The 57,671-nt window shown below is 55.5% G+C and carries 46 protein-coding genes (1 of these 46 running past the window's edge); 35 read left to right on the top strand and 11 right to left on the bottom strand.

Annotated features, from left to right (window positions below):
* The first annotated feature begins 37 nt into the window (after positions 1-37).
* The 23 genes from ACXI0A_RS11380 (at position 38) to ACXI0A_RS11270 (ending at position 29,474) form a co-directional block, all read left to right on the top strand.
* Positions 38-2,308, top strand: a complete 2,271-nt coding sequence (locus ACXI0A_RS11380; protein ID WP_479485255.1) for a type VI secretion system Vgr family protein — start codon at positions 38-40, stop codon at positions 2,306-2,308.
* 47 nt (positions 2,309-2,355) lie between these two features.
* A complete protein-coding gene (locus ACXI0A_RS11375; RefSeq protein WP_476148794.1) occupies positions 2,356-4,650 on the top strand; it encodes a pentapeptide repeat-containing protein in 2,295 nt (764 codons plus the stop codon).
* Positions 4,651-4,652: 2 nt separating this feature from the next.
* Positions 4,653-5,738: a pentapeptide repeat-containing protein gene (locus ACXI0A_RS11370; RefSeq protein ID WP_476148795.1), complete on the top strand. Its 1,086-nt coding sequence runs from the start codon at positions 4,653-4,655 to the stop codon at positions 5,736-5,738.
* Positions 5,725-6,333: a DUF3540 domain-containing protein gene (locus tag ACXI0A_RS11365; protein ID WP_476148796.1), complete on the top strand. Its 609-nt coding sequence runs from the start codon at positions 5,725-5,727 to the stop codon at positions 6,331-6,333. The genes ACXI0A_RS11370 and ACXI0A_RS11365 overlap by 14 nt, the downstream gene beginning before the upstream one ends.
* Before the next feature lie 11 nt (positions 6,334-6,344).
* Positions 6,345-6,725: a PAAR-like domain-containing protein gene (locus tag ACXI0A_RS11360; RefSeq protein WP_476148797.1), complete on the top strand. Its 381-nt coding sequence runs from the start codon at positions 6,345-6,347 to the stop codon at positions 6,723-6,725.
* Between the two features lie 61 nt (positions 6,726-6,786).
* Complete coding sequence (locus tag ACXI0A_RS11355) at positions 6,787-7,290, top strand: SH3 domain-containing protein (protein WP_476148798.1); 504 nt, start codon at positions 6,787-6,789, stop codon at positions 7,288-7,290.
* A complete protein-coding gene (gene tssJ, locus ACXI0A_RS11350) occupies positions 7,290-7,781 on the top strand; it encodes a type VI secretion system lipoprotein TssJ (protein WP_476148800.1) in 492 nt (163 codons plus the stop codon). Before ACXI0A_RS11355 ends, tssJ begins: the two co-directional genes overlap by 1 nt.
* A 19-nt stretch (positions 7,782-7,800) precedes the next feature.
* Entirely contained in the window at positions 7,801-9,144 is a 1,344-nt protein-coding gene (tssK, locus tag ACXI0A_RS11345) for a type VI secretion system baseplate subunit TssK (protein WP_476148802.1), read from the top strand.
* A 21-nt stretch (positions 9,145-9,165) separates the two neighbouring features.
* Positions 9,166-10,389, top strand: a complete 1,224-nt coding sequence (locus ACXI0A_RS11340; protein WP_476151066.1) for a DotU family type VI secretion system protein — start codon at positions 9,166-9,168, stop codon at positions 10,387-10,389.
* A gap of 11 nt (positions 10,390-10,400) precedes the next feature.
* Positions 10,401-13,988 (top strand): type VI secretion system membrane subunit TssM, encoded by a 3,588-nt coding sequence (gene tssM / locus ACXI0A_RS11335; protein ID WP_476148804.1) that lies wholly within the window; start codon positions 10,401-10,403, stop codon positions 13,986-13,988.
* Complete coding sequence (gene tagF / locus ACXI0A_RS11330; protein ID WP_476148805.1) at positions 13,985-14,668, top strand: type VI secretion system-associated protein TagF; 684 nt, start codon at positions 13,985-13,987, stop codon at positions 14,666-14,668. The genes tssM and tagF overlap by 4 nt, the downstream gene beginning before the upstream one ends.
* A 10-nt stretch (positions 14,669-14,678) precedes the next feature.
* Positions 14,679-15,695 (top strand): type VI secretion system protein TssA, encoded by a 1,017-nt coding sequence (gene tssA, locus ACXI0A_RS11325; RefSeq protein WP_476148807.1) that lies wholly within the window; start codon positions 14,679-14,681, stop codon positions 15,693-15,695.
* Between the two features lie 25 nt (positions 15,696-15,720).
* Entirely contained in the window at positions 15,721-16,293 is a 573-nt protein-coding gene (gene tssB / locus ACXI0A_RS11320) for a type VI secretion system contractile sheath small subunit (RefSeq protein ID WP_476148809.1), read from the top strand.
* Positions 16,286-17,785: a type VI secretion system contractile sheath large subunit gene (tssC, locus tag ACXI0A_RS11315; protein ID WP_476148812.1), complete on the top strand. Its 1,500-nt coding sequence runs from the start codon at positions 16,286-16,288 to the stop codon at positions 17,783-17,785. The genes tssB and tssC overlap by 8 nt, the downstream gene beginning before the upstream one ends.
* Positions 17,786-17,848: 63 nt before the next feature.
* The gene (locus tag ACXI0A_RS11310) at positions 17,849-18,331 is read left to right on the top strand and encodes an Hcp family type VI secretion system effector (RefSeq protein WP_100700099.1); all 483 of its coding nucleotides are present in this window, start codon (positions 17,849-17,851) and stop codon (positions 18,329-18,331) included.
* Between the two features lie 69 nt (positions 18,332-18,400).
* The gene (gene tagH, locus ACXI0A_RS11305) at positions 18,401-20,098 is read left to right on the top strand and encodes a type VI secretion system-associated FHA domain protein TagH (RefSeq protein WP_476148814.1); all 1,698 of its coding nucleotides are present in this window, start codon (positions 18,401-18,403) and stop codon (positions 20,096-20,098) included.
* Positions 20,098-20,874: a protein phosphatase 2C domain-containing protein gene (locus tag ACXI0A_RS11300; protein ID WP_476151068.1), complete on the top strand. Its 777-nt coding sequence runs from the start codon at positions 20,098-20,100 to the stop codon at positions 20,872-20,874. The genes tagH and ACXI0A_RS11300 overlap by 1 nt, the downstream gene beginning before the upstream one ends.
* A 10-nt stretch (positions 20,875-20,884) precedes the next feature.
* Entirely contained in the window at positions 20,885-21,769 is an 885-nt protein-coding gene (locus tag ACXI0A_RS11295) for a hypothetical protein (RefSeq protein WP_476148816.1), read from the top strand.
* A gap of 90 nt (positions 21,770-21,859) precedes the next feature.
* Positions 21,860-22,411, top strand: a complete 552-nt coding sequence (tssE, locus tag ACXI0A_RS11290; RefSeq protein ID WP_476148818.1) for a type VI secretion system baseplate subunit TssE — start codon at positions 21,860-21,862, stop codon at positions 22,409-22,411.
* The gene (gene tssF, locus ACXI0A_RS11285) at positions 22,408-24,279 is read left to right on the top strand and encodes a type VI secretion system baseplate subunit TssF (protein ID WP_476148819.1); all 1,872 of its coding nucleotides are present in this window, start codon (positions 22,408-22,410) and stop codon (positions 24,277-24,279) included. Before tssE ends, tssF begins: the two co-directional genes overlap by 4 nt.
* Positions 24,276-25,319 (top strand): type VI secretion system baseplate subunit TssG, encoded by a 1,044-nt coding sequence (gene tssG, locus ACXI0A_RS11280; RefSeq protein ID WP_476148821.1) that lies wholly within the window; start codon positions 24,276-24,278, stop codon positions 25,317-25,319. Before tssF ends, tssG begins: the two co-directional genes overlap by 4 nt.
* A 104-nt stretch (positions 25,320-25,423) precedes the next feature.
* Positions 25,424-28,048: a type VI secretion system ATPase TssH gene (gene tssH, locus ACXI0A_RS11275; RefSeq protein ID WP_476148822.1), complete on the top strand. Its 2,625-nt coding sequence runs from the start codon at positions 25,424-25,426 to the stop codon at positions 28,046-28,048.
* Positions 28,041-29,474: a protein kinase domain-containing protein gene (locus ACXI0A_RS11270; RefSeq protein WP_476148823.1), complete on the top strand. Its 1,434-nt coding sequence runs from the start codon at positions 28,041-28,043 to the stop codon at positions 29,472-29,474. Before tssH ends, ACXI0A_RS11270 begins: the two co-directional genes overlap by 8 nt.
* Position 29,475: 1 nt before the next feature.
* On the opposite strand, the gene ACXI0A_RS11265 is transcribed toward ACXI0A_RS11270, so the two are convergent.
* The 4 genes from ACXI0A_RS11265 to ACXI0A_RS11250 form a co-directional block, all read right to left on the bottom strand.
* Positions 29,476-29,874 carry a hypothetical protein gene (locus ACXI0A_RS11265; RefSeq protein ID WP_476148824.1) on the bottom strand — a complete coding sequence of 133 codons (399 nt, stop codon included), beginning with the start codon at positions 29,872-29,874 and terminating at the stop codon, positions 29,476-29,478.
* On the bottom strand, positions 29,871-30,674 hold the full coding sequence (locus ACXI0A_RS11260; RefSeq protein ID WP_476148826.1) for a glycoside hydrolase family protein: 804 nt from the start codon (positions 30,672-30,674) through the stop codon (positions 29,871-29,873). Before ACXI0A_RS11260 ends, ACXI0A_RS11265 begins: the two co-directional genes overlap by 4 nt.
* Positions 30,675-30,986: 312 nt before the next feature.
* On the bottom strand, positions 30,987-32,144 hold the full coding sequence (locus ACXI0A_RS11255) for a YncE family protein (protein WP_476148829.1): 1,158 nt from the start codon (positions 32,142-32,144) through the stop codon (positions 30,987-30,989).
* A 26-nt stretch (positions 32,145-32,170) separates the two neighbouring features.
* Positions 32,171-34,171: a TonB-dependent receptor domain-containing protein gene (locus tag ACXI0A_RS11250; protein WP_476151069.1), complete on the bottom strand. Its 2,001-nt coding sequence runs from the start codon at positions 34,169-34,171 to the stop codon at positions 32,171-32,173.
* Positions 34,172-34,639: 468 nt separating this feature from the next.
* On the opposite strand from ACXI0A_RS11250, the gene ACXI0A_RS11245 reads away from it, so the two are divergent.
* On the top strand, positions 34,640-35,155 hold the full coding sequence (locus ACXI0A_RS11245; RefSeq protein ID WP_476148831.1) for a DUF6622 family protein: 516 nt from the start codon (positions 34,640-34,642) through the stop codon (positions 35,153-35,155).
* Between the two features lie 47 nt (positions 35,156-35,202).
* On the opposite strand, the gene ACXI0A_RS11240 is transcribed toward ACXI0A_RS11245, so the two are convergent.
* On the bottom strand, positions 35,203-35,844 hold the full coding sequence (locus ACXI0A_RS11240; protein WP_476148833.1) for a glutamate racemase: 642 nt from the start codon (positions 35,842-35,844) through the stop codon (positions 35,203-35,205).
* A gap of 138 nt (positions 35,845-35,982) precedes the next feature.
* Between ACXI0A_RS11240 and ACXI0A_RS11235 the strand changes: the two genes are divergently transcribed.
* The 3 genes from ACXI0A_RS11235 to ACXI0A_RS11225 all read left to right on the top strand — a co-directional run bounded on the left by ACXI0A_RS11235 (position 35,983) and on the right by ACXI0A_RS11225 (position 38,716).
* Positions 35,983-36,603: a LysE family translocator gene (locus ACXI0A_RS11235; RefSeq protein ID WP_320442519.1), complete on the top strand. Its 621-nt coding sequence runs from the start codon at positions 35,983-35,985 to the stop codon at positions 36,601-36,603.
* Entirely contained in the window at positions 36,600-37,154 is a 555-nt protein-coding gene (locus ACXI0A_RS11230; protein ID WP_476148835.1) for a P-loop NTPase family protein, read from the top strand. Before ACXI0A_RS11235 ends, ACXI0A_RS11230 begins: the two co-directional genes overlap by 4 nt.
* Before the next feature lie 95 nt (positions 37,155-37,249).
* Positions 37,250-38,716, top strand: coding sequence for a catalase (locus ACXI0A_RS11225; protein WP_224928485.1), 1,467 nt, complete (start codon positions 37,250-37,252; stop codon positions 38,714-38,716).
* A 51-nt stretch (positions 38,717-38,767) separates the two neighbouring features.
* Here ACXI0A_RS11225 and ACXI0A_RS11220 read toward each other — a convergent pair whose 3' ends face one another.
* Complete coding sequence (locus tag ACXI0A_RS11220; RefSeq protein WP_224928488.1) at positions 38,768-41,128, bottom strand: membrane-bound PQQ-dependent dehydrogenase, glucose/quinate/shikimate family; 2,361 nt, start codon at positions 41,126-41,128, stop codon at positions 38,768-38,770.
* A gap of 368 nt (positions 41,129-41,496) precedes the next feature.
* Here ACXI0A_RS11220 and ACXI0A_RS11215 point away from each other — a divergent pair, with 368 nt between their 5' ends.
* A complete protein-coding gene (locus tag ACXI0A_RS11215) occupies positions 41,497-42,426 on the top strand; it encodes an aliphatic sulfonate ABC transporter substrate-binding protein (RefSeq protein WP_476148837.1) in 930 nt (309 codons plus the stop codon).
* Positions 42,423-43,742: an NtaA/DmoA family FMN-dependent monooxygenase gene (locus ACXI0A_RS11210; protein WP_476148839.1), complete on the top strand. Its 1,320-nt coding sequence runs from the start codon at positions 42,423-42,425 to the stop codon at positions 43,740-43,742. The genes ACXI0A_RS11215 and ACXI0A_RS11210 overlap by 4 nt, the downstream gene beginning before the upstream one ends.
* Positions 43,743-43,805: 63 nt before the next feature.
* On the opposite strand, the gene ACXI0A_RS11205 is transcribed toward ACXI0A_RS11210, so the two are convergent.
* Positions 43,806-45,098 (bottom strand): Fic family protein, encoded by a 1,293-nt coding sequence (locus ACXI0A_RS11205; protein WP_476148841.1) that lies wholly within the window; start codon positions 45,096-45,098, stop codon positions 43,806-43,808.
* Between the two features lie 370 nt (positions 45,099-45,468).
* Here ACXI0A_RS11205 and ACXI0A_RS11200 point away from each other — a divergent pair, with 370 nt between their 5' ends.
* The 3 genes from ACXI0A_RS11200 to ACXI0A_RS11190 all read left to right on the top strand — a co-directional run bounded on the left by ACXI0A_RS11200 (position 45,469) and on the right by ACXI0A_RS11190 (position 49,347).
* A complete protein-coding gene (locus ACXI0A_RS11200; RefSeq protein WP_476148842.1) occupies positions 45,469-46,608 on the top strand; it encodes a metallo-dependent hydrolase in 1,140 nt (379 codons plus the stop codon).
* Between the two features lie 10 nt (positions 46,609-46,618).
* Positions 46,619-47,854, top strand: a complete 1,236-nt coding sequence (locus ACXI0A_RS11195; protein ID WP_476148844.1) for an MFS transporter — start codon at positions 46,619-46,621, stop codon at positions 47,852-47,854.
* Between the two features lie 173 nt (positions 47,855-48,027).
* Entirely contained in the window at positions 48,028-49,347 is a 1,320-nt protein-coding gene (locus ACXI0A_RS11190) for an MFS transporter (RefSeq protein WP_224928500.1), read from the top strand.
* 3 nt (positions 49,348-49,350) lie between these two features.
* Here ACXI0A_RS11190 and ACXI0A_RS11185 read toward each other — a convergent pair whose 3' ends face one another.
* Positions 49,351-49,983, bottom strand: coding sequence for a DapH/DapD/GlmU-related protein (locus tag ACXI0A_RS11185; protein ID WP_224928503.1), 633 nt, complete (start codon positions 49,981-49,983; stop codon positions 49,351-49,353).
* A gap of 131 nt (positions 49,984-50,114) precedes the next feature.
* On the opposite strand from ACXI0A_RS11185, the gene ACXI0A_RS11180 reads away from it, so the two are divergent.
* Positions 50,115-51,017: a ParB/Srx family N-terminal domain-containing protein gene (locus ACXI0A_RS11180; protein WP_224928505.1), complete on the top strand. Its 903-nt coding sequence runs from the start codon at positions 50,115-50,117 to the stop codon at positions 51,015-51,017.
* Positions 51,018-51,079: 62 nt separating this feature from the next.
* Here ACXI0A_RS11180 and ACXI0A_RS11175 read toward each other — a convergent pair whose 3' ends face one another.
* Complete coding sequence (locus ACXI0A_RS11175; RefSeq protein ID WP_476148846.1) at positions 51,080-52,174, bottom strand: oxidoreductase; 1,095 nt, start codon at positions 52,172-52,174, stop codon at positions 51,080-51,082.
* 105 nt (positions 52,175-52,279) lie between these two features.
* Between ACXI0A_RS11175 and ACXI0A_RS11170 the strand changes: the two genes are divergently transcribed.
* Both ACXI0A_RS11170 and ACXI0A_RS11165 read left to right on the top strand, forming a co-directional pair.
* Complete coding sequence (locus tag ACXI0A_RS11170) at positions 52,280-53,188, top strand: LysR family transcriptional regulator (protein WP_224928512.1); 909 nt, start codon at positions 52,280-52,282, stop codon at positions 53,186-53,188.
* A 43-nt stretch (positions 53,189-53,231) separates the two neighbouring features.
* Positions 53,232-53,777 (top strand): ADP-ribose pyrophosphatase, encoded by a 546-nt coding sequence (locus ACXI0A_RS11165; protein WP_476148848.1) that lies wholly within the window; start codon positions 53,232-53,234, stop codon positions 53,775-53,777.
* Positions 53,778-54,002: 225 nt separating this feature from the next.
* Here ACXI0A_RS11165 and ACXI0A_RS11160 read toward each other — a convergent pair whose 3' ends face one another.
* Both ACXI0A_RS11160 and ACXI0A_RS11155 read right to left on the bottom strand, forming a co-directional pair.
* The gene (locus tag ACXI0A_RS11160) at positions 54,003-56,396 is read right to left on the bottom strand and encodes a TIM-barrel domain-containing protein (protein ID WP_476148850.1); all 2,394 of its coding nucleotides are present in this window, start codon (positions 56,394-56,396) and stop codon (positions 54,003-54,005) included.
* A gap of 15 nt (positions 56,397-56,411) precedes the next feature.
* On the bottom strand, positions 56,412-57,671 hold the 3' portion of the coding sequence (locus ACXI0A_RS11155; protein WP_224928521.1) for an MFS transporter. 42 nt of this gene lie beyond the right edge of the window; 1,260 of the gene's 1,302 nt are visible here — the last part of the coding sequence; the start codon falls outside the window, past its right edge — the gene reads right to left on this strand; it ends in the stop codon at positions 56,412-56,414.

The following is a 57,671-nucleotide window of genomic DNA, read 5'->3' as shown; positions in this document are numbered from 1 at the left end:
TGCGGTAGCCATGCCGAAATAAAAACAAAGGGTGATTATGGATCGTGTCGTCGTTGCGCATTCCCCACTGGGTGAATCACTGGTATTTAAAAGCATGACAGGCCATGAAGCACTGTCTTGCCTGTATCAATATGACATTGAATTTCTTAGCAAAGATAACAGCATTGCTTTACCTGATTTGTTGGGTAAACCGTTAACGCTGGAGCTGAATCCGCGCCCTGGCGTCACACGTTATCTGAGCGGAATTATTACGCGCATGGCATTTGTTGGTCACGAAAAGCATCGGGAAGAATATTATACTTATCGTGCGGAGGTCAGACCTGAATTATGGTATCTGACGCAAAATCGCGGTTTCCGTATTTGGCAAAAAAAATCAGTTAAGCAGATCATCGAAACGGTCTTGAATGACTCTGGTATTACTTTTGAAAATAAACTCACCGGTAGCTATCGCGAATGGGAATTCTGCGTGCAGTATCAGGAGAGCACCTTCGATTTCATTCAACGACTGATGGAACATGAAGGGATCTATTTTTATTTCGAACATACCATGGATAAACAGACGCTGATTCTGGCTGACGATCCCTCTGTCCATAAGCCCTTTTCCGGCTATGACTGCATTGAGTATCATCAGGCGGCAGCAGGCGGATATGTGAATGATGAAAGCATCAATATCTGGCAAACCAGCGCCGGCATTTCACCCAGCCTTTATCAACACGATGATTACAATTATCTGGAAAGTAATGCTGATCTTTCCGCAAATGGCCAGATCGGTCAGTCGCACGCGCAAAAAACCGCAACCCAGCGCGAATGGCCGGGGCAATATCCGCAGCAAGGTGACGGGCAAAATTACGTCACGGTACGTCAGCAGGAGTTTGCGGCACGTCAGCTGGAGTCCGATGGCGTGGGTGATGCCTTTGGACTGGCGCCTGGATATACCTTTGCACTGACCAAAGCCCCGCGAGCCAGCGACGAAGGCCAATCTTTTCTGATTACCGCCGTGGATTACCAACTGGTGGAGAACAGCTACGCCAGTAACGACGAAGACTTCACGCGCCACTGCTTTACCTTTCGCGTGGTGCCCGCCACGGTTAACTGGCGCCCGGCCCGTAACACACGCTGGCCGCGCACCAGCGGCCCGCAAACGGCCGTGGTGGTCAACGCCCCCGATGCCAGCAAAGGCGACAACAGTACGGTGGCTACCGACGAATATGGTCGCGTGCGGGTGAAATTTCTGTGGTTTAAACCTGACAACGAACAGGATCTCTACTCCTGCTGGTTGCGTGTCGCCAGCGGCTGGGCGGGTAGCCAACAGGGCCATTACCAAATTCCGCGAGTCGGCGAAGAAGTGGTGGTGGATTTTATTAATGGCGACCCGCATATGCCGGTGATCACTGGCCGCGTGTTTAATAATCTGCAAACTCTTCCGGTCGGCGAAAGTCTGTTAACCATTGGCAGTGAAGGCGATATCGCTGATAGCGACACCATTACCGCCGAAGCCGCCTCATCCTGGTCCTGGTCGAAAAGCGGTGTCTGGACGCGCTCAGTGGGTAACAGCGATGCCAGCAACGGCAACTTTATCTCGTTCGAAGATTTATCGGGCGAAGAGTCACTGGATATTCACGCGCAAAAAGATCTCAACCTCTCGGCAAACAATGCCATCAAGATTTATGCCGCCAAAGAGGGAGACGGCGCGCTGAAAATTTGGGCACCTGGCAAAGTCACCATCCACAGCAATGACACGGTCTCCACCAGCGCACCCACCACCTATCACACCTCGCGCGGCAGTTACTACACCGTCACCGGCGCGAATTTCACCACCACCGGCATCGGCCTGACCATCAACGGCGTCAATGGCACGGTGAACGCCGTCAGCAACGTCGCTGCCAGCACCAGCGATTTCGCTGTGAAAGGGGTGAGCATGGATTACACCTACCTGAAGCGCAGTAAGACCCAGGTTGAATACAAAGCTGATTTGCAGCGTTTCGAGCAGGTTCCATTTTACACCCTGCGCACCAACATGATGTCGATCATGAGCGGCGCGGTCAGTGAAGGACTCGGGAATACCCTGAAAGAGAAAATCCAAAAACTCACTGATGAACGCGATGCACGCAAGACCATCAAGCAGGAAGCCGACGATAAGAAGAAAACCGATTGGGAAAAACAGCGCGAAGAGAAGGTGACGCAGAAAAATAACCCACAGACGCGTGAGCAAGCCGAGCGGGACAACAACAACAACAACAACAACAACAATAACAACGCTGATAACGACAGCGACTCTGACAGCGAATACTTCGATGCTGAAGGTTGAAGCGATGGCTGCTGACCGCGCGAGCTCACTGACAGGGAAGTTGAACGATGAACCTCATTAAACCTAACCACCTGAGCCTATTGTCACGCCCCTATCGCTGGCAGCAACAGGATTACCTCGGCGTTGCGGCGATTGCCCTGCTGGACATGTCAGCCACCCCGGCCTTACGTGATGAGCAAACTCTCTGGCAGCGTGTTGGAGAAGTGCTGCAATCGCCCGACGGCGTGTTGGATATGTCCATCCCCAAGGCCTGTGCTGAATTTATGGTCAGTGGTTTTGCCCACGCCGTACCGGAGCAAACGCAGGTTGATGTGCTGATTCAGATCGACCAACTGCGCAAGCAGCAACGCGTTGCGAACGGCGAATCGGTGCAAATGCATGCCATCTCCATGGACCATCCGATGCGTCAGGCGCTAATGGGGCAGGATTTCGATGACCGCTGGCTGCAACATGATTACCCAGGTTTCCCACGCGATACCGACTGGCGCGTGTTTAATCAAGCCGCCGCCGATCAGTGGTGGTCAGAGCAGGAGGCGTTGCCACGAGGTGCCACCTGGCGCATCGAAAATATGCATCCGCAGCAGCCGATCATGCAGGGCCAATTGCCCCTATGGCAGGCGCAGGCATTTATCACGCGCCAGCGGCAGGATGAAATCCTGTTTGAAGCCCTGACAATGCGCGCAACCACCCTGCACTTTTTGCCGCACTGTAACGAACTGATACTGATCTGGCACGGCTGCTGCGCCATCAATCACGATGATGCCTTTGACGTGCAATCGCTGATGGTTGCACTGGAACGTGAAGACGCGCCGCGCGGTGTTGAGCACTATCGCCATATCCACCAGCAGCGTAGCAACGATCCTGATGCAGCATTGCACGCACTGCGTGAAAGCGACTTGATTGATGCAGAGATTCTCACCCACGTGGCCTCCACCGCGCTGAACCGTGATCCCGGCCCGTTGGTGCAAAACCTGATGCGTTATGAACAACAGCAACGCCAGCAGTTCAATCAACCGGTGCCGGAAAGCAGCCTGCATAAATTCGCCATAGAAGACGATTTGGCCAGTCAGTTTACGCGGCAGGAAGCAGAAGGTGAGCAGCAGTATCAGCAGATGATGACGCGCTATGAGCAGGAATCACAACGCAGTCACGCGGCATCATTACCATTGCCCGATGGCGCAAGCCAGTATCGCCAGCAGCGCGATGAACTGCATGCCAATCGTCAGCTGCTCGGTCCGCAAGACAGCGACATTGCGCGTAGCGAACAGGCGTTACTCGACAGCTATCGCCTCACCGCGCAGCAGCAGCCCTCTGCACCGCGCCTCAGTCTTGCTGCCTCAGAGGCCCAGCGTCAGCAGCTTATTGCCTGCATGCGCGGCGACAAAGACGCGCGCGGTTGGGATTTGACCGGAGCCGATCTTTCCAGTCTCGATCTGCGCGGTATCGATCTGGAAAACGCGCTGCTGGAGAACACCGATTTCAGCCACTGCCAGTTGGACGGTGCCGATCTGCGCGGTGCAGTGCTGGTGCGCGCTGAGTTCCATCACACGAGCCTGACGCACTGTCTCTTAGACGGGGCCAATCTGGCGCAGGCGCAATGCTGGCACAGTGACTTCAGTGACAGCAGCCTGCACGAAGTCGAGTTGGAAGCGTGTCAACTCGAACACTGCCGCTTTGAGCGTGCGCTGCTGCGTCAGCTGTTTATCCAACAAGCGACGATAGCCCACTGCAACCTGCAACATGCCCTGCTCGATCGCTGCGACCTGATGAACTTGTCGCTGGAAGCACTGGATTTCGGCCACGCGCATTTTCTCCAGAGCAACCTGATTCAGTGCAGGTTAAACACAGTGCGCTTTAATCACGTCAACGCGCAAGGCCTCTCGCTGGTGACCTGTACCTCATCCGATCTCTGCTTTGACGATGCCCAGCTGAAACAGTGCATGTTTACCGCGCAGAGTCAGTTACCTCAGGCGCATTTCCGCCGCGCCACACTGACCGAATGTAACTTGCGCGACATCGATTTGCAGGCGGCCAATTTCGATCAGGCCACACTGCACAACAGCGACCTCAGCGGCGCCAATTGTCGCGGTGCCAGCCTGCAGTTGATGCGCACTCATCATAGCCGTTTCGTGCGCACCGATTTCCGCGCCGCGCGGTTAACAGGCAGCCTGCTGCTCGGTGCCGATTTGCAGAAAAGCCAGCTCGCAGGCTGCGATTTCAGTGACTGCAATCTGTTCCGCGCGGATTTGTCGCAGACCCTTACCGATTCTCACACCCATTTCGGGGATGCGTTGACCGACGGCATGAAAACGCTGCCGCGTCGCCGCGAACATCAGGTATAGACATGACGCCAAATCAAATTCAGCACGCCATTAAGCAAGGCAACATCATTCATGCTATTGCTCCCCCAGAGCGTAACTTCGCCGGCATGGACCTTTCCGGTGGGAGTTTTATCGCGGTAGACCTGACTGGAGCCGATTTTCGCGGCTGCAATTTACATGAAACGCAATTCAGCGAATGCCAGCTGACCGCAGCGCAGTTTGATCAGGCGCAGCTTCGCGAGACGCTGTTTAGCCAATGCCAGATGGTCGCCACCCAGTTCAGCGGCTGCACGCTAACCGATTGTCTGTTCAATCAGTGTCAGTTGATGGAAAGCGACTTCAGCGAAAGCATCCACATCAACAGCCAGTTCAATAAAGGCGACCTCAGTGACAGCAGTTTCCTGCTGGCGTCGCTGTTTCAGAGCGGTTTTATCGAACTTTCGGCGTACCAGATGCTGCTGCGTCATGCCAGCCTTGAACAATGTACGCTGATGAGCCTCGACCTGCGGCGCAGCGATCTGCACAGCAGCCGCTTTGCGCTCTGTACTTTCTATCAGTGCGATATGCGCGGCGGCGACTACCGCCAGCAGCATTTCGCCCGTAGCCAGTTCACTGCCAGCAAATTGGATGAAGCCAGTTTTCAGGGCGCTGAACTGATGCAGTGCAATTTTAGCCAGGTATCGCTGCGTGCGGCGGATCTGCGCGAGGTGCAGGCCACGCAGGCGCTGTTTACCGGCAGCGTGATGTGCGAAGCACGCTGTCACCAGGGCAACTTCAATCAGGCCATTTTTATGCAGGCCCAGTTGGAGGATGCCGATTTCAGCCACTGCCAGCTCCAGCGCGTGGTGCTGCAGCAGGCGCATGCCGCACGGACCAACTTCCAGCACAGCCAGTTGCACTACGCCGACTTCTCTTACGCCACGCTGGATCACGCCGATCTGCGTGACGCGCACTTTGCCCATACCCGCTTGCATCGTGCCAGCCAGCAGCAGAGCCGCTTCTCCAGTCGTGAGGGCATCATTGAACAGGATGAAGCGCTGTTTGCTGCTGAAAACTGGCAGCCACACACGCGGTTAACACCCCACGAGGATCGCCATGAATCACGCTGAAAAAACCGTTGCCATGCCGCTGGAGCTGCCGTTACAGGCTGAAGGGCGAGTGCTGAGCATCGACGCAACCGGAGCCGTTCAGGTGCTGATCGACGGCCGCCTTTGGCACGGCCAGCGCGCCGCCAGTTGCCTGCTGACTCCGCAGGTGGATGACCGCGTGCTGCTGTACCGCGCCGGTGAGCAGCTGTGGCTACTGGCGGTATTGGTGCGCGCCCAACCGCAGCAAGCTGCCGAGCTGCACTGCGAAGGCGACTTAACGCTTAGCACCAGCCAGAAACTCACGCTGCGCAGCCCACAGTTTGAGTTGGCCGCGCAACACGGCGACTGCCAGATCGACGAACTCAACTATCGCGGCGAAAAAGTCGCGCTGTGGGTCTCGCTGAGTCGTTTGTTTGGGCAACGCTGCGAAAGCGTCTGGGACAGTCTGAGCCAGATCAGCCATCACCTGCTGCGCCGCACCACCCACACCGAGCAAGTGCGGGCGGGCCAGTTGGATATCAAAACCAGTCAACTCACCCGCCTGCGCGCGCCGACCACGTTGATCAGCAGCGAAGCGCTGACGCGTGTCGACGGCAAACAGATTCACATGGGTTAAGAGGGAACAGCATGTTTGCAAATTGTCAGTGTGGTGGCACCGATCAGGCGATTGCCGATGTGTGCAAAACCCCGGCCCCGGTCACCTTCGTCAATCTGGCTCTCGGTAACACCGCGGTGCCGACGGCCAGTACGGTGCTGTTCACCGGTATGCCTGCGCACAACCTCTCCACCATCACGCCGATCACCCAGGGTGATGAAGCGGGCTTACTGGGTGGCGTGATTTCAGAAACCTTCATGGGTTTATCGCGCCATCTCACTGGGTGTAACTCATTGCTCATCAACGGTATGCCCGCCACGCGGATGGGCAGCGTGACGCAGCAAAACGTCGCCAACGCGCCCGGTGTACGCATAACGCCAAGCCAGACCACGGTGGCCTTGCTGGCGACATAAGCACTACCACTGCGTACCCATTTTGATGACTCATGTTTTTTTACACAGGACGTTGATAAAAATGACAAAACAGCACAGCAGACTCCCCCTTCTCGCCACCCTTTTCGCCACGGCGCTGCTTGCCGGCTGCAAGGCTCCGCCTCCCATCGTCACGGCGGATACCCTTGAAACCAGCACCGTCAACCAGGTGGCGCTGGTGCACATGCACATCATCCAGGCTCCTCAACAGTTCACGCCGGTCAACGCCGCTTATCGCACCCTCTATCCGGCGTCTTTGATGAACCGGCCCGACTTCAGTGGATTACGTATGGAGACGCTGGATGCCGGTGCCACGCTGCAAGTGCTGGGCGAGGTGGAGAACAGCTGGCTGGCAGTATCGACGCAAGATAACGGGCAACTCAGCGGCTATATCCCTTACCGCGCTGCCGTCACGGCAGATCGCTACAGTGCCACGGTGAAAGCGCAGGCAGCGCGTCCACGTCGTGCTCAGCAGCAATGTATTGGCGTGGGCTCGGGTGACCAGGCGTGTCGTAAAGGCAGCTCATCGACCTGGATCATTCAGTAATGAAGGCGCGTATCGCGGTGCTGTGTGGGCTGTTGCTGTTACTCAGCGGCTGTATGTCTTCGTCACGTCAGGTGCCGGCCAACTGGCAACTGACGCTGAACGCTGCGCCAAACGCCAACAACGGCGCGCCGTTAAAGGTGCGGGTGTTTGTGCTGCGTTCTGATGCCAACTTCCAGTCGGCTGATTTTTACTCACTGCAAAACAACGCATCAACGGTGCTGGGCGCGGATCTGCTGGATACCCAGCAGCGTTTTCTGACCTCGCAGCAACCCCAGCAAACTCTGAGCGGCAGTCCGTCACTGGAGGCGCGCTATCTGGGGGTGATCGCCGAATACGCCAGTCTGAACGGCAAAGCCTGGCGCGTGGTAGTCCCGCTGCCCGCCCCCACCGACACCAATTTCTACAAGTTCTGGCAATTCTCGCCCGATGCACTGCACGGACAGGTGAACGCCACCGCAGCCGGTCTGCATCTTACGGCTCAAGACGATTAAACGGACTGAGGAAGACGCTATGCACACCGCAGACAAGGTGATTTGGAGTGAAGGGATGTTTTTACGTCCTCACCATTTTCAACAGTCGGAACGCTGGCTGGAAGCATACAGCCGCAGCTGGGGCAAACTGCAGTGTCCGTGGCACTGGGGCTTTATGACGCTGAGTATCGATCAGGCTCTGTTGCGTCAGGGCAAACTAGCGATTGCTGAAGCCAGCGGACTGTTGCCCGACGGCACGCCCTTTGTGATTAACGGCGCGGAGAATGGCCCAGCACCGCTGGCCTTGAGCGACGTGCAGGAGCCTATCGACGTCGTGCTTGCCTTGCCGGAACAGCGTCAGGGCCAGACCGAAGTCATCTTCAGCGATGCCAGCGATTCACTGGCGCGTTATCTCAGCCAGGATCGTGAAGTTGACGATCTTAATGCCTCCTCGGTGGGCCGCGCGCCGATGCAATTTGGTCGCCTGCGTCTGTGCCTGATGCCCGCCGCTGACCTTAACGCCGAATGGACCGCCGTCGGCGTGGCGCGCGTGAAGAGCAGCGGCAGCGATCGCGCCCTGACGCTCGACAGTGATTACATTCCCCCGCTGCTCAACGGTCATGTTTCTCCGGCCATCAGCGCCTTTCTCAACGATATGCAGGGCCTGCTGCAGCAGCGCAGCGAGCAGATGGGCGAACGTTTGCAGCAAGCGGGACGCGGCGGCAATACCGAGATGATCGATTTCATGTTGCTGACGCTGATCAACCGCTACATCGGTCAGGTGGCTCACAGCCGCCGCCTGCCACAGCTGCATCCTGAACGCCTGTTCAGCGAGTGGCTGCAGTTTGCCACTGAATTATCCAGCTGGTCTCCGTCGCGTCGGCCCGGTGAGCAGCTGCCGGTATATGACCACGATAATCTCTATCTCAGCTTTAGCCGCCTGATGATTCAACTGCGACAGAGCCTGTCACTGGTGATGGAAGAAAATGCGCTGCAGCTGACGTTAACCGAACGCTCACACGGCCTGTACGTCGCGACAGTGTCCGATGTCAGTTTGATTCGCGATTACGGCTTTGTGCTGGCAGTGCGCGCCGATCTGCCGGGTGAAATGCTGATCACCCACTTCCCGGCGCAGATGAAAATTGCCCCGGTGACGCGCATTCGTGACCTGGTGCAATTGCAGTTGCCCGGTATTGCTTTACGCGTCATGCCCGCCGCACCGCGACAGATTCCCTGGCACTCCGGCTACGTCTACTTCGAGCTCGAGCGCAGCGGTGATTTGTGGCAGCAGATGGCGAAAGCCGAAGCTTTTGCGTTGCACCTCGCGGGGGAATTCCCGGGACTCGACCTGCAACTTTGGGCGCTGCGCCATGCGCGCAATTAAGCACGGAGAAAAGCGATCATGATGCAGCCGCAGTCACTCAATGGCGAACTGGAAGCCGCCTCAGCGCATGAGAATCCGCTGGTGGCGATTGCCAATCCGTTGATCAATTCCATCGCGCAACTGCGCCATTCGGTAACCCATGACAATCCAGCGGGCCTGCGTCAGCAGCTGATCGACCTGGTGCGCCGCTTTGAAGTGGTGTGCCAGCAGGCGCAACTGCCGTATGAAACCATCGTCGGCGCTCGCTATTGCCTGTGCACTTCGCTGGATGAAGCGGCAGCACTCACGCCGTGGGGCAGTCGCGATGTCTGGCCGCGCAGCGGATTACTGGTCACCTTCCACAATGAAACCTGGGGGGGCGAGAAGTTTTTCCAACTGCTGGCGCGCCTGTCGCAGCATCCGCAACAAAACATCCTGTTGCTGGAGCTGATGAACGCCTGCCTGCTGCTCGGTTTCGAAGGCCGTTATCGCATTATGGAGAACGGCCGCACGCAGCTGGAAACCCTGAAACTGCGACTGCTGCAGCTGATTCGCTCCGTGCGCGGTCCTTATCCGCCGCCGCTGTCACCGCAGCCGCTGGATGAGCCGGTGCAACAAAAGCTGTGGAAGCCGCTGATCCCGTTGTGGAGTTTTGCCGCCCTGCTGGCGCTGCTCGGCTGTGCGGTGTACATCGCGCTGAACTGGCGCCTCAACCACTTCACCGCGCCAGTGCTCTCTGCCATTTACCAAACCGATCTGCCGAAAGTGGATATCGCCCGTCCGGCGGCGCCGGCGGCACCGACGCTGGACCTGCGCCACTTCCTCGCGCCCGAAATCGCTGAAGGACTGGTCACGGTACGTGATGAAGCCACCCGCAGCGTGGTGCTGTTGCGCGGTGACGGGGTGTTTGATTCCGCGGCCACCACCATTCGCGAGCGTTATCGCCCGGTGATCCGTCGTATTGCCCAGGCCATGGACAACGTCAACGGCCAGATTCGCGTCAGCGGTTACACCGACAACGTGCCGATTCGCAGTGCGCGCTTTAACTCCAACTACGCGTTGTCACTGGCGCGAGCCCAGTCGGTACAGGAGATGCTGGCGCAGGATCTGCAGCAGCCGCAACGCATCATCGTGGAAGGACGTGGCGAGAGTAACCCGCTGGCACCCAACGATTCCGCAGCCAATCGCGCACGTAATCGCCGCGTCGAAATCACCCTGCTGGTTGCGCCTAAACAGACAGAAACCGAACTCAACAGCGTGCATTAAAAGGAATGGCCATGATTCGCACTGTGTTTTCCATTGCCACCAGCCGCCTGATGTGGAGTGGCCTCGGCATTACCGCACTCTGCTTACTGATTTGGACCGTCGGCCCGCTGGTGGCGATTGGTGACTATCGTCCGCTGGAATCGGCGCTGTATCGTTATATCGCCATCGCCGTGCTGTACACGCTGTGGATCAGCTACCGCGTGGTGCCGCGCCTGTGGCGTCGCTGGCAAAACCGTCGTCTGGTACAAAAAATCGCGCCGGTTGAAAGTGCACCCGCCGATGAAATGTCAGCAGAGCATCCACTGGCAGAACGATTCAGTGAGGCCACACAGTTGCTGCGCCAGGCACGTTTCAATCGCCCGGAAAGCCGTCGCTGGCCACGCTGGATGCAAAAGCTCAATCGACAATATCTGTATCAATTGCCCTGGTACATGCTGATTGGCGCGCCGGGAGCAGGGAAAACCACCGCGCTGGTCAACTCGGGCCTGCACTTCCCGCTGGCGGCGCAGTTTGGCAAAACCGCACTGCGCGGCGTCGGCGGCACGCGGCACTGCGACTGGTGGTTTACCGACGAAGCGATCCTGCTGGATACCGCCGGGCGTTACACCACTCAGGAAAGCGACCGTCAGCAGGATGCCTCAGAGTGGCGCAGTTTTATCGGATTGCTGAAGAAATACCGCCCACGCCAGCCGGTAAACGGCGCCATCATCACCATCAGCGTCGGCGATTTGTTGAGTGAGTCCGAGGATGTTCGCCATCAACAGGCCAGCGCCCTGCGCAAACGCCTGCTGGAACTGCGCGATCAGCTGGCGATCCCCTTCCCGGTTTATGTGCTGGTGACCAAAACCGACTTGCTGAAAGGCTTTACCGCCAGCTTCGGTGCCATGAGCAAAGCACAGCGCGACCAAATCTGGGGCTTTACCTGGCCCTGGAGCGAAGATCAGCTGGACTTAGGATCGGCATTCGAACCGCAGTTTGACCGCTTACATCAGCGCCTTGATGCCGGTCTCGCCGACCTGATGATCAATGAACATAACAGCCTGAAGCGCGCCGAAATGTATCTTTTCCCCCAGGAGTTTCTGGCGCTGAAACCCCTGCTGAAACACTACCTGGATGTGGTATTTGCCACCTCGGGTTATGACGCCAAACTGATCCCTCGCGGCGTCTATTTCACCAGCGGCACTCAGGAGGGCCTGCCCTTCGACCGTGTTATGGGCCAGATGAGCCGGGCGCTGCGCTTACCGGCGCTGCGCGCCCCTGATGCTGAGCCCCCTCAGCCGGGCCACGGTCAGAGTTTCTTCCTGCATCAAATGCTGACCGAAGTGGTGTTCAAAGAGGCCGGGCTGGCAGGCATTAATCGCTGGTGGGCGATGCGTAATCGCCTGGTGCATTTGGTCACCTACGGCGTACTGGCGGCGCTGCTGTTGCTGGCGCTGATTGTCTGGTTTACCAGCTATCACCGCAACAAAGGGTATCTCGCCGAAGTGCAAACGCGAGTGCCGGATATTGAGAAACAAAGCAAAGCGCTATCGCCTCTCAATGGTGAAAACCTCTTCTCACAGCTGCCGTTCCTGAATAACCTGGCGGGTCTGCCCACCAGCGATAAGATCAGCGACTTGCAACAGCCGCCTCTCAGCTGGCGCGCCGGTTTATATCGCGGCGAAGAAGTCTCGACTGCCTCGGATTCACTCTATCAACGTGCGCTGGAACAGATGCTGTTGCCGGTTATTGCCCGCAACATCACCGACTGGCTGCGCAATGATAACGGCAGCGACGTGGATTACAGCTATGAGGCGCTGAAAGCTTATCAAATGCTTTATTTGCCGCAGCACTATGACGGCAAATTCCTGCACGCCTGGGTGATGCTCAACGTGCAACGCACGCAGGGCGCCAATGCCCCGCAGGCACAGTTAAAGGCGCTGGATTATCACCTTGGTCAGCTGCTTGATGACAAGATCAACGCCTCTCCGTTTGAGCGCGATGAGCCACTGGTGGTGCGTCAGATCGAAATGATCAGCCGCTCACCGCTGTCAACACGCGTCTACGGTCGTCTCAAGCGCCTGCTGATGCCGCGCATCACGCCGGGCGTCAGCGTGGTCAATCTCAGTGGCGCGCAAACCGAACTGGTGTTCAGCCGTAAAAGCGGTAAGCCGTTGACCGAAGCCATTCCTGGCTTCTTCACCCCCGCCGGATATTGGGGGCCGTTTAACAGCAATATTAAAAACGTGGCGGCCAGTTTGTTGCAGGAAGATCGTTGGGTGCTAACCCGCCGCGAAAGCGCCGACGAGCAGAACACACTGGAAGAGACGGTGCGCCGTCTGTACCTCGACGATTATATGCGTCAGTGGGATGCGCTGCTGCAGGACATTCAGCTTCAGCCGATCAATAGCCTCGACGCCCGCATCAACATGGCGCGCTTGCTGTCCGGACGCACCTCACCACTGCGCCAGCTGATCATTAATCTCAGCCGCAATCTGACGCTGACACCACCCGAGGATGAGAAAGCCAAACAGGATCAGCCGTCACTGCTGGAACGCAGCACCCATTACGTCAATAACAACGCCACCGCCACCTTGCAGGCCCTGTTCCGTGCACGTAAGGCGGCACAGAGTGGCAACATTGAAGCACCCGAGCAGCGGGTGATGGCGCACTTCGCCAGCATCATTGAGCAAGCACAGGTCAGCGATCCTAAACAGAGCAGCATCCCATTTGATGCACAGCTGAAAGACATCGACGATCTCTACAACTATCTCACCGCCGTGCATGACGCCAGCAACAGCGGCATGTCACCGCCGGACAGCAGCATTATCTCCCGTATGCAGGCCGATGCCGGTCGTCAACCCGAACCGTTCCGTACCCTGTTGCTGGAGTTAGCCGTCGGCGCCAGCAGCGATACGCAAAAACGCGATATGAGCAATATGCAAAAGCGTGTCGGGGTGGAAGTGGGCAGCTTTTGCCGCAGTGCGATTGCCGGGCGCTATCCCTTCAACCGCACCTCGGGCACCGATGTGACACCTGACGATCTGGCGCGCATGTTCGCGCCAGGCACCGGGCTGATGGACAATTTCTTCCGCGACAATCTCGCCAGCAAAGTGGATACCACCCACAGCAACTGGCGCTATGCCCCCGGTGTCGATGGAAAAACCTTGCCTGGCGGCACCAGCCTGCTGCGCCCATTCCAGCAGGCGCAGGCGATTCGCGAAGCGCTATTTGCCAACGGTTCAACCACGCCAACCTATCGCCTGACCATTACGCCTGTTGGTATGGATAACAGCATTCTGAACCTGACGCTGGATGTAGACGGTCAGATCCTGCGCTACAGCCACGGCCCGCAGACACCACAGGTGGTGAGCTGGCCGGGCAGCGGCAATACCCAGCAGGTGCGCATGCAGATTGGCCTGACCGATGGCACCACCAATACGCTCAACACCAGCGGTCCGTGGGCGCTGAATCGCCTGTTCGATAAAGCCAGCCTGAGCCCTGCCAGTGGCCAGAGCCAACGTGCCACCTTCTCGCTCGGCGGCCATCAGGTGGTATTGGCTTACACGCCAAACAGCGTGCGCAATCCGCTGCAACTGCCGGGGTTTAGCTGCCCATGACTACACCGTTAAACAGAACTTCACCTTTGGGCTGGTACGGCAAACTACCGGGTAGCGGTGACTTTATGCGTCGTCGCCTGCCCGCGCGGCTGGTGGATAACTGGGCGCAGTGGTTTCAAAGCAGCCTGCCGCGTTTAGCACAACAGCCCGCCAGCGGTCGTGCGCCGGTGTGGAATTTCATCATTCCCGCGACCCTCGGCGTGCCGATGATTCAGATGGGTTGTCTGCTGCCGACGCGCGATCGGGTGGGTCGCCAATATCCATTGTGCGCGATGCAGTTATTTGCACCGGCTGACTGGCACGCCATGCAGTTACACACCGCCGGTGACTGGTATCACCAGTTAGGTAAAACCCTGACGCTGGCGGTGCAAAACCGCTACAGCGGCGACCAATTTGATCGCGCACTCAACGCGTTACCGGCGCAGCTGGCACGACCGCCACAGTCAGATGTGTTTGATGTGATCGGTTATCAGGATACCCCCTGCAACCTCAACTGGCCGCAGGTGGTGCACTACTTTGACCCCGCGCAATACAGCAGTTTCTGGTGGAGTAACCAGAGTGACGGCAGCGCCTTTTACAGCCATTCGCACAGCGGCAACTTCACCACCCAGTTGTTTTTGCGGTTGTTCAATCCACCCCATGCCAGCCGCGGCGAACCGCCGTTGTTCGGTCAGTCTTAACGGTGAATAGATGAATATCGATGCCCTTCTTACGCCGCTGCGTGATGATGCGCCCTGCGGTGATGACCTCGAATACGATGCCGCGTTTATGGCACTGGAGCAGGCGCGCAGTGGCAAAACGGAACAGCAGTTTGGCAACACCATCATTCCGGCCGAGCCACCCGACTGGCAATTGGTGGCACAGCAGGCCGAACATCTTTTGATCCGCACGCGGGATATTCGCTTGCTGCTCATCCTTTCTGAAGCCCGGACGCACACTCAGGGTTTACCAGGCTGCGCGGCTGGTATCACGTTGCTCAGTGAATCCATCGCGCGCTACTGGCCAACGCTACATCCGGCGCTGGAGTTTGACGGCGAGCCGGATCTGCTGATGCGCGTCAGCGCACTGGCGGCGCTCGGTTCGCAATCGGGCCTATGCCGGGCCATGCGCAACAGTTGGTTGCTGAAAAGCGCCACCGGTGAAATTACCCTGCGGGATGCCATCGCCCTGCTCGACGGCAGCAAAAGTGAAGTAGCAGAGTTCCCCGGCGGGATCGCGCGTTTACGTGAAGCACTGCAGCACCCTGACTTCGCCAACGCGGAGGCCATCCGCACGCTGGCACAGCAATTCACTCAGCTGCGACAGTCGCTGGAACAGCATCTGGATGCGGCGGATCGGCCGGATCTCGCAACCACAGAAAAAGCGCTATCGCTGCTGCTGCCGTTACTGCCGGTACAGGCGGCTCCGCCGGTTGAGGCAGAACCTGTAGCCGAAGAAGCAGCATCAGAGCCCTTGCAGCCTGCGGCTACTGGAAGCCCTGCACCGCTCAGCTGGCAGCAGGTTCCGATCCAGTCTCGCGCTGATGCCGAGTTGATGCTGGAAAAAATCCGCCTCTACTTTCAGCAACACGAACCGAGCCATCCGGCACCCATCATGCTCGAACGCGTACAGCGTCTGATTCAACTCGATTTCCTCGACATTATTCGTGACCTGGCGCCAGACGCCGTCACCCAACTGCAGGGCCTGTTTGGCCGTGCGGGCGAATAAACGCCTGATCTCAGGCACATAACTCATGGAGAACACTATGGCTAACTTCCCCACCATTAAACGCGCCCGCAGTGGACAGAAGTTCATCTCGCGCAACCGTGCGCCACGCGTGCAGATCGAGTATGACGTGGAGATTTACGGCTCAGAACGCAAGGTGCAGCTGCCTTTCGTGATGGGTGTGATGGCCGATCTGGTGGGGCAACCCACGGAAGATCAGCCGGAGATCGCTGAGCGTAAGTTCCTCGAAGTGGATATCGATAACTTCGATGAGCGCATGAAAGCGCTGAAGCCGCATCTGGCCTATCACGTGGACAACACCCTGACCGGTGAAGGCAAGGTCGGCGTCGATCTCACCTTTAACAGCATGGAAGATTTTCTGCCGGATGCGATTGTGCGCCGTGTGGATCCGCTTAATGAGCTGTTGGAAGCCCGGACGCAACTCTCCAACCTGCTCTCCTACATGGATGGCAAAAACGGTGCAGAAGCGCTGATTGCCGAAGTGCTGAAAAACCCGACCTTACTGAAAACGCTGGCAGCAGCCCCTAAACCGGCGACCGCCTCGAACGATGAAAGCGAAACGGAGAAACACGATGAGTAATGCTGCATCTCAAACTGCACGCCTGCAGACGGAAACCGTTACGCAGAGCGACTTCAGCGCGCTGCTGAACAAAGAGTTTCGCCCGAACAACGATCAGGCGCGTGACGCCATTTCACAGGCGGTACAAACCCTCGCCGCGCAGGCGCTGGAAAACACCCTGCCGGTGTCTGACGATGCCTACCGCACCATTCAGGCGCTGATCGCTGAAATTGACGCCAGGCTATCGCAGCAGGTCAACGCCATCATGCATCACGAGAGTTTTCAGCAGCTCGAAGGCGCCTGGCGCGGCCTGCATTATCTGGTGAACAACACCGAAACCGACGAGATGCTGAAAATCCGCGTAATGAACATCAGCAAAAAAGAGCTGAGCCGCACGCTGAAACGTTACAAAGGCGTGGGCTGGGATCAGAGCCCACTGTTCAAGAAAATCTACGAAGAAGAGTATGGCCAGTTTGGCGGCGAACCTTACGGCTGCCTGGTCGGAGATTACTACTTTGACCACAGCCCGCCAGATGTCGAGCTGCTGGGCGAACTGGCGAAAATCGGTGCCGCCGCGCACTGTCCGGTGATCACCGGTGCGGCCCCCAGTGCGCTGCAGATGGAGTCCTGGCAGGAACTGGCTAACCCACGCGATCTCACCAAGATCTTCTCCAACACCGAATACGCCGCATGGCGCACGCTGCGTGAGAGTGAAGACACCCGCTATCTCGGTCTGGTGATGCCGCGCTTCCTCGCACGTTTACCTTACGGTGTCCGCACTAACCCGGTCGATAGCTTCGATTTCACCGAAGATACCGAAGGTGCCACCCATAAGAACTACACCTGGGCCAACGCCGCTTACGCCATGGCCGCCAACATCAACCGCTCATTCAAACAGTTTGGCTGGAGCACCTCGATTCGCGGCGTGGAGTCCGGCGGTTCGGTGGAGAATCTGCCGTGCCACGTATTCCCGACCGATGACGGCGGTGTGGACATGAAATGCCCAACCGAAATCGCCATCAGCGATCGTCGTGAAGCCGAACTGGCGAAAAACGGCTTTATCCCGCTGGTACACCGGAAAAACTCTGACTTTGCTGCCTTCATCGGCGCGCAGTCACTGCAAAAGCCAGAGGATTATTACGATGCCGATGCCGCCGCCAACGCCCAACTCGCGGCGCGCCTGCCATACCTGTTCGCCTGCTGCCGTTTCGCGCACTACCTGAAGTGCATCGTGCGCGACAAGATCGGCTCCTTCCAGGAGCGCGCCGATATGGAGCGCTGGCTTAACTCATGGATCATCCGCTACGTCGATGGGGATCCGGTCAACTCCACCCAGGAAACCAAAGCCCGCAAGCCACTGGCCGATGCGCGCGTCACCGTTGAGGAACAAGAAGACAATCCGGGCTACTACGCCGCGAAATTCTTCCTGCGTCCGCACTACCAGCTTGAAGGCCTGACGGTTTCTCTGCGTCTGGTATCGAAACTCCCTTCGCTGAAACAGCAGCAAGGATAAAACCCTCTGGGCGCACATTTTCGCCCATTTTTTGCTTGTTCATTACTAAGGAGTGTTATCAGCATGACCATCGCAATGTATCTGAAGCCGGAAGGCGTGGAAGGCGAATCTAAAGACTCAGCACACACCGGCTGGATCGATATTCTTTCTTTCAACTGGGGGGCGAATCAGCCGAATAACATGAGCGTGGGCGGCGGCGGCGGTGCAGGTAAAGTCAATTATCAGGACCTGCACGTGCATGCTCGTATCGACAAAGCGACACCAACGCTGATGTTGTACTGCTCCAACGGTAAGCATATCCCTACCCTTGAGTTCCACGTGACCAAAGCCGGTGGCTCACAGATTATTTACAACAAAATCAACCTGACAGAAGTGCTGGTGACCAGCGTGCAGTTCACCGGTTCACGTGATGATGACACCGTAGGAATCGAGTATTCGTTCCAGGCGGCGCAGGTCGAAGATATTTACACCCAGCAGTCGGAAGACGGTGCTGCGGGTGCAGATACCACCTTCGGCTGGAATATCAAAACCAACACCGCGTCTTAATCGATTCCGATCGGTTTGTTGGGGCGTCCTTCGGGGCGCCCTCGCATGCACTTTTTGCAGGTAATGCCTATGCGATTCACCCTTGTTGAGAGTAAAAACGGCGTACAGCCTCCGCTGACCAGCGTTGATTTCTACCCGCCAGGCGGCACCATTGGCCGCAGTGAAGACAACAACTTTATCCTGCCCGACGACAGTCGTACCATTTCGCGGCTGCAACTGCTGGTACATACCTCTGCCGAAGGCGAATGCCGCATCACTAATCGCGGTAACGTGATCAACGTGGATTTCAACGGCATTCCGCTGGAGCACGGTCGCCAGGTGGAATTACAGAGCGGCGATCTGCTCGGCATCGGCGATTACACGCTGGAAGTGAGTGAGATTGATGGGCAAATGCCGGCACCTCGCGTCTCAATGCCGTCCTCTGCACAGGCGAAAGCGGTTCCGCGCAGCGCTGATGTGAACGTGCCTGGTGAGATTTGGGACAGTTTGTCGCGGGATTTTGCCGCGCCCAAAGTGGCTCCTGCCGCGCCCGATGCGCAGCATCCTCTTACCCAACCCGCCGCGAAAGCGCTCAATCCGATTGATCCGTTGAGCCAGGAATCACAGCACACGGATCTGACAGAGCTTGGCGTACGCGAAAGCGATCCGGCACGCCTGTTTACCGACAACGACCTGTTCCAACAGCCCACTATTTTGCAGGATGCCACGCCCACGACGCTGCGCGATCAGCCGCGAATGGCGCACCCGCAACCGCAAACCGAACTCGACCCTCTGGCGCTGTTTGGCAGCAGCGGCAGCACGCAGCCTGATGACAGCGATCCCTTTGGTCTGATGAACGGCCAGGCGCAGCCTTTAACGCCGCCTGACCTGTTTCAGCCGGAAGCCGCGCCTGCGTTCGCTGCGCAGCACACGCCACCACCCGCTGCGGTGCAGACTCCAGCACCAGTCACTTCTGCATTAGCACCATCATCGCCAACTGCAACACCAGCAACACCATTGCCATTGTCAGAAATACCGCTATCTGAACCCGCACCGATCCCGACACCGCGTGTTCAGCAAGGGCAACCCGAGCACTCCAATGCCCGTCGAGCCAGTGGCCGCATGGGCATCGATCCGGTGAGTTACAAAACCGCCGCCCAGCGACGTGCAGCGAATACGCCAGGCGTGGAGTCAGAACTTTTGCAGGCGTTTCTTGAGGGAGCCGATCTCGCCGACCTGGATAGCCAGCCGCATCTCGACAAAGAGCAGATGCATCTGCTGGGCCAGCTGCTGAGTCTGTTTTCGCAAGGCACCGTCGCGCTGTTGTCCTCACGCACCATGCTGAAACGTGGCGTGAATGCCGAAATGACCATGATCCTCGAACAGGCAAATAACCCGTTCAAGCTGCTGCCCTCCGGCAAAAGCGTGCTGGTGCAGATGTTTAGCAGTCAAATGCCAGGTTTTATGGAGCCGGAAAAAGCCGTGCGCGATGCGCTGGTCGACTTACAGGCGCATCAGCTCGGCATGATTGCCGGTATCCGGGCCATCATTACCGCCATGCTGCAATCCTTTAACCCCGATAACTTGCAGCAGGAAGAGAGTGGCCGCCATCTGTTTTCCGCCTCACGTAAGGCCGCGCGCTGGGATGCGTTCGTGAAACGTTATCAAACCATCGCCAGTGAAATTGACGACGATTTCCACACCTTGTTTGGCGAAGCCTTCCTGCACGCCTACGACGTCGAAGTGAACCATTACAAAGACCTGCAAACGCAAAAAACGGATCAATGATGAATATAACGTTCGCGTCCATCAGCCATCAGGGCAAACGCAGCACCAATCAGGATCGACTGGCGAATGCGCTGGGCGCCCGCGCCGCCTGCTTCGTGATGTGCGACGGCATTGCGGGCGAGAACGGCGGCGACACCGCTGCACGTCTGGCATGCGACACCATCATCACCCAGTTTGACGGCGACAATCATCTGGATGCACAGCGCATTCGCGGTTATATCGCCTCCGCCAATCAGGCGATCAAACAGCAGCAGCACAATCACGACGCCCTGAAAAACATGGGCACCACGCTGGTGAGTTTGTTTATCGACCGTGATTACCAACTCGCTTATTGGGCGCATGCCGGAGACAGCCGCCTGTACCACTTTCGGCGCGGCTACCTGCTGGAAATGACGCGCGATCATAGTCTGGCGCAGCGCATGCAGGACGCGGGTTATCCCAGCGAGGCGATCAACCAAAATCTGCTCTATTTCGCGCTGGGCATGAAAGAGGAGCGTGAAGCCAGCTACAGCGATGTGCTGGCGCTGGAAGATGGCGATGTCTTTTTGCTGTGTACCGATGGCTTCTGGCACGAGATGGACGTCAGTGACCTGGAGCAAACCTTGCGCATGGTGAGCCATCCGCAAGAGTGGCTGGCGCTGTTGCAGCGAATGAAGCCCGAGGACAACGGTGACAACTTTAGCGCCATGGCGGTGTGGATGGGCGATCCGCAAGAGTCCACACTGCTGAGTTCGCTGGGCGATGCGCAGCGTATTTTGTTATCGCAGCGTGATTAAGGAGGCCGCCGTGAAAACTGCTTCTGCAATGCTGTTGTCGCTGCTGCTGTTACCGGTGGTGAGCGAAGCCAAAAGCGTGCGCATCGTCTGGTCACCCACACTGCGTCTTAGTGCCTGGCTGGATAACGTGGTGGATGGGCGCGTCAAAAGCTGGTGTGACGATAGCGTGGCGCTGCACTTCGAACCGCAGGGCGAGCTAAAACCGGACGCACTGGAAACCTTCGTGCCGCAGGTTGGCAAGCTGCTACAACGCCAGTGTCACGGCCTCGACACGCTGCACTGGACGCTGATCGACAGCAGCGGCAAAGCAGTGCGTGAAGGTGATGTGACGGCGAAAGAGAACTGGCGCGTCCCGCCAAAACCGAAAGTCGTGGTCGCGCAAGCGGATACCACACCGTGGCAGCGTTTCCGCATCAATGATAACTGCCAATTGCGCACCTATTGGCCCAGCAACGGCGACGCCCGTTTTACCATCGGTGCGCAACCTCAGTGTGACAAAGAGGGTTGGATCAGTGGCGCCGGTACGTTGCATCAGGGTGATGCCAGCACCGCACTTTGGTTCCTGCAGGGTTATCCGCTGATCGACCTGCCCGCCGGTGCCCGCAACGCGCAGGTGGTGGCGGCTAACAATCAGCGTTTGATTCTCGCCAGCGGCGTGGACGCGCAGAGTTGGTTATTACTGCCATGGGATGCCGAACATCTGGCCTGGCGTTTTCACGGTGATGTGCTGGTGAAAGCCAGCGAAACGCAAACCCGTGATGACAACCTTAATGCCCAGTTAATGGCTGATGCGTTGCATCGCTGGCAGATTGACGCCAGCGCCAGCCAACTCAACTGGCACCGCGTCGATGCGCTCAATCTGCAACAGCGCGATCCCACGCAACCCGCCAGCTGAACCACGCCAGACTGCGTGATCACCTGTCGCTTAACTGACAAGCACTTGATGGTGCGCCATTGATTCGCATCGAAATATTGAGGAGCCTGAATGAAACCCCATCCCGACAGTTTCAATGGCTGGCAGGCGCGGAAACAGCAGCGCGTCACCGCTCAGGATGAGATGCGGCCCAGCCTGCTTGATCGTCTCACCGACGATCATCCTGAACAGCAGAGCATCGAGCTGGGACGCCAGTCAGTCAGCCATCAAACCCTGCGCACTCAGGTTCTGCGCGATTTGCAGTGGCTGTTTAACTGCATCAACAACGAAAGTCAGCACGATCTTCAGCCGTGGCCGGAAGCGCGTATGTCAGTGATCAACTTCGGGCTGACGCCGCTCGCCGGCAAACGCATGTCAGAGATTGAGTGGGATGACGTGCGCACGGCGCTGCGACGCGCAATGTTGCAGTTTGAACCGCGCATCATCCCGCATGACCTGCAAATCCGCTGCTTAACCGACGTCAACGCGCTCAACAACCACAACACCCTTTCCATCGAAATCAGCGGCAATTTGTGGTGCATTCCCTGGCCGCTGGCGTTTGTGTTTCGTACTGAACTCGATCTGGAACACAGCCGTTTTGACCTGAAGGACGCGGACGCATGAATCCTCAACTGCTCGACTACTACAATCGCGAACTTAACTACCTGCGTGAGATGGGTGCTGAGTTCGCTGACCGTTATCCCAAAGTGGCCGGACGATTGGGCATGCAAGGTATTGAGGTCTCGGATCCTTACATTGAACGTCTGATGGAAGGATTTGCCTTTCTCACCTCGCGCGTGCAGCTCAAAATGGACGCTGAGTTTCCGCGCTTCACCGAACAGTTGCTGGAGATGATCTACCCCAACTATCTGGCGCCAACGCCCTCCATGGCGATTGTCGAGTTTCAACCAGACCACATGAAAGGCAAGATCAGCAGCGGCTTCTCCATACCGCGCGGCTCGCTGATTGAAAATCAAGCGATGAAAAGTAAGGGCGTCAGCTGCAAATACCGCACCGCTCATGATGTGACGCTGCTGCCACTGCAACTGCGCGAAGTCTCGCTTGGCGGCATCCCGGCTAACCTGCCCGTTTCTGCTGCCCAGCTCTCTCAGCGCGGTGCAGTGCGCGCGCTGCGTATCCGGTTGCAAACCACCGGCAACATTCCGCTGCATCAGCTGGAGATGGAAGATGTGCGTTTTCATCTGAGCGGTGCCGATCTGCCCGCCAGTGAGCTGATGGAACTGCTGATGGCGCACTGCGTCGGCGTGCTGTATCGCAGCCTGGACAATGCGCAGCACCTATTACTGGAAGCTGATGCCCTGCAGCAGCAGGGATTCGCCGCCGAAGAAGCCCTGTTACCCGATGATCAACGTAATTTCACCGGATATCGTTTATTGCAAGAGTATTTCGCTTTTCCGGCACGTTTCCTGTTTTTCCGCACCGGTGGATTGCAACCGCTGGTGAAACAGTTGCGTGGCGCCACTGAAATGGAAATTGTGTTGCTGCTGGATAAGGCTGACGACGATCTTGAAAGCCTGGTAGATGTCTCGCATCTGGCACTGCATTGCACACCGGCTATTAACCTCTTTCCCCGCATAGCCGAGCGCATTCAGCTGACCGAAGGACGCAACGATTATCACCTGGTAGTGGATAATACCAACCCGCTCGATTACGAGGTATTTAGCGTGAGCCGCCTATACGGCAGCGGCCAGGCGTTGCATCAAGAGCAGGTATTTCGTCCGTTCTGGCACAGCTTCGGCAGCGATCATGGCAACTACGGTGCCTATTTTTCGCAACGCCGTGAGCAGCGTACGCTGTCCGACCAGGCAAAAATTTACGGCACGCGCACCGGTTACAGCGGTTCTGAGCTGTTTGTCACCCTGGTGGATGAGCATCAGTCCCCCTGGTCAGACGCAGTGCAATACGTAATGGCCGACGTGTTATGTACCAACCGCGACTTACCGCTGCTGCTCAAACAGCAAGGCATGGATCAATTTACCCTACCCACTTCTGCGCCCGTGCTGGGCATTCATTTGCGCAAAGGGCCAAGTGCGCCCCGGCCAGCACTCGCTGCGGGCGCAACGGCCTGGCGGCTGATCAGCCAACTGCAGCTCAATTACCTGAGTTTGATGGAAAGCGAAGGCGATCAGGGTGCGGCTTCATTGCGTCAATTGTTGTCGCTGTATGCCGATACCGCGGAAGCGGCAACAGCTCGTCAGATTGAAGGCGTGCGGCACTGCGAACTGCGTCCGGTGTTTCGTCGCGTGCCCGAGCCGGGACCGATTGTGTTTGCGCGGGGCATCGCCATCACCCTGACAATAGACGAACAAGCTTTTGGCGGTGCCAGCCCATGGATGCTGGGCAGCGTGCTCGCCACCCTGTTCAGCCGTATGGTGGCTATCAACACCTTTACTGAACTGACGCTGAACAGTAGCCAACGTGGTGAAGTAGGCTACTGGCCGCCGCAAATGGGCAAGAGGTCGTTGTTGTGACCACGCTGCACAACGGCTGGCGCATTGCCTGTCGCCTGCCGGATGATTTCTGGGCAAAACGCTGTGCTGCGCCCTTCCAGCACGATCTTTTTCAGCTGTTGCGCCGCCTTGATGCGCAGGCCGGTCACGCCTGGTCACTCGGACGTGCGCCCCTGCCGCGTGATGAGCCTTTGCGATTAGGACAGTCCCCGTCGCTGGCTTTCGCACCCGCCACCCTGGCGGGGATTCGCCAGCACAACAGCGATGAGTTGCATGACGTGGATATCTGGAGTTTTGGCCTGTTTGGCCCCAACGGCCCGCTGCCGCTGCACCTGACCGAATACGCACACGAGCGCGTCACGCATTTCGGCGACCACAGCATGGTGGACTTCTGCAATCTGTTTCACCATCGGCTGATTTTGCTGTTTTACCGTGCGTGGGCAGATGCCCAGCCGGCGATCGCTCTCGATCGCCCTGACCATCATCAGTTCAATCATTATCTGTCATGCCTGACTGGCGTCGGCCAACCGGCACTGCAACAGCAGCGCGGCAGCCTGAATGAGCACGCCCGATATGCACTCGCCGGACATTTCACCCGGCAAACGCATGATAGTGAAGGCCTGACGCGCAGCCTGAGCTGGTACTTTCAGGTACCCGTCGCCATCCAAAACAACATTCCGCAGTGGATGCAGATCGGCGAGCGTGAACAGGCCCAACTGCGTGCCGGGAAGCATGCGCCGCGCCTCGGGGAAACCGCCTTTCTCGGCGGAGCTGTGCGCGATATTCAGCACAAGTTTCGCCTGAGATTTGGCCCGCTGCGCATGAAGGATTATCAGCTGTTACTCCCGCGTGCGCCTCATGCACAGCAGGTGGTGGATTGGGTGCGCCACTATCTCGGCATTGAATATAACTGGGAGGTACAACTGGAACTGCATCAGGAGGATGTTGCGGGCGTGGCGCTCGGGGGCGAGCAACCTCTCGGCTATACCACCTGGCTCGGCGAGCAGCCGCTGAAACGCCACCGTGATGATTTGATTTACCAACCCGATGCCCGGCACTGAACTCCGAAGCGTTTGATTGCCCCCCATCAACTATTTTTGCCAAAACCGTTAGGGTCGCTGTTTACGGCGACGTGGGAAAAATTTCGCGTACATAAGGGAACACCATGTCAGATATTCGTCGCAACGTTCTGTTTAGCAAATTGAATCGCACCCTGTTTACGTCACTGGAAAGTGCCACCGCGTTTTGCAAATTGCGCGGGAACCCGTATGTCGAACTGGTGCATTGGCTGCATCAACTCTGGCAACAACCCAATAGCGATTTACAGCAGATTGCCCGACGCTTTGAACTGGATGATGCGCAGCTCAGCAGTGATTTAGTCAGCGCGCTGGATCGCCTGCCGCGCGGAGCCAGTGCCGTGGCCGATCTCGCGGAACATATCGATAACGCCGTGGAACGTGCCTGGATTTACTGCTCACTGAGCGTGGGAGAGACCCAGATTCGCGGCGGGCATCTGCTGCTCGCCCTGCTGAAAACCGTGGCATTACGCCACGTCGTGATAGCGATCTCCGGCGAATTTGGCCGCATCAGCGCCGATCGTTTGCTGGAATCGTTTAGCGACTATGTTCAGTCCAGTGATGAACAGCAACAGACCATAAGTGACAACGTCACCCAAAGTTCATCCCTTAACACCGGCGGCGAGAATGTGATAGTGAAATATGGCCGCGACCTGACCGCAGAAGCACGCGCCGGTAACATCGACCCGGTGGTTGGCCGCGATGAAGAGATTCGTCAGATGATCGATATTCTGTTGCGCCGTCGCCAGAACAATCCGCTGCTTACCGGTGAAGCCGGTGTGGGGAAAACCGCGCTGGCTGAAGGTCTGGCGCAGTGTATCGCCCGCGGCGATGTGCCACCGCCGCTACAGCAGGTGCAACTGTGGTTGCTCGATATCGGCCTGCTGCAAGCGGGTGCTTCCGTGAAAGGTGAATTTGAAGCTCGCCTGCAGGCGGTGATCAATCAGGTGCAGTCCAGCCCGCAGCCAATTGTGTTGTTTATCGATGAAATTCATACGCTGGTCGGTGCGGGCGGTCAGCAAGGCACGGGGGATGCCGCCAACTTACTAAAACCGGCGTTAGCGCGCGGACAACTGCGCACCGTGGGTGCCACCACCTGGGCGGAATACAAAAAATACATCGAGAAAGATCCGGCACTGACCCGACGCTTCCAGCCGGTACAGGTGGCAGAGCCGGATGAGCAAACCGCCATTTTGATGTTGCGCCACCTCGCCCAGCCGCTGTCACAGCATCATCAGGTGCTGTTAATGGATGAAGCATTGCAAAGCGCGGTACGCCTGTCACAGCGTTATATTCCTGCCCGCCAGTTACCTGACAAAGCCATTGCTTTACTGGATACGGCCTGCGCCCGCGTGGCGGTGAGTCTGCACCATCAACCACCAGAGTTGGCTTTTTGTCGTCAGCAGCTGGCGGCGCTGCAGCTGGAAATCGAGATTGCCGAACGTGAAGCCCGCCTCGGCTTCGACTCCGCCCCTGCTCGTATCGCCAGGGCGCAACAGCAGCAAGTGATATTGCAAGACGAAGAGCAGCAGTTGGATTTGCGCTGGCAGCAGGCACTGACTCTGACCCAGCAGCTGGGTGCGCTGCGTGCTGAACTGCTGGTCGATCAGGATGCCGAACGCAGCGCGCGTTATCAGGCGGTGCAGCAACAGCTGGACGATCTGCAAGGCGATACGCCACTGACCTTCCCGGCCGTCGATAGCAGCGTGGTAGCCAGCGTGGTCGCCGACTGGACCGGCATTCCGCTAGGCCGCATGCTGCAAAGTGAACGCGATGCGGTGCTCAATCTTGCCGATACGCTGGCACAGCGGGTGATTGGCCAGCAATCGGCGCTCAATGCCATCGCACAGCGCATCCAGACATCGCGCGCCGGACTCGACGATCCCGGCAAACCGATTGGCGTATTTATGCTGTGTGGCCCGTCGGGCACCGGCAAAACAGAGACGGCACTGGCGCTAGCCGAGACCTTGTACGGCGGCGAACAGAATCTGATCACCATCAACATGAGTGAATTCCAGGAAGCGCACAGCGTTTCTACGCTCAAAGGTGCACCGCCGGGCTATGTCGGTTATGGCGAAGGCGGCGTGCTGACCGAAGCGGTACGTCGTCGCCCCTACAGCGTGGTGTTGCTGGATGAGATCGAAAAAGCGCATCCTGACGTGCACGAAATCTTCTTCCAGGTATTTGATAAAGGCTGGATGGAAGATGGCGAAGGTCGACGCATCGATTTCCGCAACACGGTGATTATTTTGACCTCGAATATCGGCAGTGATGAGCTGGCGCATGCCTGTACTCAGGCTGAGGTGCAGCCGGACACCGAAACCCTGAACAACCTGCTGCGCGCGCCACTGCGTGAGGTGTTCCCCGCCGCACTGCTGGGCCGTCTGGCGGTGATTCCATACGTGCCGCTCAGCGATGCCATGCTGATCCGCATTATCGATCTGCGGCTGGCAAAAATTCAGCAGCGCTTACTCGATCGCCACGCCATCACCGCCGAGTTTGCCCCGGCCGTGGCACAGCAAATTATGCAGCGTTGCACCGAAGGCGAATCCGGTGGGCGCATGGTGGACGCGGTGTTATCGCAGACATTGTTGCCACAAATCAGCTGTCAGTTGCTGAGTGAAGCTGCCGCAACGACGCCGCGTTTGCTGCGGGTGGATTATCAACAGGCGGCGTTCCAGCTGGAATTCAGTGTGGAGGCAGAACATGAGTGAAGCCAGCAACAAAACCGCATCTCAGGCGCTGCCGGTCGGCTATCGCTTTAACGAGTATGAAATCCAACAGGTGATTGGTGAAGGTGGCTTCGGCATTGTCTATCGCGCCTGGGACAGCGAGTTGGATCGCACCGTGGCCATCAAGGAGTTTATGCCCGCCTCGATTGCGCTGCGCGATGAGAATCATCACCTGCTGTTGCGCAGCGAGCGCTTTATGCGCCTGTATCAAGCGGGTTTAAACAGCTTTATGCAGGAAGCCAAAACCCTCGGGCGCTTTAACCACCCGCATCTGTTGCACGTGCTGCGCTTCTGGCAAGCCAATGATACCGCCTATATGGTGACGCAGTTCTATCAGGGCGAAACGTTGAAGAGTCGCTACCTACGCGATTTTACCCCCTGCAGCGAAGCGGCGATGCGCGACATGCTGCCACCGCTGCTGAGCGCGTTGAAAACCCTGCACGACCATGATTATCTGCATCGCGACATCGCCCCGGACAATATTCTGCTGCAACAGGATGGTGCACCGGTGCTGCTGGATTTCGGTTCAGCCTGCAAAACCATCGGACATCTAACCGATAAAACCGAAATCATGCTGAAGCCAGGTTATGCGCCGATTGAACAGTACAGCGAAGGTCGTGATGGCGATCAGGGCCCGTGGACTGATATCTATGCGCTGGGCGCGGTGTTGCATACGCTGATTTGCGGCGAGGCACCGCCGGTGAGCGTGGTGCGTTCGCTGAGTGATAGCTACCAGCCGCTGGCAGAACGGGAACTGAGCGGTTACTCCCGCGGCTTGCTGCGCACCATCGACCAGATGCTGGCCTGTGAACCCGAACAGCGCCCACAATCGATTGTCGCCCTGCGCGATCTGTTGGTGGAAAACGACCGTGAGGTGCAATGTGATGCGCCAGAACCAGAACTCACTCCCGCACGTGAAGAAACCTTGTTGCCTGCAGTGGTGGTGCCGGAGGTCGCGCAGTCCGAACCGGCCGTCGCGCCGCCACGCAAACGGCGTCCGCTGTGGATTGGCGGCGGGATAGCCGCGGCGGGATTAGTGACCCTGCTCGCTGTGCACGGGTTTAATCGCCATAGCCCTCAACCCGTTGCGGTCGCCCCAACAAAACCGCCGGTAGCGGTGGCTGAGCATAAAGTGACGCCGCCACCTAAAATCACTGTGGCGCCCGCCCCTGTTACGCCCGCGCAGATTTATTTGCGCGCAGCGGATGCTACCCAACTCACTCAGGTTGAAATCAACGGCAAACCGCAAAGCACAGAAGATCAGGATGGCATGAAAAGGTTGAGTTTAGTTCCGGGAGACTATCAGTTGCAGGTCACGCTTAAGCAAGGGGGCAACTGGCAGCATTCGCTACATATTGATGAGGGGAGCGGCACCTGGCTGGTAAATGTGCCGACTCCCGCAGGCTGATTTATTCGACCACGTTGCCATTTTCGCTAAACAGCACCTTGTCGCCCTGCGCCTGGTGCTGTGAAACCTGCAGCGTCCAGACATGGTTGTCGTCGTTACCCGCACCTGCTGCAGGTGACAGCACATAGCTGTAATCGCCGTTGCGGAAGATATAGCCGCGGAAATCATGTGATGGGCCGATGTTCAGCGTCGAACCCTTAATCGTCAGTTTGTGATGGTTCTTTTTATTGATGGAGTGATAGATGATGCCATCGCACTCCACATCGCCCTCAACGCATTTGCTGGTATCCAAAAACACCTGGTAGCTTTTGCTGTCGAAAAACGGCTTTTTGGCAGATGGCGTCTGTGCCATCGCGTGGAGTGAAAAACAGACCAGTGATAAGGCAAGTAGCTTTTTCATAATTTGATATAAATTCCTTTGTGATATACGTTCAATTCACTTTTCCTGCGATTCACCAATCCCTTCATACGCACGCCACGCGAATAAACAAACTGCATCCACGCGCGATCCAAATCCTCTGGCGATTCGCCATTAATCACTTTTAACGCCGTCGAGTAATATAATCCTTTATGGTTCAGGTTATCACGCGTACCAATATTAAACGCCAGCATCACTAAGGCATCAAATTCATTTTGTGTCAGAGTGACTTTGGCGTAGCTGCGTACTGCATCGACAAACTTTTTTAAATCCTGCGAGAATAAGGTTTCGGCTGCTGACTCTGAGATACCGTCTTTAAACTGCTCGAATTCACTCTGACGGCTAATCCAATGCCCATAACCAATGGTCGCCCCTGCGGTCCAACTGTTAATCGTTTTCGAGCTGTGATCGTCATAAGGCAACGTGTGCAGCTGTTCATACTGCATCATCAGCTTAAGTACCTGATAACTTGGGTACATGGTCATTGGGTTCTTACGCGCACCGTTGGGATTACTGCCGGTGGAACCGTGTGCGCGCGGCAATCCACTACGTTGACCGGAAGACAACTGACTGAAGGTTTTTTTGCCGGGTGATACCAGACCATCGGGATGGTGATAAAAATGTTTTTGATAGGTGATAATTGCTTTAGTGGTGTTATTTCCGCAAATGCCATCAATTTGCAGTTGCGGAAAACCATTCTGATTTAATAAGGTTTGCACCAGCTTGACATCTTGCGATCGATTAGTCCCGCGCAGCCCAACACTTTCCTGTATCGTTTCCATTATTCGCCTCAAAAAATTCTTTTCATGTGAGTAATTTTATTGACGCATGAAGCCCGTAGCAGATAATTATGCCGCATTTTTAACCACGATAATCGATTGAGGTGTTCGGATTGTTCTTAAACTCTTAAATGACAATTTCGTGACAAGATAAAGGGATGGGAAATATTAAGATGAGCGAAAAAATGTAGTTTTATATTATTGACCAGATGATTTCAGGGCCATATCAGGGTAGCGGTGGATTGATGACGTTATACGGCTCCCGGTTACTGCAGGATAGCACCATCAATCACACCGCGACTTCATACCGCGCTGTTACTCGCTGATACGTACCACACTCTCTAATGTTCCCGCTTTGGTCGCCGCACCGTCATTTTTCACGGTGACAAACAGGGCCTGATTAGCTTCGTCCAATGCCAGGCTATTGGGGTGCGGAGGCAACGCCAGGGTGTTAATTCGTTGCAACGATCGAGCATCAAATATCGTCACCGTCCCTGCGCCCTTTTCGACTCTGACACCGTTGCGGTTGGTGACATAAATACGCTGCTGCTGCGCATCCAGCAGTAAACCAATCGGCACCTGATCGGTATCCACCTTCGCCAGGACCTTGCCGCTGTCTGCATCCAGGGCAAACAGCTGATGTCCGCTGCTGCGCCGGGTGTAGGTGCGTCCCAGATAGTTATTACGCGGCTTGTCACGATCGATACCCTGGTCAACGCCGAGCAGACGATGTCCCTGCGGGTCATAGACCAGATTAAGCAGTTGATCGGCTTCAATCTCCTGCGTATGCGTGATCTGCAGCGTATCCGCGTTCAGCGTCATCAGCTGCCCCTGCATATTGGAGACAAACACGCGGCGTCCCGCTTCATCAATCGCAATACCGGTGGCGTAAAAGCCAAAACCTGGAATGACTTTCTCAAGCTGCTGCTTGCGGGTATCCACCACGAACAGCACGCTTTCCACGCCGTAGCCTAGACCGGGTAAAAACAGTCGACCGCTGCGCGCGTCATATTTCACTTCACGTACTTTGTACAAGTAATCATCGCTGATACCGAAGCGCTGTAACTCCTCCAGCAGATAGGCTAAACGCTGGCCGCCAATCCCCGCCGCGCGATAAGCCGCGGCCAGATTAACTTTGTTTTGCAAGACGATATCGTGCAGCGCCCGATTAGCGGCGGTATCTACCACGCCAACGGCGCCGTTAAATCCCTGGCTAAGATAGAGGCGGTTGTCAGTGTCATCCAGCGCCACACCGAAACCTTTAACCTGCTGTGGAATGGTGGCTTCGGCTTTTAACGTCAGCGGATTAAGGCGCAGTACGCTGGATTTTGCTTCCTGTTTCCAGTCGGGCGCACTGACAAACAGCGCATTTTGCTTCGGACTGTAGGCCATTTCTACCAACGCCGGAGCCAGCGCCTGACGCACGTTTTCCGCATTCGCTGCAACACTCGCCAGTAGCATAAATGAAGCCATGAATTTTCCTTTCATCATCTCTCTCCTTAGAATGTCAGTTCTAACGCCGCACCTATCATGCGCGAGCGTTGCAGCGTGGCACCATAAACATCGTTGCCGCTGACCATGGTTTTACGATCGGAATCAAACAGGTTTTGAGCGAACAGCGTGGCGCGGCCATACAGGAAGGTGTAAGCCAGTTGCGCGTTGGCTGACCAGTAAGAACCAATACGTCCGCGTGAGTCGTTGTCATACGCTGAATAATAGGAGTCGGAGAAGGCGACGTTGCCGCTGACTTCCCAACCGGCAGCGATTTGCCAGCTTGCCCCCATGTTTGCGGTGTAAGCGGGTGCACGCGCCAGGTCATGCCCTTCAACGCCGCTGTTGGCAAACTTCTTAATCCGCGTTTTCAATAAACCCACGTTGCCAAACAGATTGAGATCCCAACGTGGCGTCCAGTTAGCCCCCAGCTCTGCGCCATAGGTTTCAACCTTATCGGCATTGCGGATCACCGATGAACCGCTGGCCAGGTAATAAGGTAGCTGCATGTCTTTATAATCGTTGTAGAAAATGTTGCTGGTCAGTACCAGATTTTCCGTCGCCTGATGACGGCTATAAAGCTCGTAGTTCCAGACGTACTCGGAATCATAGGTGTAGCTGGTAATCGGCGCGCTGAGGGTGATCCCGGCTCCGCCGGCGTTATATCCGCGCGCGATACGAGCACCATAGGTCTGTCCCGGCTGCGGCTTCCAGGCGACATCCACTTTTGGCAGGAAGACGTTGTAGGTTTCATCGAGATCGACGCGCACGCTGCTGCTGCCACCTACGCGGCGTCGATGTTCACTCTCCACACGGCTGGCGGCGGTGATGTCCACCTGTGGCGTAATGGCGTAGGTCATTTCGGCGTAGGCCGATTGGGTGCGCGTTGAGTCTTTGAAGGTCGATCCGCCAAAGATATAGACCGATTCATCCTGTGAGGCATCAAAGTAGCGCAGGCCTGCCAGGCCGCGCAGGCGGCTATCACTGTCACCAAAATGCAGCACCGGCTCGACATGCACTTCACGTCCATCAATTTTCGCGTGTGGCTGAGTGAGCGCGGTATAGCGGTTGATGTTGAAGCCGGTATAAATCAGTTTGTTCTCCAGCCTCAATGTGGGGCTGGCTTCCCACGCCATGTCCCAGATACCGCTGTTCACATTGCTTTTGAACACCGGTCGCCGCCATTCATAGCGTGAATTGGTGGGATGCGGCATGGGGTTGAGGCTCTCGTTTTGCGGCGCACCGGCATCCGAGTGGTTAAAGGTCAGTTTAGTGGTGAGATCACGCAGCCCCGCCGGATTGAGCAGCAGTTTGGCGCGCGCATTGGTGGTTTGCACTTCGCGCGGATCGCCCACCGGCGTGTAAGCGGGCAGATCGATGTCACTGCGGCGGCGCTGGCGATCAACGCTGACACGAAACGCCAGTTGATCATCAATCAGTGGGCCACTGGCCATCGCCGCCAGTTGTGAGGCGTGCTGATTACCGAATCCGCCCTTGAGCGCACTCTCCCATTCGAAGCTGGGATCTTTGGTGGTCATCACAATCGCACCGGCGATGGCATTGCGACCCTGAATGTAACTTTGCGGCCCACGAAACACTTCTACACGGTCTAAATCCCACAGCGATTGCGGTCCGTAAGCCTGTTCATTGTAGGTGAGCGCTCGGCCGTCCAGTGATAACCCTAAACGCGGGCGAGTGCCGCTGAGGAACGCCCCTGCACCCGTCGAGGGACCGGAGCCATCCACCCCGCGCACCGTTGGCAGATCGTTGCCGATACCGACATCGACGGTGTTCGCGGTCATGCGCAATAAGTCTGAAACGGTTTCAGCGCCGGGCAGGGAATCAATCCTGCGGCTATCAAAAACCTCAACGCTCGAACCGGTATCAAAAATCGATCGTTCGGTTTTCTCTCCGGTGACCACCAGCTCTTGTTCATCCTGATAGTTACGTTCCCGGCTGCTGGTAACTTCCTCCGAATCCTTTTCTGCGGCGGCGGCGGAACCCGACATGCCAATACACAGGCCGATAGCGATACTGATGGCTTTACGACGCGCATAATAGCCGTGGTGTGTGGTAATAGACTGACGCATTTCGCGTGTCTCCTTCATCCCAAAGGTTTAAAAAAACATTCATGTTTATTGACACAACCCACAATTTATTGAGTGCCATCAGCCTTTATTCCCCTGACTAACGGCAATAGCGAAGCCACCTCTTTTGCAGAGGTTGTTATAAGAAGATGATCGTGAAGCGTAAAAAAGTGTTGCCAACCATAATCACTAATATCGATTGATGCAAATAAATATTACACCTTTGTGAAAGCGTATTGTTATTAGCGGATCTATTAACCTGGAGGGTTAAACGGTTTTTACCGCCCAACCAACATTTGCACTAAAATAATCTCACAGTGATGTGATTTTAAATCACAAGCGGGTTATTAATGCTTTTTGTTAACCTTGCTCAGGCTACTGGAGACAAAAATGGGACTTATTGAACTGATTAAACATACGCCAGCCTGGGTATGGGTATTATTCATCTACCTGATTTTCCGTGGCATTAAGGCACTAAAGACCCGTGAAGTCGCGGTGCAGAAGCTGTTCTATATTCCTGTGCTGTTTTTAGTCTGGGGCTTTTATGGCGTATTTCGGGAAACCACCTGGGTCGCTTATACGCTGATTTCTATGATTATCGGTTTACTGATTGGGGGTATCATCGGTGCCATGTTGTCTCACGCGACAGGCAAACCCACTTCCAGTGAAAATCGCGGCACGATTATTCGCCCAGGTTCGGTGTTGCCATTAATATTTATGTTATTAGCCTTTGCCGCCAAATATACGCTTTCCGTTTCTGTGGCTTTGCACCCTGAATTAATCGCTTCCCTGTCATTTAATCTGATTCACGGTGCAATCAGCGGCGTTACTGCGGGGATATTCTGGGGGAGCATGCTGGTTTATTTCATTCCCTGGTATCGACAGCGTAAGAGATTATCCATTTAGCGGGTAAAAAAGGGAGGACGCCACCCTCAGGCGCCCTCTCCGCGACATTAACGCTTTGCGATCACCGCGGCTAATGCCAGCTGCGGAATCGTCAATGGACGCTCGCTCTCCGGCATGCTGTTTGCGGCGGCCGCCATCGAGACCTGCGCCAGTGCTACCTGTCGTGCGCCCTGCTCACGCCCCTGTTTTACCGCATCGGCGATAAGCGCGTGATAGCGTTGATGATCACCCGCTTTAAATGCGGCCCAGGCGTCAGGAATCAGTGCGACCTGCGGCTGTTTATCCGCTGGCAGCGTCGGTGGACAGAACAACAGACGGGTAGCCGCTAAAGTTGATTCAGCCGCGCAGAGCACCAGTGCAGGCCCTGCCATTTGATGCAGATGATCTGCCAGCATCCGATCTGCGCGATATACCGGGCAGCCCGATTTTTGCGGCTGGAAGGTGTCGGCCACGGGCCCCAGCGTTGAACAGGTGATCACTATCGCATCGAACCACGGAGTGAAACTGTGCAGCAGCTGTGCCAAACGGTGCCGCTGCTCCTGCGTCATACCGCCACTCAGCTCGGCTTCAGCCAGCAGGTGTGGCATCACAATATGGCTCAGTGTATGGGGAGGTAATTCAAGGGAGTGTGCCGCGTGATCGAACAGTGCGATATTACTGGCGGCGGTGTGCAGGCAAGCGATGGTCATGGTCGTCCTTATTGTTGTGCTATTTAAATGTCCGCTTAGTCCTGGCGGCGTGATTGCAGCGGTAGATTATTGCTTCACCGTCTAATAATATTCAAAATTATTTAACATTCCTTAGCCGTTACCCTCATGAACCTGCACGTGCTCGCCTTTATCATTGCGATCTTACCGGTGGCCTTGTCGCCAGGAGCGAGTTTCACCCTCGCGATTAACAACACGCTGGTGGCAGGCTCGCGCGGGCTGGCGGCGATCATTCTCGGCACTGCGCTGGGTATTTATACCCATGCGCTGCTGATTGGCTTAGGCATCAGCGCCCTGCTAGTGCGATCTCCCATTATCTTTAATCTGTTAAGCGTGGCGGGTGCCGCTTACCTGCTGTGGCTCGGCATACAGCTGTTGCGTCGAGGTCGTCATATTTCCCAACCTGTCGCCTCCTACCGCAGCGCCCGTATGGGGATTAAAGATGCCTGGCTAGCCAATGTGCTTAACCCCAAAGCGGTGATGCTGTATCTCACCGTGGTATCGCAATTTGCCGGTCGTGATCATGCATTACTTCATTATTTGCTGCTGGCCTCCATACACGTCGCCATCATGGCGCTGTGGCTGGTCATCATCTGTTTTACGCTGCTGACTTCAGCGCGAGTGATCAATATCCGTAAGCTGTCCATCGCCATCAACATCGGTGGCGGGCTGATACTGGTGTTCTTTGCTATCAGCAATTTGGTTCAGCTCTTTATGACATTAAAAGGATTTTCATCATGATGCCATTAAGCGACTTCGGCCCACGCATCTGCATTTTGGGGCCTTCAAACAGCGGTAAATCGACGCTGGCTCAGGCCATTGCCCGTAAAACAGCGAGTCCTGCTATCCACCTGGACCAGCTTTATCATCTGCCGGACACACACTGGCAAGCGCGTGCAGAAGCAGATTTTCGGCAACTGCATCTCGAGGCTATCGCAGGGGAAAGCTGGGTCATGGACGGCAATTATGTGCGCACGCTACCGGACCGCTTAACGCGTGCCAGCGGTATCATTCTGCTTGACCTGCCACCGACTCAAAGTTTCTTTCGCTACCTGCGTCGTACGCTGTTTGATGCCCAGCGCATTGGTGGTGTTGTCCCCTCACATCAGCGCGAGAAGTTGACCTGGGAAATGACGCGTTATCTGCTTATCAACTCTCGGCACCATCGCCCGCGCAACCAACGCATGTATGCGGAATGGACCTTACCCAAGCTGTTGCTTAGCTCCTCAGCAGACATTAACCTGGCCTATCGCGAATGGGGTCTTCTCTCAGAGCACCCTTCAATACGTTAGTTCTGCTCTTAACCAATCTCCCGCTTCGCCTGCAAGTTTGGCCTGCGCTGCTACCTTTAGTGGGTTGTATTAACCTTACAAAAGCTGGAGATATTATGAGCAATGACGATCGCAAACCGACCACCACGGATGCAGGCATTCCGGTTGCCAGCGATGAACACTCTCTTTCAGTTGGGCCGGATGGTCCGCTGGTGCTGCACGATCACTACCTGATCGAGCAGATGGCGAACTTCAACCGCGAACGTATTCCGGAACGCCAGCCTCACGCCAAAGGCAGCGGCGCATTTGGCCATTTTGAAGTGACGGATGATGTCAGCCGTTATACCAAAGCGGCAGTATTTCAGCCCGGCACCAAAACTGATGTGGTGATGCGCTTTTCAACCGTTGCAGGTGAACGCGGCAGCCCGGACACCTGGCGCGATCCACGCGGCTTTGCCCTCAAGTTTTACACCAGCGAAGGCAACTACGACATGGTGGGCAACAACACGCCGGTGTTTTTTATTCGTGATCCGATGAAGTTTCAGCACTTTATCCGCTCGCAAAAACGCCGTGCCGACAACAATCTGCGTGACCACGATATGCAGTGGGATTTTTGGACGCTGTCGCCAGAATCGGCGCATCAGGTCACCTGGCTGATGGGCGATCGCGGCATTCCCAAAAGCTGGCGTCATATGAACGGCTATTCAAGCCACACCTACATGTGGGTCAACGCGCAAGGTGAGAAGTTTTGGGTGAAGTATCATTTCAAAACCGATCAGGGCGTGGAGTTTCTGGCGCAGGAAAACGCAGATACGCTGGCTGGACAAGATGGTGACTACCACACCCGCGATCTGTTTAACGCGATCAAAAGCGGTGAGTTTCCCAGCTGGACCCTCTACATGCAGGTCATGCCGTTTGCCGAAGCCGAGACCTATCGCTTTAACCCGTTCGATCTCACCAAAGTCTGGCCGCATGCCGACTACCCGCTGATTAAAGTGGGCAAATTGCAGCTTAATCGCAATCCTACCGACAACCATTCGCAGATCGAGCAGGCTGCGTTTGAGCCAAACAATCTGGTACCGGGCATCGGTTTAAGTCCGGACAAAATGTTGATCGGTCGTGTGTTTGCTTATGCCGATGCACACCGCGCGCGGTTAGGTGTGAACTACAAACAGATTCCGGTCAATGCGCCGCATTCACCGGTGCACAGTTACAGTAAAGACGGTGCGATGCGGATGAATCCGGTCTCCGATCCGGTGTATGCACCCAACTCCAAAGGCGGTCCGGTGGCGGATGGCGAGCGTTATCCCACCGACTCCACCTGGGAATCACAAGGCAACATGGTGCGTGCGCCGTATACGCTGCGTAAGGATGATGATGATTTCGGTCAGGCCAATACGCTGGTGAATAAAGTGATGGATGATGCGGCACGCGATCGGCTGGTGAACAACGTCAGCGGGCATTTGTTGGATGGCGTTGAGGAACCCGTGCTGTCACGCGCGTTTGAGTACTGGCGCAACATCGATAGAGTTATAGGTGACCGTATTGCACAGCAGGTGCAGGCGGAACGTGCAAAACGCTAAATAAAAAAGGGGCGCCGCTGCGAATAGCGTGCGCCCCTCTTCATTACTTCATTACTTCAAACGGAACGCCACTACGCTGTCACCCGCCTGGGTACCCAGCGAACCGTGACCGCCTGCCGCAATCACCACGTATTGCTTACCGTCTTTACCCATAAAGGTCGACGGCGTGGCTTGTGCGCCAGCGCTCAGCTCGGTCTGCCACAGCAGTTCACCGGTGGTGCTGTCGTAAGCGCGGAAGAAGTTATCCGCGGTTGCGCCATGGAACACCAGGTCACCTGCTGTCAGCAGTGGACCACCGTGCGCCACCATGCCCATCGGGAAGCCGATTGGGAAGCGGCCCGGCAGGAAGCTGGTTTTCAGGTTTTTGGTCACACCCACACGGCGCAACCACTCGGTTTTACCGGTTTTCAGATCCACACCGACCATGCGACCCCAAGGTGGCGCGATACATGGAATGCCGAGGCCTGATGCCAACTGCTGAATGTGAATCGCGTAGTCACCCTGGAAGTTTTCGTTCCAGTATGGCTGGCCATCTTTGGTGAACATACGCTGTGTTTCAGTCTGCGGCGTACGCTTGATCAGATTGTATTTGTAGGCCAGACGCACGGGTGCGGCAATCAACATCTGACGCTGAGGATCGACTGCCACTGAACCCCAGTTGAACACGCCAATGTTACCCGGGAAGATCAGCGAACCGGCTTCAGTTGCTGGCGTCCATGGGTTGCCATCGTAACGCAGTGAACGGAAGTCCATGCGGCATGACATCTGATCGAACGGCGTGATGCCCCACATTGATTTTTCGGTCAACGGGTCTGGGATGAAGTTCAGGCTCGACACCGGTTGTGTCGCGGCAAACTTCTCACCCGGCACACCACCTTCAGTGGACACCTTCACCTGATTAACCGGATACACCGGCTGACCGGTCAGACGATTCAGCACAAACAGGTTGCCGGTTTTCGTTGGCAGGATCACCACAGGCTGTTTCTGGCCCTGGTAATCGATATCCAACAGCGACGGCTGTGATGGGTTATCGCGGTCCCACAGATCGTGGTTGGAACTCTGATAACGCCATTTAAACTGACCGGTCTGCAGATCCAGCGCCACTAATGCGTCGCGGAACTTCTCGGTATTGCTGTTGGCATCACGTTCGATACCCACTTCATCCGGTGACGCGTTACCAAACGGCACATACACCAGACCATTTTTCAGGTCAGCACTCAGCGTGCCCCAGGCAACTGGCGTATCCTGCGGATAGTTCTGTCCCGCAGCGATTGGCGCTGTATTTTCCGGGTTCGACGGATCGAAATTCCATACCAGACGACCGGTTTCGGCGTCATAGGCACGAATCACACCTGACGGGTTGCCACTGTTGAAGCCGTTGTCCATTACGGAACCGCCGACAATCACCAGCTTGCCTGCCACCAGCGGTGCTGCGGTTTGCATCAACGCATGTGGACGCACTTCGCCCATGTTGGCATGCAGATCCACCACACCGTTGGTGCCGAAATCAGCACAAGGTTTGCCGGTATCGGCATCCAGAGCAATCAGCTGTGCATCGGTAGTGGCGTTGAAGATGCGCTTACGGCAGATAGCCGGGGCGGCTGCTGAATCCTGCGCGGCAACCGGGCTTTGCTCGTAATAGCTCACGCCACGACAGGTCTGGTGCTGCTGCAGGTAAGAGCGATCTTTATTCGGCGTATATTTCCATTTCACCGCGCCGGTTTCCGGATCGAGTGCATGCACTTCGTTATGCGGGGTACAGAAATACAGCATGCCGTTGGCTTTCACCGGCGTCGCTTCGAAGGTGTATTCGCTGGCATCCGCATCCTGACGCAGATCGCCAGTGTGGTAAGTCCAGGCCACTTCGAGGTTTTGCACGTTCTCTTTGGTGATTTGATTCAGTGAAGAGAAACGCTGGCCATCAGTCGTCCCGCCGTACGCGGTCCAGTCGTTAGCGGCGCCCTGCTCGCTAGCTTGTTCACGCGCATTGCTAATTGTGCCCGCCTGCGGTAACGGATCGTAGAAGCACAGACCGATCACCACCACAATCATCACGATCACCGTGCCACCCAGGAAGGTGTGGAAGCGGCGTTCGCCCTGATACAACGGTTTAACCACCCACGGCATTGCCAGCCAGACGCCGATCACGCCGAAGAGGTCGCCGCGCGGGATCCACTGCCATTTATCAAAGCCCACTTCCCAGATAATCCAGGCAAGGGTAATCCACATCAGAACCGCATACAGCGCCAGCGCACTACGCTGGTTTCTGAACAGTAAAATGGCGGTGATCAGTAAGCCCACCGCCATCAGTGCATAGAACGCACTTCCGCCCAGCATCAGCAGCTTCCCACCCATATAGAGCAGCGCTAATGCCAGAATCGCCAGCACGATACTGGTTAATTTGTTAACCATGCCAATCCCTCAACGTTTTTCATTAATTTCCACCCAAAATAATCCTACATAAACTCAACAGAATTTTAACTTACGTTATCGAAGAGTAAAAACCCGTTGCTGAGTGTGTCGTTAGCTCCGCTTATGAATGTAGCCGGGCTAATCACTGACAAATCAGGCAGCCTTCAATCTGTGATTGAAATCACGTTTTATTTTTCGCAGTGAGAATTAATCATTAGTGAGGATAAATCGCATTTTTTGATAACGTTAAGTGCGTAATCTTTCACCATCCGCGGCTTTTGCGGTAACTGCATATCGTTGCGCGGATTTGTTACTACGCCTGCTGTAGCGGAAAACTTACGCTGTTTTCTTTTTCTCAGGGAAACACCATGAAAGTTACGCTTCTCGTCAGCGCATTATTAGCTGCCACTTTTACCTCTTATGCCGCCAACACGGAACTCGTGGTGGGCGACCAGAAAGGCAATGCCCGTGCCGTGATGTCCGCAGCCGGTGAACTCACCAACGTGCCTTATGAAATCAAGTGGTACGAATTCCCTAATGCTGCCCCGCTACTGGAATCACTCAACTCACAGCATCTGGATGCCGGATTAGTCGGTGATGGCCCGCTGGCTTTTGCTGTAGCGGCAGGGGCTAAAATTCGCGCCATTCAGGCCTCGCAATATTTGGGTAACGGGTTGCTGGTCAAAAAGGACAGCGCTGTTCATACCATTGCCGACCTCAAAGGCAAAAAAGTGGCCACGGTGAAGGGCTCATCAGGTCAAAACATGGTGCTCAACGCGCTACACCAGGCTGGATTGCCTGATGACAGTGTTAATTTTGTTTTCACCACGCCTGCTGAGGCGACATTGGCATTGGATAACGGTGCCGTGGATGCGGTGGCCACATGGGAACCCTATGTCTCTTTTGCAGTGGCTCAGTCAGGTGATCGCATCGCCATTGACGGCAAGGAGGCACCGGTCTCCAACTATCTGGTGGCCACCGATAGCGCCATCATCAGTAAACGCGCGGAGCTGGCTGATTTCCGACAGCGTCTGATTCGCGCCCGCGCCTGGGGTGTGGCTCATCCGCAGGAGTATGCCAATGGCATCGCATCGTTGTTGCGCCTGCCAGATACCGTCGCTCTAAGTAAAGTTCAGCGTGAAAACAACGCTCCGGTGGAAGACTACGCGCTGGTGGCGCAGCGTCAGCAGGCAGCCATTGATACTTTCGCACGCAGCGGATTGATCAAGCCCGGCCTGCAAGCCAGCAGCCTGGTCGATGCATCCTTCTTTGGCAAAGAGGGAACCCCTAAACCATGATGAATCTGGCGTTGTATCTCGACTCGGGCATTCATCAGGGTGGCTGGCGTCATCCGCAGGCCGCTACGACCGGTGGCCGTAACTGGCCGCTGTACCGTAAAATTGCCCAACGCGCTGAAGCGGCAAAACTCGATATGATCTTTGTAGCGGATAAGCTGGCGATTGATGATGTGTACGGCGGACATCTGGCGCATACCGTACAACATCGCCAGGTGGGCTGGTCTGAGCCGCTCACCTTGCTGGCCGCGCTGGCGGCGGTCACCGATCATATTGGCTTAGGTGGCACCGTCTCTTCCTCCTATTCCGAGCCCTATACCACCGCGCGACAATTGGCCAACATTGACCACATCAGCGGTGGGCGCGCTGCGTGGAATGTGGTGACTTCATTAACCCATGCAGAAGCACGTAATTTCGGCCGCAGCCAGCACTTCAGTCATGAGGATCGCTATCGCCGCGCGGCAGAGTTCATCGACGTGATGAAAGCGCTCTGGGACAGTTTCGAAGAGGATGCGTTGGTGGTGGAAAAAAGCCGCGCGCGCTTTGCCGATCCGGCACGTTTTCACCGTTTCGATCATCAGGGCGAGTCTTTCGAGGTGCAAGGTCCACTGAACCTGCCCCGTCCGCCGCAAGGGCATCCGGTGGTGATTCAGGCTGGTGTTTCTGAGGCTTTTATCGATTTGGCCGCCCAGCACGCGGAGATGCTGTTTGTGGTGCAACCAAATCGGGAACGCGCACAGCAGTTCTATCAAACCATTAAGGAGCGTGCGCAGCACTATCAGCGTCAGCCTGATCAACTGCGTATCATGCCGGGATTAGTGCCGATTGTCGGCCACAGCGAGCAGGATGCACGCGATCGCGCTGAATACCTCAAGTCCTTGATCACCGTGGAATCCGGCCTCAGTTTTGTCTCTGCCAGCATGAATATCGATCTGTCACAATATCCGGTGGATGGTCCGGTGCCCGATTTGCGCGAGCAGATTACCGGCAGTAAAGGACGTTTTCAATATGTGATTGCCAACGCCATAGAGCAGAAACTCACTCTGGGAGAGATGGCCAAACGCTACGCGGAGAGTTTGTCATTCCCCTCACCGACCGGTACGGCGGATCATATCGCGCAACAGATGATTGAGTGGTATCAGCACCAAGCTTGTGATGGGTTTGTGATTCTCCCCACCTACATTGATGAAAATGAAGATCTGTTCCTGAGCCAGGTGGTGCCACGTTTGCAGGATGCGGGCGTGTTTCATCAGGATTATGCTGCGGGTACGCTGCGCGAACGTTTAGGGCTCACTAAGCCAGCTAATCGCTTTCTTTAATGCGTTCACGGATGATCACAAGCAATCTCAAAAATCATGTTTATTGCGATTGCTTGCGATCTCTCAGCGTTTTTTCAACCACTCTTTAAGTTTCCAGAGTGAGACCGGTGCTTGATAAACCGTGCCCTTGCCCTCTTTGATGGGCCTCAGTAACCCCTGATCGGCAAGATTTTTCAAACGACTGCGTGCGGTATTATCGGCGACACCGAGTCTGGATTTCACACCGGCGGCGCTCAACAAAGAACCCGGCGCATGCAGCGCAATGGCCATGATGTCCAGCTCACCCTTCGCCAACGTCATATTTTCCTCTACCCAGTGCACCAGCCGCGACCGTTCCTGACGCAGCGTAGTAATTTGATCTGTGAATGCGTTCACTGCTCGCATCACTATTTCACACTGAAACTGGACAAAATAGGTCAGATCGAGTTCATCCGTTTCGCTGTAAAGGTATGACATACCGTATTTGACGGCGGCCGCTTTGAGGAGTTTGCTGATCGATATGTAACGGAACGCATGATAGCCACGACGAATCAAATGATGATAGAACAAGCCCCGCGCCGTGCGGCCGTTGCCATCATTAAATGGGTGGATATAACCCATGGCAAAGTGCAAAACACAAGCCACCAGCAATGGGTGTGTTCCCTGCTGTTCAAGAAATTCGACTTCAGCGCATAACGCATCCAGCATGCCGTTTAATAGGGTGTGATCGGGCGGTTGATGGATAATTTCGCCGTCACGTCCTGCCACAAAAACATCGTTATTGCAGCGCACCTCCCCCGGCCGATATTTTTCGTCATTGATACCTGCACAGGCAATGTGATGCATGTGCAGAATATCGGCACGCGTTAGCGGTCCCTCTCCCATCGCGGCAATATGCTGCATCAGCCGCCAGTTCCCCATAATCATGCTTTCATCTTCGTTACGGGGTTCCCGGCCTACCGCCAGCAGTTCCATCGCCACGCGTGAGGTCGTTGCTGCGCCTTCGAGCTGACTGGAAGAGATCGCCTCTTCCATGATCAATTGGGACATCAGATAGGAGGCCGCGTCCTCATCAGTAGGCTGGCCATTGCGCGCAAACGTCATGCGATCCACCAGAGAAATGGCCGCGTTGATTTTGGCGGTAAAGTTGCAACTGACTTCTTGTGACGCGATGACAAAATGTTGAGCCGTGCTGCGACGTTTAAATTTTAATGCACTCCACACCGCCAATAGTTCGTCACTATCCCGGATTCGACGGCTGAGTTCGTCAAAGTGCAAATAGCGCATGTCCCACTCGTCACAACGGCTCAGCAGTTCTACAGACTCGCTGTTGGTCAGGGTATCGAGCAGTTGTTTAGGTGGGCGGCGTAATCTCATCGCAAGTAATCTCAAAAATGGCGCATTTTGAGTTTACTTGAGGTCCCACTGAGTAGCAAATAAAAAAAGAAATGCTAACAAACTGAAATATAATCCTATTTAACTTCATGCCTTTGTAAAATTCAGCCATAGAAATCATTAAATGAAGAAATGTCAGTTCGTAATTTTTCATGTCTGAATAGCTTATTCCAGCGGCGATCACAGAATCAGGATAAGTGTGAGACAGATTAAAGTGGTTTGTCTTTTTTGCCAGAAAAGCATGTGGCTTTAATGAAAATTCCATGCAAATGACCGAGGCGCATTGCCACTTTTGTCGTCAGACTTGAATGTCAGGAAAAGTAAATACCCCCCAATAAGAGGTTACCCTGCGATGTCTGAAAGCCACATCTTAATTAAAAATGCTGAAGTTATTGATCCCGCCAGGTATATCCAGGAGCGCCAGGATATTCATATCCTCAATGATCTGATTGCCTCTCCCGATACGCCCGTTAGCGCCCGTACCGAGATCATTGATGCTCAGGATTGCTACCTATTTCCTGGCCTGATTGATTATCACGCGCATGTCTTTTATGGCGGAACGCACAGTAGCGTCCCGCCCGATCTCGCCTCATTACCTTTCGGCGTGACTACTATTGTTGATGCCGGCTCCGCAGGCTCTGCAAATGTTGAAAGTTTTTTACGTGACCAGATTCCCCGCAGCCTGGTGCGCATCAAAGCGTTTGTGACGGCTTATCCCGGCGGACAACTTTGGCAAGAGGAAAACCACAACCCGGACTATTTTGATTTTTCCCGTCTGCAGCAGTTGTTCCGTCACTATCCCGATACTCTGCTGGGCCTGAAGCTGAAACAGGAACGTGGCGTGGTGGGCGAACTGGGTTCTCAGCCCTTCATTCGTGCGGTTGAGATGGCCGAACAGCTTGACTGCCGTGTGGCCGTTCATATGACCGATCCGGTGCATACCACTGAACAACTGCTGGAAATATTCCGCAGTGGAGACGTGTTCGCGCATTGCTTCCACGGTAAGGGTGACACCCTGCTCGATGAGAATGACAAGGTTAAATCGGCTGCTCGACAAGCCCGTGCCCGAGGAGTGATCTTCGATTGTGCACACGGACGCAATAATTTCTCTCAGCGCGTTGCGCAACTGGCCGTCGCCGATGATTTCCTACCCGACATCATTAGCAGCGACCTCTCCGCTCTGACGCTCAATCGCCCGCCGGTGTTTGGCCTACCCTGGGTGATGTCTAAATTTCTTGCCATGGGCATGTCACTGTTCGATGTGGTGGAGCGCTGCACTGCGCGCCCGGCCGCGCTGCTGGGCATGTCTCAACAAATAGGCACTCTGCAGCCTGGCAGTTGTGCCGATGTAGCACTGTTCCGACTCGAAAAACACGATGTCACCTTCACCGATGTCCATCAGCATACCCTTGCGGGTAGCCAGTTGCTGGTGCCTCAACTCACTCTGAAATCCGGCATGCCACTGTGGCGCGCCAATTTTGGCCTTCACTGAGGTAATCCTTATGCGATCTCCCTGGCTTCGTATCGGCGGCACACTGATGTTGGGTATGTTTATCTCCTACATCGACCGCACTAACCTTTCAGTCACATTAAAAGAAGTGGCGAGTGATCTTGGCTTTAGTGGCGCTGATTTCGCCACCACTTCAAGCCTGGTCCTGACTGCATTCCTGATTGGCTACATCGTGGCCAACATTTCAGGTGGCATTTTCACAACACGCTACGATCCGAAAACCATCGCCATCGGCATGATGGCGCTGTGGTCTGTCGCGACACTGGCTACCGGCTTTGCAAGTACCGTGATGCTGTTAGTTGCCTGCCGATTTGTACTGGGTGTGGCGGAAGGCATCTATTGGCCGCAACAATCCCGTTTTGTGCGCTTATGGTTTGCTCCCTCAGAACTGACGCGCGCTAACAGCCTGATTCACTATTACGGGCAGTTTCTGGCACTGGGCCTCGGCTTTATCATTTTAACGCCACTGCATGACCTGATGGGGTGGCGCAATCTTTTCTTCCTCTGTGGGGGTATAGGGCTGCTGATCATGGTGCCATTATATGCACGCGTGCTATTAAACACGCGCGATGCACCGGTTCAGCAGGAAAAGGTCGCCCCACGACAGGCGCGCCTCACGCGTGCAGATTTCGGCGGACTGTCGTTTGTGCTGCTGATCGTGACTTATCTCACTCAGGGCATGTTGTTCTGGGGGATCACGTTGTGGATTCCGATGGCGGTGAGTTCGCTAGGCTTCAGTGGCTGGAGCGCGGCCATCGCGAGTTCGCTGCCTTATCTTCTCGCCGTGGTGCTGGCCATACCGATGTCCTGGCTCAGCGATAAAACGGGCAAACGTATTCTCATCGCTTCGCTTGGGTTGCTGATCCCTGGCGCCATGCTACTGGTGCTACCGCTAGTACAGAGCGGCATGATGAAAATGACGCTGATTACGCTCGCCATGGGTTATTACGCCAGCAGTTTCACGCCAAACATCTGGTCGATTATTCAATCCAGCGTGCGTCCTCACGCAGTAGGCGCGGCAGCCGGGATCGTGAATGGCCTGGGAGCGGGTGGTGGTGGCACACTGGCGGGCTTTATGGTTGCGATTTTGTATGCCCGAACCGGCAGCTATACCTCCGGATTCGCGCTTCTCGGTGCACTGGTGATTGTTGGCGGCATCTCGTTGCTGGCATTTGGTTGGTGGCGTAATCGCCACCCGATGGGTCAGGTACAATCCGCCGCACTATAAAAGAACGCTTATGTGATCATGCTGGTGCATATACTCTTTCCGTGGGCGGCCTGTTGGTCGCCCTTGTTACAGCTCCGCCTTCCCAGGTACACTCCCGCTAATTATTAGCAGCCTTACTACTTTGGCATCAGCTTTGCTTAATGATTCCTGTGTTCTTTTTCAGGAGTCGCGCTATGCAAGCATCCTCTACTCGCTACACTATTTTTTCTCTGCTGTTTCTCATCGCGCTGATCAACTACGTTGATCGCGGCGCACTCTCGTTTGCTGCTAACGCCATCTCCCAAGAGTTTCACTTCACCAAAGTACAATTGGGTGCGGTATTGGGCTATTTTGGTTTTGGCTACCTGTTCGGCTCGCTGTGCGGCGGCTTCCTGGCTGACAGGCTTGGCACCAAGAAAGTGTGGTTGATGGCGGGTATCTTGTGGTCACTGCTGGAAATTGCCACCGCGTGGGCCGGTGAAGTCGGCATGGCGCTGTTTGGTGGTTCGGCCATTATGGGATTTGCCGCGTTGCGCATCCTGTTTGGTTTTTCAGAAGGTCCGGCCTATGCGTTGATGAACAAAACCATCGCCCATTGGGCCCCGGATAATGAACGAGGTTTTGCGCTGAGCATCGGCTTGCTCAGTACTCAGGTGGGTTCACTGCTGACCGCGCCGATTGCCGTGGGCTTGCTGCTGTTAACCGACGACTGGCGCATGATGTTTATCCTGCTCGGTGCCTTCTCGCTGCTGGCGATGTTACTTTTCGCACGCAACTTTACCGACACACCGCTGCTGCATCCCCGCGCCAATGCGGCGGAACGTCAGCTGATCATCAATGGGCAAAAGCGAGAAAGCCAGCATGACGGCGCGCTGCCATGGTGGCGTTTCTTCACCAGCCGTACCCTGGTGTGCAACGCACTCGGCTACTTCAGCTTCCTCTATATCACCTTCACGCTGGTCACCTGGCTGCCGAAGTATCTGCAGGATAACTTCCACTACGATCTCCACTCGCTATGGTATGTGGCGATGATTCCATGGAGCGGTGCCTGCTTTACTGTGCTGCTCGGTGGTCGTATTGCCGACCGCCTGTTGGCGCGTTTTAACAATTTACGCCTGGCGAGAAATGTCTTCGCTTCAGTCACGTTATGCGCCACTGCGTGCTGTTTTATGGCCATTCCATGGGTGGGGTCAGCGGCAGGCATTATCGCACTGATGACGCTGGGTAACGCCCTCAACGCGCTGGTGAATAACGTCTATTGGTCAGTCGTGATTGATGTGACGCCGAAAGCATCAGTGGGCGCTTACAGTGGGATGACGCTGGCGATCGCCAACATCGCTTCTATTATCTCTCCGATGCTGTCCGGCTGGCTGGCGGAATATTACGGGTACAACGCAATGTTTACCGTCACCGCCTGCATCGCGTTTGGCAGTATGCTGGCGATGACGCTGTTGCAACCGGAAAAACGCCTGCAGGCCGATGATCCAGCCGTGGCAGCACCACAGGCGTTGTAGTTTTTACACCGCGTGCCGCTGGCAGAAGGCGGCGATATCCGGCGATTGGAAATCAGCCAGATGCGCCATCAACTTCTCCAGCGGCCAGTTCCACCAGGCAATCGCCTGTAACTGCGTTGCGATTTCGGGCGTGAAGCGTCCACGGATAACTTTCGCAGGGACGCCGCCGACAATGGTGTAAGGTGCCACATCTTTGGTAACAACCGCGCCAGCAGCCAATACCGCGCCATCACCGACTGTGACGCCCGGTAGTACAATCACTCCGTGACCAATCCACACATCATTGCCAATGATCACACGATCATCGCGGCGGTCGGCAAAGAAACCCGCATCGCGCTGCGCCTGAGGATCATAATATTCCGGGCAATAAGTAAAACGATGCTGGGAAGCGCGATCCATCGGATGGTTAGGCGCACCAATGCGTACCTGATTGGCAATCGCGGTAAAGCGCCCAATCTGTGCATCAGCAACGCAGCAGTGCTCGCCGAGGTAAGAGAAATCACCCAGTTCGCTATATTCAAGATAACTTTCTGCAAGAATTTCACATTGCTGACCAATGTGGGTTTCGCGCATACGCACGCTAGGATCGATGATCGTGTGTTGCAGTTTAGCCGGTTGAACAGCGGCAAGTGCCATAGCAAGCTCCAATGTGGTCAGATGTCTGGATAACGAGTTGTTTCATGACAACTTCGAAGCACAACACTAAAGCGGCAAGATGACAGAAATGCTATCGTAGCGCCCCAGTTGAGGGCGAATAGGGAAAGGGAATGAAATCACCGTGGTCACTGCTGGCACTTTTATGGTCAGCTGGACAGGCATCTGCTGCACTGCCCGCTGATATTAAAGCGGGCGATATTGTGCAGGTGCAATTGTCGCAACTGCATCCTACACAGGCAGCCATTGGCTATCGCCAGTTGGATTACAAACTGCATCGCTATCAAGCCGATCCCAAAAAGCTGTTCGATGATTTCTGCGAGAGCATGGGACAGAAAGGCGTGGATAAATTCAGCAGTAAATCACGCATCTCCGATCCGGACAGCTTTACCTGTAAAGCGCCCGTGGGTGCGCAACCCGGACCGATGAAGACCGCCGTCATCGCCCCGGATAACGCACTGTATCTCACCGATGGTCACCATACTTTCAGTAACTTCGCCGACATCGGTGGTTTAAAAACCCATGTCCAGGTGCGTATCACCAATGACTTCCGCAGCCTGAAAACCATGAGTGCTTTTTGGCAACAGATGGAAGCTGCGCATCTGGTCTGGCTGGATACCCCGAAAGGCAAGATCAAGCCGGATGCGCTGCCAAAAGTGTTGGGCCGCAAGCATATGCAGGATGATGAGTATCGCTCGATGGTCTACTTCGTGCGCGATATCGGCTTTGAGAAAGAGGACAATCCCCCGCCGTTCCTGGAGTTCTATTGGGGAAAGTGGCTGGAAACCGTGCTCCCGCTAAAATCTTTCGATCTGCATGACCGCAAAGGCTATGGCAAAGCAGTGAGTGCCATTGCCGAAAAAATCACGGATATTCCCAGGGACACGGTGATTGCGCAAAGCGATAGCGGTGCGCTGACCGCTGAAAAGCTCGGCGCAATGAAAAAAGTGAACGAAAAGAAATTGGACAAGCTGATTTCTGAAGATGGCAAACTGGGTTGGGCGTTCAAACAGTAATGGCAAGCACGGGGCGTACATTACACCCGTGCTTATTACCCTCTTTTACCGCAGTTAAATCATTACCCCAACTCGCAATCCTTCACATCAGCGGAAGGGGCTAACAGATTTTTATCAAACTCACGCAATGGCGCTGCATCTCGGATACGCATCGGCCAGTCAGGGTTCGCCAGCGCGCTTTTACCCAACGCGACATAATCAGCGCCCTGCTCCAGCGCCTGAGACGCGCTGCCGCTATCTGACAGCGAACCATTGGCCACAATCGTCAGGCTCGGCGCCACCTCACGCGCAATCTGCACCAGCGAAAGCGTATTGCCAGGAAATGCTGGCTGCAGTGCGTCGTATTCGGTGAGATGCAGGTAATCAATACCTGACTCAGCCAACAGAGAGAACACCTGTTTTGCGCCCGCTTCCCCTTCCTGCCACTTATGATGGAAATCATTCACTTTGCCTTGTGAAATACGCACACCTAAAGTGACATCGTGGCCAAGACGCTGGCGTACCGCGCGGATCACCGCCAGGGTCAGTGACAGGCGAGCAGCGATATCACCGCCCCATCGATCGTGACGCTGATTGGTGTAATCCGTGAAGAATTGATCGAGCAGATAGCCATTCGCGCCGTGAATTTCGATACCATCAAAACCGGCTACACCAATCGCGCGCGCAGCAGTTTCGGCAAAGCTTTGAATAACCGCCTGAATCTGATCCTCACTCATTTCTCCAGGCACCGCGTAATCGCCATGTCCATGATAAAAACCCAGTTGCTCACCACGCGGTTGCACCACCGAAGGCGCGAGCGTGTCGTTACGGTAGATATTGCCCTGAGAAATCGCCCCGGCATGCATCAGTTGCGCAATGATCCTGCCCCCATGCTGGTGTACACCCTCAGTGATGGCACGCCAGCCGGCAACCTGTCGGTTATTGACCAGGCCTGCCTGGAAGGCATACGTCTGCGACCAGGCTTCATCGATATACAGCCCTTCCGTAATAATGGTGCCAAAACCACCGCGCGCGAAACGTTCATAGTAATGCTTCATGCGCTCACCCGGTACGCCATCCACCGTGGCGGAGATTCGTGTCATGGGAGCCACCATGATGCGATTTTTCAGTGCGATTCGATTTAAGGTACCGCTCTGAAATAAGTGTTTATCGGCCATTAGCTACTTCATATTCCCTGATTATCGTCAGAGCGCATTATAGTGTGTCGCTTTAGCGGTAAAAATGACCGAAGATGATACGTCTGTATAACGGAAATCGTTAAAATGAACTCCAAAGATATTGAGGTTTTCCTGATGGTGTCGCAAACGCGTAGCCTGACGCAGGCGGCACGGCGGCTGAATGCGACGCCGATGACGGTGTCGCGTCGGCTGGCTTCGCTGGAGGAAGATCTTGGCGTGCGTCTGATGCACCGTACCACCCGCGCCATCGCGCTGACCGTGGAGGGAGAAGAGTTTCTGCCCTATGCGAAATCGCTGGCGGAAACTGAGCAGAGCGCACGCAATCTCTTTTCTCCACACCAGCAAGGTGCGACCGGACAACTGCGGATTACAGCGCCATCGGGATTTGGTCGCCGCACCATTATTCCGCTGTTGCCTGCCCTGATGGAGGCTAATCCAGAATTGCGCATTGAGTTTCAACTAAGCGATGACGTCACAGACCTTGTGGGTTTGGGTTACGATGTCGCCATTCGCATTGCGCCGCTGCGTGACTCCCGTTTAGTGGCTCACCGTCTTGCTGACAATCCGCGTATGCTGTGTGCTTCACCCGGTTATCTTCAACGCTTTGGCACGCCTCAGACATTAAACGACTTACATGATCACAACTGCCTGCGACTTTCCGGCGTAGTGCAATGGAGCTTTATCATTGACGGGCATATTTCCAGCCTGAGCGTGGAAGGCCGTTTCAGTGGCAGTAACGTGGAGGGAGTGCGCACCCTGTGCATGGCAGGCAGTGGCATCGCCCAGTTATCAGAGTGGGATATCCGTGAAGAGCTGACCGCGGGCGATCTGGTCGCCATTGAGTTGCTGGATGCCCAACCGCAAATGCTCGGCGTTTGGGCCCTGTTCCCGACCACACGGCAATTACCCGCACGTGTAACGGTATTCCTGAATGCTTTAAAACACGCGATGGAAAAAACAGATAAGTTACCTGTCACCACAACACAGTTTTAGGCTTAAATCGGTGACTCACTGATTCATTTCCTGGAGGCCCCATTTGAAACCTGAAATTCATACCCTTGCATCGACAGAGATCTATCGCAATCGCTGGATGACACTCAAAGAAGATAAAATTCAACGAGCTGACGGTAGCGAAGGTATCTATTCGGTGATTGAAAAGGATGACTTCGTGGTGATTCTGCCGGTGGAGCAGGACAGCATTTTTGTGGTTGAGCAGTATCGTTACCCGGTAAGTGAACGCACTATTGAGTTGCCACAAGGCAGTTGGGAGCTGAATCCCGATGCTTCACCGGAACCGCTCGCCGCAGGCGAACTACAGGAAGAGACGGGATTGATTGCCGATCGCTGGCAATACGTGGGCTATCAAAAACTGGCGCAGGGCTACTCCGCGCAAGGCTATCACATCTATCTCGCCAGCGAATTACGCTACCAGGGGCAAAATCTGGATGCCGAGGAAGTCGGGCTCACCGCACGCAAAATGAAGATCAGTGAGTTTCTGCAACTGGTGCTGGAAGGCAAAGTCACCGATGCCACTTCAGTGACCGCGTTTTTACTGGCGCGGGCGAAGGGGTTGATTGATTAATTCAAAGGTAATGCTCGATTTTTCGTTGGCTAATATGAGCTGAATGAAAAATATTGGACCAATGAAAAGAGGAGTTTCCTTGAGTCGTCAGGAGTTTGAAGTGCTGTTCATGAATAACGAACTGATGATGTTGTTGCGTGTTATTCCCGGGGCACGCAGCTAAGGCAGGACCCTGAAAGTGTGAGGAATGTGCATGGCTGCACACTCCTCACTGAACAAAGACGCTTAGTGACTCGCTATCTCTGCCAGCACTGCTTGCGCATCTGACGCAGCAACCGCTACACCATCAATATAAAGCTGGCGCAATTCTCCAGCTGGTAAGGCAATCTGAAGCGATTTCCATGCCGGCTGATAATCGCCTTTGCGCTGGAAGCTAAGATGAATCGCCTCGGCATCGCTGCGCATTTCCCAGTTTAGCCACAGCGCATTACCCTGCTGATAACCCCAGGACTCACCGTCATCTTCGAACACCAGTCCATTGCTCACGCCTTTACCCTGTAATGGATAAAGCTGCAGCGTCCGGCGGTCATCTGCTTGCGCATCAACATGACGCAGACGCTGGCTCAGTGGCAAGGCCGCACCGGCGCGGACCAGCATTGGCTGGGTTTCCAGCGGTGCAGGCAGCGTGATCGATTGACCACCGCTGTACCACTGCTGTGTCGCAAAGTCATACCAGCCGGTTTGGTTATCCGGCAGCCACAGAGTGCGTTCACGCTGACCCGCTTCAACCACACTCGCCACTAATACATCCCGGCCCAGCATAAACTCATCGCACTCGGCAAAGGTCTGCGCGTCATGCTCATGATCGAGGAACGTCGGGCGCAGCATCGGCTCATCATCCGCGTGCGCTTGCCACAGTAAGGTATAGAGATACGGCAGCAAGCGATAACGCAGTTCAATCGCAGCACGAATCGCAGGCGTAACCGACGGATACATCCACGGCTCATTCACCGTGTGATCGTCATTCCACGAGTGAACAGTGAAACGCGGGTGCATCACGCCGTTTTGTACCCAGCGCACAAACAGTTCGGCGTCCGGCTTATCACCTGAGAAGCCACCCACATCGTGCCCGACGTTGTACAGACCCGATAAGCTCATCCCGAGGCCCATGCGAATGTTGTAGCGCAGTGAAGTCCAGTTGGTGCGGTTATCGCCGCTCCATGTCTGCACGTAACGTTGCATCCCGGCACAGCCAGAACGTGAAATCAGGAACGGACGTTTTTCCGGCGCGAAACGCTGCTGCGCTTCCATCGAGGCGCGCATCATCAGCAGCGGCATCACCGGGCGAATATGCTTGATGGCGATCGGCTTACCAAAGCCATGGCAACGCGCTTCGCCATCCCACACTTCATATTCGTTGTTGTCATTCCAGGTCGAATCGATGCCCTTCGCAAGCAACTGTTGTGTGACGTTCTCCTGCCACCATGCCACCGCTTGTGGATGAGTGAAATCAAGGTGCGAACCTTCGTCGTCCCAGAACACCGAGCGCTCTGGCGCATCCTCTTCAGAATCACGGATAAACAAGCCTTGCGCCGCGACTTCTTCGTAGCGCGGATGGTCCTGCAACAAGCACGGTTTGATGTTGGCGGCCAGACGCAAGCCGGCATCGTGGAATGCCTGACTCATCACTTCCGGCTGCGGCACTTTGTCGTAGTTCCAGTTGAACACGTAGCGCTTGTTGTTGATCGAGGTGTATCCCGAAGACAGCTGGAACGAATCGCACGGAATGTCGTGATCTTCGCACAGACGGATGAAGTTCATCAGCTGATTTTGCGCATCCGGCGCATCGGTGTAATGCATGGTTGAACCGCTGTAACCGAGGCTCCATTTCGGGCCAAACAGCGTTTTACCGGTCAGGCGCACAAAGGCCTTGGTGACATCCAGCACTTTGCTGCCAACAAACAGGTAGTAGTCAATATCACCGCTTTCCGCCTGCCAGCGACGATAAGGAAGATGATAGTTATCCAGCTCATTACCGAGATCAAACCAGCTACTGCTGAGGTTATCGTAGTAGAGGCCAAAGCTCACATCGCTGCGACGTGTAATGGTAAACGGCACGTGCTTATACAGCGGATCGGTCGATGAAGCGTTATAACCCATCGCATCCAGGTTACGCATCTCATAGCGCTTGCCATTGCGTTGAAGATCACCGGTTTTCTCGCCCAAACCATAATAGGCATCATCGTTCATACGGCGCTGGTAGTGCGCCACACCATCACCGTGCGCGTTGATCTGGTAAGCGCTGGTTGGGCGGTCACAAGTCAGCAATTGCCAGGTTCCGGCGCTATCACGATGTTGCCACTCCAGCGCCAGCGGCTGATGCACAATCACGCGCAACACATCGGTGGAGACCACCAGTGTGTCGCCCTCTTCTTCAAGGGTGAATCCTGGCAGGGTAAAGCCCGTCAGGCTGTCACGCGGACGCCCTTCCCACGGCACGTCGCTGTCTGGCGCTATGCTCCAGGTGCGGTCCAGTGCATAGCCGCTCTGGCGTTTAATCGAAACACGGAACATGCCGGATTCCAGCACGAAGAGGTTCAGCGTGTATTTCCTATCGACGGTTAACGCAACATGGTGTTGATCAGAATGAGTGAGTGACCAATTTTTTAAGGTTTTCATTGTTACCTACTTTATTCAGGCGCGCTGGGCGCGACGTTCAGCGATAAATGCAATCAGGAAGACCGCGCCAATCAGGTCGAAGAAGCCCATGGCGACAAATAACGGGTTAAAGCCAATTTTGTCGGCGGTGACGCCAATCACCAGCGAGAACAGGAAGCTGGAGATCCACGCGAAAGACCCGCGCATGCCGTTGACGGTGGCCATCTGGCCTTTATCAAACTTCTCCACCACCAGCGCGCTAAGCATGCAGGAGATGATCTGGTGCCCGAAGCCCCCAATCGAAATCAGCGCAATCGCCACATACGGATCTTTGGTCAGCGCCACTAGCGCAAGTGAAAGCATCAGGAAGGCGCCGGTGACCGAGCTGGCCACCACCGAGTTGACCAGTCTTAAACCAAACAGCCGAGTGTAGAGACGTGTCAGATAGCCACTGGCGACGCTGCCGAGGTCTGCCGCCAGGAATGGCATCCAGGCGAACATGGCGATCTGCTTAAGATCCATGCCGAGATCTTTAGCCAGATAAAGCGGCACCCAGAAACTGAGCACACCCCACGCCGGTTCAGCCATAAAGGCAGGAATGGCGATACCGTAAAAACGTTTATTTTTCGAGACGCTCTTCAGTGCTTTGAAGAAAGGGAGTTTGACGGCAGGCGGTTCATTATCCTGACGAATAAATTCCAGTTCCGATGCAGACAGATTGGGATGAATTTCAGGATCGCGATACAGCAGCCACCACAGCACCACCCACGCCAGCGCCAGACAACCGGTAAACAGGAACGCGCCCTGCCAGCCAAAAGAAGCATGAGCGAAGTAAATGATCGGTGGTGCCAGCATGGCGCCAATCGAGAAACCCACGCCTGCCCATCCCGCCGCAACCGGGCGCTCTTTTTTCGGGAACCATTCACCTAATACCTTGGCGTTGGCCGGCGTGGCAGCAGCTTCCGCTCCACCCATCACAAAACGCAGAATGGCCAGATGCACCCAGCTCGCCGCACCTGCATGGAACAGACAGGCAACAGCCCAGACTGAGGCACAAATCAGAAAGCCGACCTTAAGGCCGATCACATCAATCAGCCAGCCACAAATCGGTTGGAAGAAGGTATACGCCAGCTGAAAAGCACCGACGATCCATGAATATTGTTCAGTGGTGATGCCAAGGCTGGTTTTCAGCTCAGGCGCCAGAATGCCCAATGAGTTACGGGTGATGTAGTTGACAGTGACACCCGCTAAGAACAACACCAATACCCACCAGCGCAAATTGCGGAAGGTGCGTTT

This window comes from Pantoea sp. C1E2 (genome assembly GCF_056491465.1).
This window is presented reverse-complemented; position numbering and strand designations above follow the sequence as displayed.

Coding starts and splice junctions, on each gene's coding strand:
- ACXI0A_RS11380 (WP_479485255.1), top strand. CDS start 38: ATGGATCGTGTCGTCGTTGCGCATTCCCCACTGGGTGAATCACTGGTA.
- ACXI0A_RS11375 (WP_476148794.1), top strand. CDS start 2,356: ATGAACCTCATTAAACCTAACCACCTGAGCCTATTGTCACGCCCCTAT.
- ACXI0A_RS11370 (WP_476148795.1), top strand. CDS start 4,653: ATGACGCCAAATCAAATTCAGCACGCCATTAAGCAAGGCAACATCATT.
- ACXI0A_RS11365 (WP_476148796.1), top strand. CDS start 5,725: ATGAATCACGCTGAAAAAACCGTTGCCATGCCGCTGGAGCTGCCGTTA.
- ACXI0A_RS11360 (WP_476148797.1), top strand. CDS start 6,345: ATGTTTGCAAATTGTCAGTGTGGTGGCACCGATCAGGCGATTGCCGAT.
- ACXI0A_RS11355 (WP_476148798.1), top strand. CDS start 6,787: ATGACAAAACAGCACAGCAGACTCCCCCTTCTCGCCACCCTTTTCGCC.
- tssJ (WP_476148800.1), top strand. CDS start 7,290: ATGAAGGCGCGTATCGCGGTGCTGTGTGGGCTGTTGCTGTTACTCAGC.
- tssK (WP_476148802.1), top strand. CDS start 7,801: ATGCACACCGCAGACAAGGTGATTTGGAGTGAAGGGATGTTTTTACGT.
- ACXI0A_RS11340 (WP_476151066.1), top strand. CDS start 9,166: ATGCAGCCGCAGTCACTCAATGGCGAACTGGAAGCCGCCTCAGCGCAT.
- tssM (WP_476148804.1), top strand. CDS start 10,401: ATGATTCGCACTGTGTTTTCCATTGCCACCAGCCGCCTGATGTGGAGT.
- tagF (WP_476148805.1), top strand. CDS start 13,985: ATGACTACACCGTTAAACAGAACTTCACCTTTGGGCTGGTACGGCAAA.
- tssA (WP_476148807.1), top strand. CDS start 14,679: ATGAATATCGATGCCCTTCTTACGCCGCTGCGTGATGATGCGCCCTGC.
- tssB (WP_476148809.1), top strand. CDS start 15,721: ATGGAGAACACTATGGCTAACTTCCCCACCATTAAACGCGCCCGCAGT.
- tssC (WP_476148812.1), top strand. CDS start 16,286: ATGAGTAATGCTGCATCTCAAACTGCACGCCTGCAGACGGAAACCGTT.
- ACXI0A_RS11310 (WP_100700099.1), top strand. CDS start 17,849: ATGACCATCGCAATGTATCTGAAGCCGGAAGGCGTGGAAGGCGAATCT.
- tagH (WP_476148814.1), top strand. CDS start 18,401: ATGCGATTCACCCTTGTTGAGAGTAAAAACGGCGTACAGCCTCCGCTG.
- ACXI0A_RS11300 (WP_476151068.1), top strand. CDS start 20,098: ATGAATATAACGTTCGCGTCCATCAGCCATCAGGGCAAACGCAGCACC.
- tssE (WP_476148818.1), top strand. CDS start 21,860: ATGAAACCCCATCCCGACAGTTTCAATGGCTGGCAGGCGCGGAAACAG.
- tssF (WP_476148819.1), top strand. CDS start 22,408: ATGAATCCTCAACTGCTCGACTACTACAATCGCGAACTTAACTACCTG.
- tssH (WP_476148822.1), top strand. CDS start 25,424: ATGTCAGATATTCGTCGCAACGTTCTGTTTAGCAAATTGAATCGCACC.
- ACXI0A_RS11270 (WP_476148823.1), top strand. CDS start 28,041: ATGAGTGAAGCCAGCAACAAAACCGCATCTCAGGCGCTGCCGGTCGGC.
- ACXI0A_RS11265 (WP_476148824.1), bottom strand. CDS start 29,874: ATGAAAAAGCTACTTGCCTTATCACTGGTCTGTTTTTCACTCCACGCG.
- ACXI0A_RS11260 (WP_476148826.1), bottom strand. CDS start 30,674: ATGGAAACGATACAGGAAAGTGTTGGGCTGCGCGGGACTAATCGATCG.
- ACXI0A_RS11255 (WP_476148829.1), bottom strand. CDS start 32,144: ATGGCTTCATTTATGCTACTGGCGAGTGTTGCAGCGAATGCGGAAAAC.
- ACXI0A_RS11250 (WP_476151069.1), bottom strand. CDS start 34,171: ATGTCGGGTTCCGCCGCCGCCGCAGAAAAGGATTCGGAGGAAGTTACC.
- ACXI0A_RS11245 (WP_476148831.1), top strand. CDS start 34,640: ATGGGACTTATTGAACTGATTAAACATACGCCAGCCTGGGTATGGGTA.
- ACXI0A_RS11240 (WP_476148833.1), bottom strand. CDS start 35,844: ATGACCATCGCTTGCCTGCACACCGCCGCCAGTAATATCGCACTGTTC.
- ACXI0A_RS11230 (WP_476148835.1), top strand. CDS start 36,600: ATGATGCCATTAAGCGACTTCGGCCCACGCATCTGCATTTTGGGGCCT.
- ACXI0A_RS11225 (WP_224928485.1), top strand. CDS start 37,250: ATGAGCAATGACGATCGCAAACCGACCACCACGGATGCAGGCATTCCG.
- ACXI0A_RS11220 (WP_224928488.1), bottom strand. CDS start 41,128: ATGGTTAACAAATTAACCAGTATCGTGCTGGCGATTCTGGCATTAGCG.
- ACXI0A_RS11215 (WP_476148837.1), top strand. CDS start 41,497: ATGAAAGTTACGCTTCTCGTCAGCGCATTATTAGCTGCCACTTTTACC.
- ACXI0A_RS11210 (WP_476148839.1), top strand. CDS start 42,423: ATGATGAATCTGGCGTTGTATCTCGACTCGGGCATTCATCAGGGTGGC.
- ACXI0A_RS11205 (WP_476148841.1), bottom strand. CDS start 45,098: ATGAGATTACGCCGCCCACCTAAACAACTGCTCGATACCCTGACCAAC.
- ACXI0A_RS11200 (WP_476148842.1), top strand. CDS start 45,469: ATGTCTGAAAGCCACATCTTAATTAAAAATGCTGAAGTTATTGATCCC.
- ACXI0A_RS11195 (WP_476148844.1), top strand. CDS start 46,619: ATGCGATCTCCCTGGCTTCGTATCGGCGGCACACTGATGTTGGGTATG.
- ACXI0A_RS11190 (WP_224928500.1), top strand. CDS start 48,028: ATGCAAGCATCCTCTACTCGCTACACTATTTTTTCTCTGCTGTTTCTC.
- ACXI0A_RS11185 (WP_224928503.1), bottom strand. CDS start 49,983: ATGGCACTTGCCGCTGTTCAACCGGCTAAACTGCAACACACGATCATC.
- ACXI0A_RS11180 (WP_224928505.1), top strand. CDS start 50,115: ATGAAATCACCGTGGTCACTGCTGGCACTTTTATGGTCAGCTGGACAG.
- ACXI0A_RS11175 (WP_476148846.1), bottom strand. CDS start 52,174: ATGGCCGATAAACACTTATTTCAGAGCGGTACCTTAAATCGAATCGCA.
- ACXI0A_RS11170 (WP_224928512.1), top strand. CDS start 52,280: ATGAACTCCAAAGATATTGAGGTTTTCCTGATGGTGTCGCAAACGCGT.
- ACXI0A_RS11160 (WP_476148850.1), bottom strand. CDS start 56,396: ATGAAAACCTTAAAAAATTGGTCACTCACTCATTCTGATCAACACCAT.